The following is a 57,671-nucleotide window of genomic DNA, read 5'->3' as shown; positions in this document are numbered from 1 at the left end:
ACAAACTGGAAGTAAGAACCAGTAACTATCCGAATTGCCAGGAGTTCTCTGCTTCTGTGAATGTGGTAACAAACCTGACCGCGAATGCAGGGCCGGACCAGTTGGTCTGCTATCAGAACCCGGTGCAGCTGGCAGGTACCGTTACGGCGGCAACCGGCGGAATCTGGAGTGGCGGTAGCGGAACATTTTCTGACAGAACTGCTCTGAATGCCACTTATACTCCTTCCGCTGCTGACGTAAGCGCAGGCTCCGTAAGACTTACGCTGACCTCAACCGGAAACGGTTCCTGTTCAGCCGTGAGCGACGAAGTACTGATTAATTTCTACCCAATGGCTGTTAGCCTCTCGGGACCCAATGTAGTCTGTGGCGGCTCCACAGCCAGTATCACCGCCACCGTAACAGGCGGACAAGGCACCCTGCAGTACCGCTGGAGCACGGGAGAAACAACGGCATCTATTCACAATAAGCCAGCCGGAACTTACTCCGTTACTGTAACCGACGGACAAAGCTGTGCCATCACAAAAGACATCACCATAACTGAGGCGGCAGGCCCGTCCTCAATGGTGGCTGCGGTCAAGTCTTCCACCTGTGGCAACAGCAACGGCGAAATTAACATCACCGGCGTAACAGGTGGCACCGCACCATACACGTACAGCAGAAACGGCACTGATTTCCAGAGCGCCACTACCTTCACGGGTCTGGCAGCAGGAACGTATACCATTACCGTGAAAGATGCCAACGGCTGTACATTTGCCAGTTCTTTTACCTTAACCAACATAGCTGGACCTACGGCTGTGGCCGCTACCATGCAACCTGCCAGCTGCCTGAACAACGACGGCTCTATTGTAGCAGGTGCTGTAACAGGCGGAAAAGCTCCTTATACCTACTCTATCAACGGCACCAATTTCCAGGAGGAGACGACCTTTTCAGGGCTTGCCGCAGGAACCTATACCTTGACAGCGAAAGACGCTAACCAGTGTACGATCACGACCTCTGTCACCATTACCCCCAACGTACCGACCAACTTTACCACCACCGCCACTTCCGCCACCTGCGGCAGCAACAACGGGGAGGTAACCGTTACCGGCGTAACAGGAGGCACCGCTTCTTATACATACAGCAAGGACGGCACCAACTTCCAGAGCTCAGCTACACTCCGGAACCTGTTGCCTGGCACGCACACCATCACTGTTAAAGATGCAAAGGGTTGTACATTTAGCAAGCAGGTGCAGGTAAACAATATAGCAGGACCAACGAACCTGACGGCGTCCGTAACAGCCACCACCTGTGGTTCCAGTAACGGCCAGATTACGGTAACAGGTGTTAGCGGCGGCACCGGCACGTATTCTTATAGCAAAAACGGTGTTGATTTTCAGGCTTCCGCTACCTTCACAGGCCTGGCAGCTGGCACTCATACCATCACTGTAAAAGATGGAAACGGATGTACCTATGCCGAGGCAGTAGCAGTAGGCAACGTAGCAGGGCCAGAGTTCACAGCTACAGCAACATCTTCCACCTGCGGTAGCAGCAACGGCAGTATCTCGGTCGGCACTGTTACAGGTGGCGTAGGCCCCTATACCTACAGCAAGGATGGTGTTGTATACCAGGACAGCAAAACGTTCAGCGGCCTGGCAGCAGGCACCTACATTATTACAGCAAAGGATGCCAATGGCTGCCTGGGCACTACAACAGTAGAAGTAGGAGACATAGCAGGGCCAACAGATGTAGAACTGCAGGTTTTCGCTCCTACCTGCGACCAGCGCAACGGCTATTTCCGGGTTACCGGTGTAACAGGCGGCACCGGTGAATATATGTACGCCAGGACCGGCACTCCTTACCAGTCTTTCAACACCTTTGGCGGTTTAGCCCCGGGAGAATATACTGTATTTGTAAAAGACAAGAACGGCTGTATCTATAGTGAAACCCTAAATATACCTGACCCTAACGCTCCTACTGATTTCGCCGCAACTGTGAAGGCCGCTACCTGCGGTGGCAGCAACGGCGAAATAACAGTTACTGAAACAACAGGTGGCGCTGCTCCTTTCAGGTTCAGCAAAGACGGTGGCGCTACGTACCAGGACAGTAAAATATTCAGCGGCCTGGCAGCAGGCACCTACACCATCACCCTGAAGGACCGCCTCGAGTGTACAGTGGTGCGGGAGTTTGTAGTAAACAACATTGCGGGCCCTACAGCAGTAACAGCCAGTTCCCAACCTGCCACTTGCGCCAACAACGACGGCACCATTACGGCAGGCGCTGTAACTGGCGGAACAGCTCCCTACACCTACTCCATCAACGGCACCAGCTTCCAGTCTGAAACTGTTTTTGCAGGAGTAGCCTCCGGCACCTACACGCTGACAGCCAAAGACGCCAAAGGCTGTACTGTCAGCACACAGGTGACGGTAACGAAAGTGACGCCAACCAACTTTACCGCCAGCGTTACTGCCTCTACCTGCGGCGACAGCAACGGACAATTCACAATTACGGGTGTCACAGGAGGCACCGCTCCTTATACCTACAGCAAGGACGGCACCAACTTCCAGACTTCTTCTACCTTCCCGGCCCTGGCAGCAGGTTCGTACCGGGTAACGGTAAAAGACGCTAACCTGTGCACTTACACTAAAACAGTACAGGTAGGCAACGTGGCAGGACCAACCTTCACAGCAACGGCGGAGTCCAGCACCTGTGGCGGCAACAACGGCAGCATCAGCATCAGTAATGTGTCCGGTGGCGTTGCCCCATACACTTACAGCAAGGATGGCACTAACTTCCAGGAACCTACTACTTTCAGTAACCTGGTAGCAGGCACCTATACTATCGTTATCAAGGACCACAACGGCTGCCGTAGCTCTGCTTCAGTAGAGGTACAGGACATTGCCGGACCAAGTGCTTTTGAACTTACTTTTGCTGCGGCAACCTGCGGCAACTCCAACGGCAGGATAGAAGTAGGGGCAATAAGCGGCGGAACAGCCCCTTACACCTACTCCCTCAACAACGCTGCTTTCCATGGTAACAGTACTTTTACAGGCTTGGCAGTTGGCGAATACACCATCACGGTAAAGGATGCCAAAGACTGTACAGTAGCCAGAAAGGTAACGATAGAGAACAGACCTGGCCCGGCTGACCTCACTGTCACCAACACTTCCTCCACCTGCGGCAGCGCCAACGGAAAACTGGAAGTAACGGGTGTCACCAGCGGAACAGCGCCTTACAGCTACAGTATTGATGGTACGAACTTCCAGGAGACTACAACTTTTGCAAACCTGGCAGCCAGAGACTATACCATTACAGTAAAAGACGCTAACGGCTGTACCTATGCAGAGGGCTTCACGATAAGCAACATTGCCGGCCCAACGGCAGCAACAGCTACTTCTCAGCCTGCCACCTGCGCCAACAACGACGGCACCATTACGGCAGGCGCTGTAACTGGCGGAACAGCACCTTACACTTACTCCATCAACGGCACCAACTTCCAGTCTGAAACTGTTTTTGCAGGAGTAGCCTCCGGCACCTACACGCTGACAGCCAAAGACGCCAAAGGCTGTACTGTCAGCACACAGGTGACGGTAACGAAAGTGACGCCAACTAACTTCGCCAGTACAACGGTTTCCGCTACCTGCGGCAGCAACGATGGGCAGATAACCATTACGGGAGTAACAGGAGGCACAGCCCCGTACACCTACAGCAAGGACGGTGTTAACTTCCAGGAGGCTGCCACGTTCACAGCGCTGTCTGCCGGTTCTCATTCCATCACGGTAAAAGATGCCAGAGGCTGTACGTTCAGCAAGCAGGTGCAGGTAAACAATATTTCCGGCCCATCTGACTTAGTGGCTGCTGCGACAGCATCTACCTGTGGCAACAGCAACGGACAGATAACAGTAACGGGTGTCACAGGTGGTACGGCTTCTTATACTTATGCCCTCAACGGCGGGGCCTACCAGTCTTCCGCTACCTTCACAGCACTTGCTGCCGGTACCTATACCGTTTCCGTGAAAGACAGGAATGGCTGCGTGCACACAGAGGAAGTAGTGTTTACCGATCAGGCTGCCCCAACCTTTGTTGCCACAGCACAGTCCTCTACCTGCGGTAACAGCAACGGACGCATCACCATCAGCGACATAGAAGGCGGAAAAGCTCCGTTCCAGTTCAGCAAGGACGGTGTTAACTTCCAGGATGCAACTACTTTCAGCGGCCTGGCTGCGGGTGCTTACACTATTACAGTGAAAGATGCCAACAGCTGCGAGCGCACTGTTTCTGTAGAACTGGAAAACATACCAGGCCCGACAGACTTTACCGTGGCGTCCTCCTCTTCTTCCTGCGGCCGCAGCAATGGCGCCATTACAGCGAGTAACGTAACAGGCGGAACAGCTCCATACGCCTACTCCATCGACGGCAGCAACTTCCAGGATGATGCGGTTTTTGAAGCAGTTCGCGCGGGCAGCTACACCGTAACGGTGAAAGACAGGAACGGCTGTACCATCAGCAGGGAGATAACTGTAACGGATGTGGCTGGTCCAACTGACCTCGCTGCCAGCCTGACCTCAAGCACGTGCGGCGGCAGCAACGGAGCACTTACCATAACGGGTGTAACCGGTGGAACAGCAACTTATTCCTACAGCATCGACGGCGGAAGCTTCCAGGCTAGTGCTACCTTCAGCAACCTGGCAGCTGGCCAGCATACCGTCACGGTAAAAGATGCCAACGGCTGTACGTTCGTGAAGAACTTCACTATAGCCAACATAGCCGGCCCTACAGCAGTAACAGCCAGTTCCCGACCTGCCACTTGTGCCGACAACGACGGCACCATTACGGCAGGCACCGTAACAGGCGGAACGGCTCCTTACACTTACTCCATCAATGGCACCAGCTTACAGTCTGAAACTGTTTTTGCAGGAGTGGCCTCCGGCACCTACACGCTGACGGCTAAAGACGCTAACGGCTGTACAACCAGCACAGAGGTAACGGTAGGCAAAAACGTTCCAACCAGCTTCACCAGCACCAGCACTGCCTCTACCTGCGGCGACAGCAACGGGCAGTTTACCATTACGGGTGTTGCAGGTGGCACTGCCCCTTATACCTACAGCATCGATGGCGAAAACTTCCGGCCTACCGCTACTTTCACAGCACTGGCTGCGGGAGTGTATGCGGTAAGCGTGAAGGATGCCAATGGCTGTGTGTATACAGACCGGGTGCAGTTAAGCGATGCAGCAGGCCCTGCCTTTACAGCGACCGCGCAGGCTGCTACCTGTGGCAACAGCAACGGTCGGGTAACAGCAAGTGGCGTAACCGGAGGAGTAGCCCCTTATACCTATAGCATTGATGGCGAAAACTTCCAGGCTACCGGCACCTTCAGCAACCTGGCAGCCGGAACATATCATATCACTACAAAAGACGCTAACGGCTGCAGCACCACAAAAACAGTAGAGGTAGAAGACGTGGCAGGACCAAGCGACGCAGAACTCCTGGCCTCCTCCTCTACCTGCGGCAACAGCACCGGGCAAATCAGCATTAGTGCCGTAACAGGTGGCACAGCACCATACAGCTACTCCATCAACGGCACCAATTTCCAGAACGCTGCAACTTTTACAGCGCTGGCAGCAGGCGAATACACCATCACGGTGAAAGATGCAAATGGCTGTATTTTCGAAAAGCAAACGGTAGTAGAGAACCAGGACGGCCCGACAAATTTCACGGCCAGTACCACTCCGGCCTACTGCGGACCGAACGGAGAGCTAACAGTAGGTGAAGTAGCAGGCGGTGTGGCACCTTATACTTACAGCAAAGACGGCAACAGCTTCCAGGCTGCAACTACCTTTGCCGGGCTGGCAGCAGGCGAGTATACCATCACGGTAAAAGACGCCAACGGCTGTACGTTCAACAAGGGCTTCACTATTACGGGCGTTGCAGGACCTTCAGCACTGGCAGCAACCTCAGAGGCTGCTACCTGTGCCGGCAACGACGGCAGCATTACAGTAGGTGAGGTAACGGGCGGTACTGCTCCTTACACTTACTCGCTGGATGGCACGAACTACCAGCCTGGAACTACTTTCACAGGGCTGGCTGCACAGGAGTACCAGGTGTACGTGAAAGACGCCAACAACTGTACCACCACCACAACCGTTGCTGTTCGCTCTTACGGCTTGCAGGAGGCGGCACTTGCCGCCACACCGTCTGGCTGCACCACAAGCAACGGCACGATTACGGTGACATCGGTAACAGGTGGAACAGAACCGTTCGCTTACAGCATTAACGGCGGCGCCTTCCAGGCAGCGGCACTATTCGAGAACCTGGCGGTTGGCAGCTACACGGTTACAGTGAAAGATGCCGCAGGCTGCACGCTTACCCGCACACAGGAAGTTACAAGCACTTCAGGAGCCAGTTCCTTTACAGCTACTACCACAGGCACAAGCTGTGGCAATGCAGACGGAAGCATTTCTATCAGCAACATCAGCGGTGGCAGAAGCCCTTACACTTTCAGCATCGACGGCACTACCTACCAGGAGCAGGCCATGTTTACGAACCTTGCCGCCGGTAGCTACCAGGTGTTTGTGAAAGATGCAGAAGGCTGTGTTTATATGCAGGAAACAACCATCAACAGCGGTGCGCCACTGGCAGACCTGCAGGTAAAAGTTATGCCGGCAGGTTGCGAACAGGGCAACGGGCAGGTACTTGTGGAAAACGTGACCGGCGGAACCGCGCCTTACACCTATTCCCTGGATGGCGTGAACTTCTCCACCTCCTCCACCTTCACAGATGTAGTCCCAGGCTTGTATGAGCTTATGGTAAAAGATGCAGGCAACTGCAGCATCACAACTTCAGTGGAGGTGGAAATGGTAAGCAGCACACTGGCGCATGTAAAAGACGAAACGTGCTTTGCAGCAGCTGACGGTGAGATTGCTATTACGGCAACAGGCACATCAGAGGAGACAGCGTACAGCATCAACAACGGGACCAGCTGGCAAAAAGAAGCCGTATTCACAAACCTGCCGAAAGGCGTTTACCAGGTCATCACCAGGTTCTCTGCCACCTGCTCTATCAGCCTCGGAACGGTAGAGGTGAAAGGACCTGAGGAAATCAGAGCTACGGTAACTGTGCTCACAAAAACCTATGGCCAGGAGAATGTAGGCAGTGCTTCTGTCACCTCAGTATCAGGCGGCGTGGCACCTTATACCTATAAACTGGATAACGGCAACTTTACCACCAGCACAGCACTCAACAACCTCAGCGGCGGCACCCACACGCTGCTGGTGAAAGACGCGAGCGGCTGTACCACCGAAGTCACCTTTACCATTGAGGCCATTGACGACATTGAAGTTCCGAACGGGTTTACGCCAAACGGAGACGGAATAAACGACAGATGGGAAATCAAGAACCTGTCCAGGCTCTACCCTCGCTGCAGAGTAACCGTGTACAACCGCTGGGGCAGCCTGGTGTTTGAATCATTCGGCTACAACACGGAGTGGGACGGTACCTACAACGGCAAAAACCTTCCGGACGGTACTTATTACTGCATTGTGGAGTTGGGCGATGGCCGTGCTCCTCTGAAGAAGTCTTTGACCATCATGCGCTAAGCTCATTTACTTTTATTGAATCGTTATGAAAAAATTTAATATACTTTTCCTCTTTCTGCTGCTTGCCTCGAGTGCTGTGGCGCAGCAGAAAGCCTTGTACAGCCAGTACATGACCAATTATTTCCTGGTCAACCCAGCCGTGGCAGGCTACGACAGAAACATGAACTTTAAGGCGGGATACCGCAACCAATGGGTAGGGTTTGAGGGGGCACCCTCTACCTTCTACCTGAGCGGTGAAGCGGAGCTGTTTAAAGACAGGCGCAGGGGCAGAATAAAACCCAAGCCCTACCACGGCGCCGGCGGTTATATATACAAGGATGTGACCGGCCCTACCAGCAGAACAGGTGTCATGCTGTCCTATGCTTACCACGTACCGCTGACCAGAACCATGTTTTTGTCTTCGGGCCTGTTTGCGGGGGTGCAGCAGTACAGCTTCTACGCAAACAAAATTCAGCTGGCCAACGGCTCCAACGAGCGCGACCCCGTAACAAGCGGGGGCAATGGAACGGCTTTCATGCCTGACCTGAGCGTAGGCACCTATTTACATGCCGATGATTTCTTTGTTGGGGTGTCGCTGTTCCAGGTGCTGGGAAACAAGATTTTTGAGTTTGAAAACTCACAGACGCCCAGCCGCCTGACCCGGCACCTGTTTGTTTCCGGTGGGTACAACTTTGAAATAAACAGGAACATCTCGCTCGAGCCCTCTGTATTGCTGAAGTACGCCCACCCGGCTCCCCTGCAGGCCGATATCAATGTAAAGGGTATCTACGATTTCAGAAACAGGCGCAAGGGCCAGAACGACAAAGTATGGGCCGGCATTTCGTACCGTACCGAGGATGCCCTGGTAGGCATCCTGGGGGTGCAGTTCATGGACCAGTATGAGCTGAGCTACTCTTACGACATCACCGTGTCCCGCATGCGGCACTACAGCGCCGGCTCACATGAAATTACCTTAGGCTTCCGCCTGCAATAGCCTGACAGGCTCAGGCCAAAACAAACTTCAATAAAGAGACCTCCGGTGCTTTTAGCGCCGGAGGTTTACTTTTTTCTGACTTACCAGGAAGCATGCCCCCACTTCGCAGCCTTGCGTAACCCTTCGCGTTCTTAGCGGATAAAAGAATGCTACTCCTCCGCCTGCTGCAGCGGCTCGCCGGGCAGGTACACGGCTAGCAAGGTTCCCACTTTTGAGTTTAGCCCCATAACCGGCGACACAACGGTTACTGTGGGTGGCTGAGGAAAGAAGCCGGCAAAGGGGTACAGGCAGGCTGTTGCCGTGCGCCTGAGGACGTGCCTGCGCAGCAGCAGGCATCAGACTCGCTACGCTGAAGGTTTGTGCCAGTGGGAGAGCTTTAGAAACTGGTGCAGGTGCATCGCCAGTTTCAAATAAGGCTATATTTGTATAAGTGCTTTTTTTAGATCCGGGTAACCTGTAACAGCAGTCCTGGTATTTTTCCTTCGATGTAAAAAATACACCTGCCAGGAACCTCGCTGCACGCCTGTACCAACAGTACCTAATAACAGAACAGCCGTTGCTGAAGAGCAACGGCTGTTCTGTTTGATTTCCCAGAGATCATATTTCCTAAAACTCATCTCTACGCCGGTCTGTATCAAGCCAGCCGTCTCCTACTCTGCTGCCACGGCCACGGCCGTACTCGCCACGTCTCGTTCCGAAGTCGCCAGAATAGTTTGTGCCGCCGTAGCCTCTTTCACCATAGCGGTCGGTTCTGTCGTAGTCTCCTTCGCCGAAATAATCATTTCGTCCGGTTCCTCTACTTCTGTAGTCATTTTCTCTGTCGTAATCGTTGTAGCGGTCTGATGGACCGTATCTCTGTCGCCTGTTGAGGTACTCTTCGCTTTTGTCACGGTCTGGCCTGTAACTGTCCCGTTCAACCCGGAAATCATCCAGGTTGTTCCTGTAGCTGTAGTTGTCCCAGTCGCGGTTGTAGTTATCTGAGTAAGTTCTGTTTCTGTCCCAGTCATTTCGCTGGTTATCGGAGTAGTCGCGGTAGCCGCGCCCCATTTCTCTCTCGCGCCGCTCGTAAAAGTCTCCCATATCCCCTTCGTGATAGGAGTGCTCCATGCGGTACCGGTCATCTCTCTGGCCGCCCCTGTGGCGCCGGTATTCCTGCTCGAACTGGTCGGTCAGGTTTCTTGCGCTGTGATAGTGTTCGTCGTTTCTGTAGTCATCATAATTTCCATAGTCGCGTCCGTAGTCGTCGCGATCGTAACGGTCTCTGTTTCGTCTGTCCATAGTTTTTCTTTAGGTTTAATTAATAAATGCTTCTCTATATAAACGGGAGCCAGGTTTTCCCGGTTTAATTTCTTCCCTCCCGCTGATGATATGGACCGAAACAGGGAGGCCACCGGTTACTGCCTAATTGTGCAGCAACGGCCAATGCTTCACAAGCTTTTTTCCCTGTTCTGCCTCCTGATAGGTTTGCGTTATCCTTCTTAGAACCTGCACCCCCTCTTGGTCATATCCCCAAAAGCCTTACGACTGGCTAATGGTTTTCTTGACTATTAGGCAAAGGAAAACACTCCTTCGTGTAAAGGAGTAGAAACAGCAGGAGCTGTAAGGCACATACATCTTGCGATTAAGTTAAATAATGACAGTAAGCACAATAGATTATCAAAAAATACTAACCCAGATTCAGCGTGAGCTCTCTGATGTAAAAGTTTCCGGGAAAGTAGCCTCTTACATTCCTGAACTGGCCAAGGTGTCACCTGGTAAATTCGGGATGCACCTTTACAACCTGGAGGGGGAAAGTTTTTGCTTTGGCGACAGCGACGAGTGCTTTTCCATTCAGAGTATTTCCAAAGTTTTCTCTCTGGCCCTTGCCATGAAAATAATAGACGATGACCTCTGGAAGCGGGTGGGTGTAGAGCCATCCGGAGCCAAGTTCAATTCACTTTCCCTGCTGGAAGACAACGGTGGCATACCCCGTAACCCTTTTATCAATGCCGGGGCGCTTGTGGTAGCGGATGTTTTGGTTTCCTCTTTCAGTAATCCGAAAGCGGCCTTTCTTACTTTTCTGCACGAGCTAACCGGAATCGACACCATTGCTTATAACGAGGTTGTTGCTGAGTCAGAAAGGTCGGAAGGTTATCGGAACATTGCCATGGTCAATTATTTAAAGTCCTTCGGGAACATCCGGAATGACGTGGAAGAGGTGCTGGATTTTTACTTTCACCAGTGCTCCATCGACATGTCCTGTAAAGAACTGTCCAGGGCTTTCATTGTTTTTGCCAACCAGGGCAATCTACTGAACTCAGAGCGCCAGTTTCTCACCGGAAAGCAGGTAAAGCGCATCAACGCCCTCATGCAGACCTGCGGGTTTTACGATGAAGCAGGCGAATTTACTTTCGAAGTGGGCTTACCAGGCAAAAGTGGTGTGGGCGGAGGGATTGTGGCCGTACACCCTAACCATTATGCCGTAGCCGTGTGGAGTCCGCCGCTCAACCCTAAAGGAAACTCCGAACTGGGAATGGCAGCCCTGGAAAGACTAACAACGCTCACAGGGTATTCTATTTTCTAATGCTTCTTTACCCGCTAAATCCTCGCCTGGTAGGTATATAGCTCATAGTACCGCCCTTTCTTTTCCAGGAGCTCCTCATGCTTTCCTTGCTCGGCTATGTTCCCTTGTTCAATTACCAGAATCTGGTCGGCCTGCCGGATGGTGCTGAGGCGATGAGCGATGACGAAAGTGGTGCGGCCCTGCATCAGGGTTTTCAGGCTGGCCTGTATAAGGGCCTCGCTTTCCGTATCCAGGTTGGAGGTGGCCTCATCCAGTATCAGGATGCGCGGGTCGGCCAGCACGGCCCTGGCAATAGCAATGCGTTGCCTCTGTCCGCCGGATAGCTTCACGCCACGCTCGCCAATCAGGGTATTCAAGCCATCCTCAAAACGGTCGGTAAATTCCTGCACGTGTGCCGCCTGCACAGCTTGCATCAGCTGTGCCTCCGTGGCATCAGGGCGGGGAAAAAGGATGTTTTCCCGTATCGTGCCCTCAAATAAAAAGTCGTCCTGCAACACAACCCCCAGCTTGCTTCTATAGCTCCGGAGACTTATTTTCTGCAGGTCATAGCCGTCCACGGTAATGGTGCCACTAATAGGGTTCAGGAAAGAAGCAGCCAGTCCGGCAATGGTGGTTTTACCAGATCCGGAGGTGCCGACCAAAGCCGTGACAGAGCCTGCAGGTGCTTTAAAGCGGATAGATTTTACCACTTCTTTTCCCGGTTCATAAGCAAAAGACACCTTGTCGAAAACGATATCCCCCTTTATATGCTCCAGCGCCAGGGTTCTGTGTCCGCCATCCTCCTCCATGGGCATGTTCAGAATCTCTTCTGTACGGTCAAGTCCTGCAAATGCTTCCGTTAACTGGCTCCCGATGTTGCTCATCTGGAGGATAGGCGCAATCATGAAACCCAGGTACAGCGTAAAGGCCAGAAAGTCCCCGAAAGTCAGTTCACCGTTCATAATCAGGGAACCACCAATGCCCATGATGCCTGCAGAAGCCAAGCCTAACAGCAGGGTTGCCGAACTGGTCACCAGGCTGGTGGTGATCAAACTCTCTTTCACGTTCAGGAAAAGTCGGTTTACGCCATCCTCAAATGTTTTAATTTCCTGCGCCTCCGCATTAAATCCTTTTATCACCCGCACGCCGCCCAGCGTCTCTGTCAGCCTGCCAGTTACTTCGGCATTAATCACACCGCGTTCCCTGAATATGGGCCTTATTTTACCAAAGGCTTTAAGGGAGATAACTCCGAAAATAGCAACGGGTACCAACACATAAAGGGTCATCAGCGGGCTGATAACGATAAGCAGTACCAGGCAGATAAGCGACGTGATTATACCTCCTATCATCTGGGCGAAACCGGTTCCTACCAGGTTTCTTACTCCTTCCACATCCGTCATAATCCGGGACACCAGTTCGCCGGTTTTGGTATTGTCGAAGAAGCGGATAGGCAGCCGGATAATGTGCCGCTGCACCTTCGCCCTTAACTGCGAAATGAGGTGCTGCGCCTCCACACTCAGTATTTGTGTCAGGGCAAAAGAAGTAACGGACTGAATGACAATAGCAGCGACCACAGCCAGTATCAGCCACTTGAGCATGCTCCTGTCCCCGTTCGGTATCACATCGTCTATCAGGTATTTGCTGGCTCCAGGCAAAACAAGACCTGCCAGCCGGCTGATGATAATAAGCACCAGCCCAATCGCAAGGTACTTCTTTCTGGGCCAGACAATGGTCTTGAAAACATGACCAAGGGTTACGTTCTGAAGCTTTTTTGATTTTGGCATTTATGGAATCAGGCAGTGATGGTAACGTTAATCCGAATGTAGATTCGTCTCCGGAAGGCGTAAACTGAACCGAAGCAAGTTAAGTGTTTTTGTTAGCACGGCAATAAGAGCGGCTCAGGCTATCAATAATTAGAAACGGCTCACAAGCATATAAAACCTGCATTTCAGAAAACACGGGTCGTACAGGCAAAGCAACCTGTTTAAATAATTAGCCCTGACCAGCACAGCTAGCCAGGGCTAATTATTTAAACTCATGGATTCTTTAGGTTATCAACCTGCAGCAAAAGCACCAGGCCTTAGGCCATACCGGTTTCTGTCCTGCTTTGCCTGCGCAGGTCCAGCAGGTTACCGTTCTCCGGCAACGCCAGCATCGGCAGTTTCTGAGTTTGAAGCAGGCGGGAAGTAACGCTGCTGTGCAGTAAATTGTCCAGGAAGTTTCTGTTCAGGATGGTAAAGGCCAGCAGGCTGGGCTGGTTTTCCCGCACATAGTTGGCAATGCCTTCGGCTACATTATCGTTCCGGATCTCTTCAAAAGTAAGCTGCGCCTCCGGAAACTGTTTCACCAGACTCTCTTTGATGTACTCATCATCTACATAGTCTGGTTGGCTGTCACTTTTAATATGCAGGAAGGTCAGCGAAGCATTCATTAACTCCTTCAGCTGCAGCAGCTGCATGGCCGTTACCTGGTCTCCATTCTCGAAATCAGCGGCATACACAATCTTTTCTATGTTACCAATGGCGGCACCTTCCGGTATAGCCAGCACCGGACACAAGCCTCGCTTGGCAACAGCCTCTGTGGTGGTGCCAAACATTTTATCTGTAAAGTTTTTTGCGCCCCCGGTTCCCATAACCACGAGTGTCACATCAAACTCTTCTATTGCTTTACTAATCTCCCCTACGGCACCTCCCTCTCTTACGATGGGGTGAAGCGTCACCTGGTTGCTGTTCATGCTGCTCAGAATGGCTTCTAATTTCTGCTGCGCCACTGCTTTGCTCTCCACCAGCTTGCCGCCGCCAACACCGGGCAATACCGACTTCTTTTCAAAGCTGTGCAGCACGACAACTTCGGCATCTGATTGCGCTGCCAAGTCAATGGCATAGGCCAGGGCACGGAGTGAATTTTCAGAAAAATCAACTGGAACAAGTAGCTTTTTCATGATTATAATGGTTTAGTTTGAAAACAAAGGAATAACTTCTTTAATGTTTAGCGCATGGTTCACCCACTCTTTCAACAAGCCTGTGTTGCACATGCGCTAAATTATAAAGACAAAACTAACTGGCTTACTGCCTGTTGCCTATAACGAATATCATCCCACTTACTGATCTCCGTCATACATTACAGCCTGCCGGCGCTTGCTCAAAACGCCAGGCATATATTGGAATATACCTCTTGTATTTGCCCCCTTCCCGGCACTTCCTGTTCCGGATAAAATGCCAGTACGGGCAGCACGGTTTTCACAGCTGCCTCCAAAAGCACAAATAAGCAATAAGACTATTTTTATATTAAATATACGATTATTAGTTCAATAAAGTGTACTTTCCGGGAGAACGTTTGTACTGTAAGCCTTTCCTATGGCATCAGGCACCATTTTAGCCATAGCTTCCCTTGTAATCCGCTTATGCCGCACCGGCACATAAAAGCCGCTTTACAGGGGTAGTAAAGCGGCTTTTATTCTATCAACAAAAGAAACAGAAGTTCAGCCTAAAGCATGCAGCCAGCAGCAACTTTAAGTAAACATGCTGTTCTTTATTTCTGCGTGGTGACCCTGGCTAGTTTGCTGTTACCTAATTTCTGGAACACATCGTCGAACTGCATAACCTGTTTTCCGCTTTTATCTCTGCCGGTTCCAGTCCAGTACATTTTATCGCCTTTTACCTTTTGGGTTATTTCATACTTCACGTTATCGTCTACCGGGAATGAGGCAAAGTCAAAGTTAGGGTATACTTTGTCTCCTTGCACAGTATACGTGCCACCCATTGCGTTCTCAAACTTGTTATCCCGATGGCTTATGCGTATTCAGTGTGTGGGCGTAACAATCTGGTACCGTGTAGCGGTAGCGTTGGTGTGTGATTCCTTTGTACCATCAGCCATAGTATAGGAGGAAGAGAGCTGATCCCAGGCACCCAGCCCTTTATTACCTGCAAAGGCGTAGTTCACTTTAACTTTTTGCCAGACTTCGTCAATTGGATAGACAGTGCCATCAGAGAAGGTTATAGCGCCTTTCTGGTAGAGCTTATCCCCATCCACTCTAACTGTAAAGTCGGTCTTATCCTGTGCATAGCTTTCCCAGGAAGCAACATCGAAGCTTTCCACGTACTTGTCACCCTTCATTGTGTAGGTTCCGCCTTGCGATCTAAGAAACACTTTTTGATCTCCTGCTGCAGAATCTGTGAAAACAGCCCAGTGTGTAGGGGTAATAATTTTAAAGGATCTGGTGCCATTATGGTGCATTTCCCAGGTGCCAACCAATGGGTTCTGAGCAGAAACGCTGAAAGCGCAACAGAACAAAAGGAAGAAAAGAAGGAATTTCGTCTTCATAAGAATTGAGTTTAGAGATGAAATATGTTAAAGTTTTGGGCAGAACCTGTACAGGTAGAGAAGCAGAGATGTATTGTACCACACCCACCTGTTTACTGGCTGCAAAAATGAATGGAGCGCATAGGAGCTTTGGAGCTGCTCTATTTGCCGCGGGAAAAGCGTTACGAATTGTGTACTGCTGGTTCAGAAAAGGTAATTGTGCAGCGAAGGTGCCCCCAGGTTAGCATTGTTGTGCTGTGCTAGAAACCTGGTGCCTGATGGTCTTATCTTCCTTAAAGGAGTCTTATGTCCTGGTTGCTGGCGAAGCTTTAAAAAGTAGTTGTACCTGGTACACCAGCCTAAGAAGGCATAGTCTTTAATTAATTTTAATACTTATGCGTTAAGTATTATTTTACAACACCCCGATAAAGTAGTGTTAAGGCTATTATACTGGTGAAGAAGCATTTATAATTGGCCAAAGAGTATAGCTTTTGAACAAAGCATTTTATGGCCCGTCATGTGCCTGCACACTTTAGTCGATGTTGATGCTTTCCGGCTTCTGCAGAGCCGCTGGCTGAGGCACAGATGGCTGGAGCTGTGCAATTGGCTCTACCTCCACACTGATTACTGGCACCGGGTCCGGCAAAGAAGGCTTGCAGGTTTCAGAAGGAAGAATAACTTCCTGTCCACCCTCTTTATGGGGCTTTTCTTCGAAGAGCAACAGCAAGGAAAGCGCACCACATAGAACTGCCATAAGCAGTACTGTGCCGATTAAGATAATAACTATCGCCATAACTGAGACGTGTGATTACAGAGCATTAATAATTCTTTAAATATATATAAATAAATATATTTAAAGAATTAATTTTTCCCAGAATTATACACTGTCTCTATTGCCGGAAAACAAGCCCTATAGAAATTGGCTATGTCTCCCGTACCCTGGATGCCAGCAGCCTGAAAATCATGTAAAGCACAGCAAAAATGACCATGGCTATCAGCGTCCAGAACTTCTTCCTGTTCTTTTCGCGCCAGAAATCCCGCTCTGCCTCGGTTCTATGAAGCCGCTGCTTTGTTTCCGTGTGCAAGGTGTTTTCCTCGTTCAGTTCGGCAAGCAAGGCATCCAGCTTTGTGGTGTCTTCCCGGTAAATGGTGTCTATGGTATGAATGGTTTCGCACTCCGGGCAGCTTAACCTGAGCGGGCGCTGCGGCGTATGCGGCCTGCTCTCCGGCATCGGCCATGGCGCTAGCCTGCCGGGCACGATGAACATCTCGGGTTCTCTGGCAGGCGGGGGAAGTAGGGGTGCGGACTGGTTTGAAGGGAAATGTTTGGCTGCGTAGGCTTCTCCATACTTTTCGGTGTACTCCTTGTTTTCATCCACGTACTCTGCCAGCTTTTCCGGGTTTTGGTCAAAATATTTCTCAGCCCCGCGTTGTGTGGCGCAGGAGCATAGCAGTACTAGCAGAAATATCAGTCTTGCAAATGGCATGATGCTTATTTTTACTAAAGCAAAGCAGGGACACCGCAGTAACTACGCTTGCTGCGTGGTTTTGGTCATGCTTCTAACAGGCTAACGGATACCGTGTATCCGGTTACCTGTTTTAATTTGTCCCCTGAGCTGCAGTGGTGCACCTTTAGAGCCTGACGGCAGCTGTTATTTCACTTAAAAGAAGCTTTGCCAGCACCTGAATCATGCATTTTTAGTTCTAAGAATCAACCGCAAACATGCTCAAAAGGATTTCAGGACATAAAATACGAATTCTTATTGTATTTCATTCAATTCCTGTACGGTGAAAGCTCTTTGCCGGTCACTTAAACGCTGCCTTACTTTTGCCACGTCTTCAGTACTTACTTTGTCTGCATCGTTTTGCCACGATTTACGGATAAAACTCAGTAACTGCGCCACCTCTTCGTTGGGCAGGCTCTTGTCGTACCCAATGCCCGGCATGTCGCCATTAATTTCTGGGGCTTTATACAGGTGGCCGTTTACCTGCACCGGGCCTGTCAGGCCGTACAGCACAATCGATATGAGCTTATCTTTGCTGCCCGTTACCCACTCAGATTTGTTTAAAGGAGGCGCCAGGGCTGTTACGCCATTGCCGTCTGCTCCGTGGCAGGTCTGGCAGGACCTGGCATACATTGCCGCCCCGTTCGGAAAGGCCTTCGCCAGCGCTTCCGGGTTACGGCTTTCCCGGGCATTTCTGATGTTGGTAACCACCTGGTGCAACTGTTTATGGATGGCCTTGGCAGTATCAGGAACCAGGGCCAGCACCTCTTTCTGGAAAGCCTCCTCGCGGTCCTGCAGGTTGCTGATCACGGCATCTGCCACATATTTGTTTGCTGGATATTTTTTAACAACCTGCTGCAACAGGTTGTTTGCGGCCACCTTATCAAGTGGCTGTATATAGCTGGCCAGAAAAGCCACATAAGGTGCCGCCAGAGTATCGTTGCTGGCTACCATTTGCTCCAGCACCGGCACATACTGCTTGTAATTTGTTTTGTTCAGCACAGACGGCAACACGCTTAAAGCCTGCATCCGGACAGGCCAGGCTGGCTGCTTCAGCGAGGCGAGTACTTCATCTGTTTTCAGGGCACCCAGTCCTTCCAGCGTCCAGAGGGCGTGCATCACCAGCAAAGGCTTCCCTGATTCTTTTGTAGCCTGTCGTAATGCCGGAATGGCCTGGGCCAGGTTACGGTCTATGATTTTCTGCTGCGCATTGTCCCGCACCCAGCCGTTGGCATGGCCCAGCAGTTTCACCAGTTGGTCCGGGGCATCTGGCAGGGTAACCATTTCTGCCTTTGTATTTTTTGGAACTACTTTATAGATGCGGCCATAGCCTAAAGGCTGGGTTAAATCCCGAAGCCCGATTTCTTTTTTCAGGTAGGTAGTAAGGTAGGTTTTATGCTGAATAATACCGCGGTACATGTCTACAATGTACAAGGCACCATCCGGGGCATTGTACAGGTTCACCGGCCGGAAGCGCTCATCGACGCTCGCGATGAATTCTTTCCCCTGGTACGCCTGCTTTCCGCCGGACACATAGCCATTATCGTTCAGGATGTTGCGCTTAATAAGATTTCCGGCAGGTTCTGCCACAAAAACGTTTGATGCAAATGCTTCCCCAAACAAATCGCCCCGGTATACCACAGGCCCACAGGCAGCAGTAAAGCTCACCAGGCGCAGGCTATCATCCAACACGCCTTCCATGTAGCCCCTGTTTACACCAGGAGTCGGCCGGATGGGATACACCTTGTTATCAGGTACAATTCTTTCGTTAAACCCGGCTACGCTACGCTGGTTGCTGTTAGAGGCACCGAAGCCAGGCGCAAAGTAGTCACCCAACAGGTTCATTGGATTGGTATTATAGTAAAGCCGGCCGTAATTGTCCTGCGTAATCCCCCACTGGCCCCGGAAGTGTGTTTTCTCTATCAGCCACTCTTCCCCCACCTTCCGGTAGCGCTTGGTTGACTTGGCATTGTATATCCAGTTGTCCATTGCCCGGAACAAGCCATTGGGCTGGTGCTCCACGTTGCCGCCTTCTGCGTAAGCGCCATCCACCAGTGTTTTTTTGCCAGGCTGGCCGTTGTTGATCTCGTAATACCACAGGCTCGGCGGTTCAGCCACCAGTATGCCCTTATCCACCAGGCAAATGGCTCTTGGCAGCACCAGCCCATCCAGGAAAACCTTGCGCTCATCTGCCACGCCGTCTTTGTTCGTGTCTTCCAGAATAACGATTTTACCATTCGGAACATCTTCCCCGGTTCCTGCTGTATCCGGCATATAGCCTTCCATTTCCACTACCCACATGCGCCCCTTATCATCAAACGTCATGGCAACGGGGGTACTCACCAGGGGCTCTGCGGCTACAAGCTTTACTTCAAAGCCGTCGGCCACCTGCATCAGGCCGAGAGAGGCCTCTGGAGACATAACAGGAGAAGAGTCCAGCGTAAACCGGGCTGCCTGTGGCTTGCTTCCTGTTTCTGAGTCAGTTTTAGCTTGTTCTGTGTTACTGGATTTACTGCCCTGGCAGTAGACCAGGAAACAGGTCATGGCCAGCAGAAGAAACGAAGACAGGTATTTTTTCATTTTTGTATAGTTTAATCAGATTAGCAGGTAAAGCAACTTGGGTACTTTTTCCCTTTGGCTCAGTATCGATTCAATCAACGGGGCTAGTTACCATCTGCTTTTACCTACAACTCCACCGGCTTCATACGTTTGGTGAGCAGGTGTATAATCAGCCAGGCCAGCAAATAAGCAAAACCGCAGATGATAAACAGGATGTTATACCCGGCTCCAATATTGCCGAGCATATCATAGTAATTCAGCAGCCATCCTACAAATAAAGGAAAGAAGGTAGAAGCGATGGAACCGGACATGCCGCCAATGCCTACAACTGAGCTTACCGCCCTTTTAGGCACAATATCTGAAACAATGGTAAAAATGTTGGTGCTCCAGGCCTGGTGTGCAGCCGCTGCCAAACTGATGATGCCCACTGCCACCCAGATGTCTGTCGCGTACCGTGCCACCATAATAGGCAGCACCACAAAGGCAACTATCAGCAAAGTAGTTTTTCTTGCCTTCAGTACCGGCCAGCCCCGACGGATGAGGTAAGACGACAAATAGCCGCCGCCAATGCTGCCAAAGGTAGTGGCTGTGTAAACAACAGCCAGGGGTAAGCTGGGCTTGGTAAGGTCCAGGTTAAAGGTGGTGGCAAAGTAAGACGGCAGCCAGAACAGGAAGAACCACCAGATCGGATCCGTTAATACTTTACCAACGATAAACACCCAGGTTTGCCTGATTTGAAGCAGGCGGCTCCACTTTAATGAACCTGCAGTTTCCACAACAGCAGGCTCGTTGTCGATGTGAATAAAGTCATACTCTTCAGGCGAAAGCCTCTTTTGGCGCGAAGGTATCTCATATAAAAGCCACCAGAACACCAGCCACACAAAACCCAAAGCTCCGGTAATAATGAATGCTTCCTGCCAGCCATAAGCACCCAGAATCCAGGGCACCAGAAGAGGAGCAGCTACCGCCCCAATGCTGGTACCGGAGTTAAAGATACCGGTAGCCAGGGCCCGCTCTCTTTTTGGAAACCATTCTGCCACCGCTTTCACAGCTGCTGGGAAGTTACCGGCCTCCGCCAAACCCAAAAGCCCCCGCACAAGGCCAAAACCCAACGTAGTCCGGACGGCGGCATGCAGCATGGCGGCAATGCTCCAGACGGTAACAGAAACAGCATATCCCATCTTTGTGCCTATCCTGTCGATGATACTGCCGAAAATAATATAGCCTACCGCATAGGAGGCAGAGAAAAACATGATAATGTACCCATAGTCCAGTTCGGTCCAGTTGAACTGAGTTTCCAGGGTAGGCTTCAGCAAGCCAATCACCTGTCTGTCAATATAATTGATGGTGGTGGCGAAGAAAAGCAAGGCGCAAATGACCCAGCGGTAATTGCCGACTTTCGCTTTCTCTGTGTAACCGGTACCGGTTTCGCTTAATTTAGTTTTTCCCATGGTATTCAACTGGTTTCTGTTATGATGGTACTGTATCTGCGCCTGAAGCTTTTCTTCCTGACTGCCCTTGCCGTAACTGGTGTAAGTATGTTGTTCCCCCTAAAGGGAGGACATCTCACTGTCTTATATCTCGTGCGTAACGGTTTTAAAGAACGGTGACAGGCACCTCTGCCCCCTTTCGCTCTGAAGAGACGTATCCGGAATAAATAGTTGAAATCACGTCGGCAGCCAGGCTACTGTTGCTTTCTACCGGCTCACCAAAGGCAGCAGACCTGTAAAAAGCGTCCATCTCGTGCTGGTAGCCGGCAAACCAGGCCTCGTCCGGCGACATAGACGACCAACCCTGCTTCGTTTCTGTTTTCTCCACCACATACACATCTTTAAAGTAGTGCTCTGCCGGTGTATAAGCCTGCATGGCATTGTTTGGATGAATGTTGCAAATCGTGCGATGGTTGTTGGTGTTTACTTCAATCCAGTTATGCACCCCACCCAACACCAGCTCGCTGGCGAAAACATCAGCAATGGTGCCGTCTTCAAACACCACATGCAACATGGCAAAATCCTCGATGTCTTTATAAGTTGTCCGCAGGTGACCCTCATCTTTAAAGCCCGGCATGCGCGTAATGGCATGCGTCCGGGCCGATATGGACTTTGGCCGGATGGGTTTGCCATCGCGTGCCCTGCCTTCCACATGTTTCAGGTAAATTGCCGCTGACAGAGGGTGGCAACCTTTCCCAATCATAGAACCGCCTCCAGAAAGTTTCCATTGCCCATAGGCCAGGGAATGCGAACCAGAATGCGACTCTTCCCCATGCATCCAGATAATCTGGGCCCCTGTTTTCTCCAGCACTTCCCGCTCTTTTTGTATGGCGGGGGCATACACCCAGTTCTCCGCATACATGATCAGCCCTTCACTTTCTTTCTCCGCCTCCAGCATCCTGCTGATGCTCTTCAGCGTTTCTTTCAGCCCCTCTTCTCTTGGAAAAGTATCTCCGCTGAAATCTTCGCTACCATCGCCGAAATAACCGGTAAATGGCTTCTCCACAATAACGTGCTTGTTCAGTTTCAGAGCAGCTACCACAATAGGTTCATGGGTTACTGGCGGGGTACACACATGAATGACATCTGAACTTTCGAGCAGCTCTTCCAGACTCCCGAAAGCCTTCAGGTTTCTATCCTTTGTAAAGGCCTGTAAATTTTCCGGTGAGGGTGAGAATGCCCCAGCAATTTCCACTTTGGCACTGAAAACGCGTCGCAGTGCCTCGTAATGAAACTTGGCGGCAAAACCGGACCCAACTATTCCAGCCCGTACAACTTTTTTTTCCATAGTGTATAATAGTTTGTGTCTGCTTTTAAGTACAAGCTTCCTGCTTCGTTAAAAAGGGAAATAGTTTTTGGCGTTGTAATAGCAGATATCCTGCACCATCTTTCCAATCCACGGAATATCCGCCGGTAACAGGCCCTGCTCTACATCATCCCCGAACATGTTGCACAGCAGCCTTCTGAAATACTCGTGCCTCGGGAAAGACAGGAACGAACGGGAGTCTGTCAGCATACCAATAAAGCAGCTGATGAGGCCCATGTTAGACAGCGTGTTCATCTGTTCTTTCATGCCCTCCAGCTGATCAAGAAACCACCAGCCTGAGCCGAACTGTATTTTGCCTTTTATACCTGCTCCCTGGAAATTGCCTGTCATGGCGGCAAAGGCTGCATTGTCTGCCGGGTTAAGGTTGTAGATAACCGTTTTGGTGAGTTTGTCTTCTTTTTCCAGAGCATTCAAGAAAGCTGACATATTCGTTGCCTGCGGGAAGTCTCCGATAGAGTCATATCCTGTGTCTGGGCCGTTTACCTGCAGCATGCGGGTGTTGTTGTTGCGCAGTGCTCCCAGGTGGAACTGCTGCACCCATCCTTTCTCATGGTACATCCTGCAAAGTGCCATCAATACCAGCCCGGCAAACTCCTGCTCGTGCGCAGCGGCTTCCTGGTCGTTTCCTACTATAACGGCAGCAAACACCTCATCCAGTTTCCCGCTTTTGGCGCTGAGAGCAGGCAGAAAGGACAAGCCATGGTCTGAAACGCGGCAACCGTTGTCATGGAAATAGTTTACCCGCTGCTGCAATGCTTCCAGTAAGGTGTCTATGCTGTTAATCGCTACTCCGCTGGCTTCAGTGAGTTTTTGGAGGTAGCCTCTGAAAGCCTCCCCCCCTGTCAGGTTCAGGGCCTTGTCTGGCCGGAAAGAAGGCAGCACCTTAACTTTGAACCCAGAGGCAGCTATCTGCTGGTGGTATTGCAGGTTATCGGTGGGGTCATCCGTGGTGCCAACCATTTCGACTTGGAAGTGCTCCAGTAATCCTCTTGGTGTAAACTCCGGCTTCTGTAGCAATTCGTTACACTGCGCATATACCTCTGATGCATTCTCCTCTGTCAGCAGCTCTGTCACACCAAAAGGGTTTTTCAGTTCCATGTGCGTCCAGTGGTACAGCGGGTTGCGCATGGTATAGGGCACGGCCGACGCCCATGTCATGAATTTCTCTTCATCCGAAGCATCGCCTGTGATATATTTCTCATCTACCCCCAACGTCCGCAGTGCCCGCCACTTATAATGATCGCCTGCCAGCCAGATATCGGTCATGTTGGCAAAGGGCTTATTTTCCGCTATGGCCTGCGGCGACAGGTGGCAATGGTAATCAATGATAGGCATGTCCTTGGCATACTCATGGTATAGCTGCCTGGCTGTTTCTGTTTGCAACAGGAAATTTTCGTTCAGGAAATTGCTTTTCTGCTGCGCGTGTGCGCGCTTTTTAGCAGCGGGTACTGTAACCGTATCTTCATTCATGAGAGTATTCTTTTAATTGTTTGACATCGTTCTTTCTATACCCATTTCCAGCCCCCGCAGCTCTGCCAGCCCCCGCAGCCTGCCAATGGCAGAATACCCCGGGTTGGTGACTTTGTGCAGGTCGTCGAGCATTTGGTGGCCGTGGTCCGGCCGGAACGGGATAGGCTGCTCGCGCCCCTTATTTATAGTTATTAATTCTTTCATTACCGCATACATATCCACGTCGCCCTCCAGATGGTTGGCTTCGTAAAAATTTCCCTCTTCATCCCGCTGCGTGCTTCGCAGGTGCACAAAATTGATACGGTCGGCAAACTGCCGCACTATCCCCGGCAGGTCATTGTCTGCCCGCACCCCAAAGGAGCCCGTACAAAAGCACAGTCCGTTACTAAGGGATGGCACAGCCTGCACCAGCGCCTCCACATCGGCAGCCGTGCTCACCACCCTCGGCAGCCCCAGAATGCTATATGGGGGATCATCCGGATGTATAACCATTTTCACGCCGGCCTCCTCGGCAACCGGCACCACCTCCTGCAGGAAGTATATCAGGTGTTGCCGCAGCTTGTTTGCATCAATGCCGGCATAGGTATCCAGCGCCTGCTGAAACTGCTCCAGTGTAAAGCTCTCTTCGCTGCCCGGAAGCCCTGCGATGATGTTCCGTTGCAACTGCAGCTTCTCTTCTCCGCTCATAGTTTCAAACCGCCGTCTTGCCCGTTCCAGGTCCTGCTCTGCGTAATCCTGCTCCGCGTTCTTCCGCTGAAGCATAAACACATCGAAGGCAATAAAGGCTGCCATCTCAAAGCGCAAAGCCTTGGAGCCATTGGCCACTGTAAAGCTCAGGTCTGTCCGTGTCCAGTCCAGCACCGGCATAAAGTTGTAGGTCACGATATGTATGCCACAGGATGCCAGGTTGCGGATAGACTGCTTATAATTTTCTATATATGTCCTGAAGCCTTCGGTTTGGGTCTTGATAGCCTCATGCACCGGCACGCTTTCCACCACGCTCCATACCAAACCGGCACGTTCCACTTCCTCTTTTCGCTTTTGGATTTCTTCCACAGGCCACACCTCCCCGTTAGGGATGTGATGCAGCGCTGTAACGATATCGGTAGCGCCCGCCTGGCAGATATCCTGTAAAGAGACCGGGTCTTTCGGTCCGTACCATCTCCAGCTTTGTAACAGTGGCATATTGTCTTCTGCTTGTCTTTTTTATCGATTAAATTAAACCCCGCTAAAGGCATTAAAGCCACCGTCCACCAGCAGCGTTTCCCCGCTCACGAACCTGGAGGCATCACTCAGCAGGTAGATAAGTGTGCCTGTCAGTTCTTCCGGGTTGCCCAGCCGGCGGAAAGGCGTGTTGCTGATAAATTTCTGGGCCCTGTCGGTGTAGCCTCCGTCTGGGTTTAACAGCAAGGTCCTGTTCTGCTCTGTCAGGAACACTCCCGGGGCAATGGCATTCACTCTTACACCATCGCCGTAGCGCAGCGCCAGTTCCACTGCCATCCATTGGGTATAAGCCTCTACCGCCTTTTTAGCCATGGTATAGCCGAGCACCCTGGTCAGAGGCCGTTGTGCCGTCAGCGAGGAGATATTCACGATGGCTCCTTTTCCTTTTTCGGCGATTACCCTGCCGAAAATTTGTGTCGGGATGATGGTACCGAAAAGGTTTAAGTCAACTGCCTTTTTTGTGTCTGCTATTTTAGTATCGAATAGGTTCTGGTCTGGCATCACAGTGGCCCCCGGAATGTTACCTCCTGCAGCATTCACCAGCCCGTCAATCGTTCCCCATGCCTCCAGGATTTCCTCTTTTGCTGCGTTCATCTGCTCTTCATCCAGCACGTCGCCCAGCACCGCCATGGCCTCTCCGCCTGCGGCTTTTATGGCTGTTACCCGTTCGTCGGCACGCTCCCGGTTGCGCCCCAGGATGGCCACTTTAGCACCAGCCTGTCCTAAAGCAAGCGACATGGCCTCGCCCAGAATGCCGGTGGCTCCGGTCATCACAATTACTTTACCTGCTAATGAAAACTGTTCTATTCCGCTCATGTATTGCTTGTGTTTATCTTTTTATGCCTCTTTTAATAAGAGGCAGCCTATCTGTTTGGACAGGCTGCTGTTCCTTGCCGCAGCCAGCATTACTTTCTGGCTTTTTAAATTTACTAACCTTTCTCGCAATCGATTGCAGTATGCGCAAAAAAAACACTCCCTGCTACTTTTTTCAATAATCCATTACTGATACCAATTCTTTACTGGATTCCCGTTTGATTAATTCTATCGGGGTGGTGAGGGAGATAAAGCTTCTGCCTGGTTTTACTTTTTGCCGGATTAAGTCCATGATAAGCTTTGCAGCCTGCTCCCCTACCTCATAGGGGAATTGCTCTACGGAGGTAATCCGGGGCTGCATGATCTGTACACGCGGATCATTGGAGTACCCTGCCAGTTTCAAATCCTCCGGTACGCTCAGTTTCATTCTGCTGGCATACTCCATCACGGCAATGGCAGTAGTATCATTGCTGCTAAAAATCCCGTCCGGGTATGGCTTTTCTGCAAACAGCACCTCGCATGTTTTCAGCGCATTTTCATGTGTCAGTTCATGAAAGAACACCAGGCTTTCGTCCAGGGGCACCTTGTACTTCTTCAGTGCATCCTGGTAGCCGGCGTAGCGCTCACTGTACAGGCTACAGCTGAGGGGGCCACTGATGTGTGCCACCCGCCGGCAGCCCTGCTCCAGCAAGTGGAGAGTTGACTTATAGCCTCCCTGGTAGTCATCACCCTGTATTTTATGGGCAGAGTATCCTTTTGGCACCCTGTCATAAAAAACCAGGGGAACGTTGGCTTTTGAAAAAACATCGAAGGCCGAAAAGTCTTCCGTGTACAGCGTAGACGAAACTATCAGTCCTTCCACACGCAAGGCATGCAGCACGCTCACCAACTGCTTTTCCAGTACCGGTGACTCGTTTGACTGGAATATCATCAGGTTATAATCGCACTTCTGCAGCTCGTTCTGGATAGCCGTAATTACTGCTGACTGAAAGTACATGGATATGCGGGGTACAATCAGCCCAATAATATTGGACTTGCTTTTGCGAAGACTGGAAGCCATGGCGTTGAGCTGGTAGCCCGCTTTGCTCACCGCCTCCTTCACCCGCTCTTTTGTGTCCTGGCTAACGTGCGGATGGTCGCTCAAAGCCCTTGAAACGGTAGAGGTAGACACACCGAGTTCACGGGCAATGTCCTTCAATCTGTGTTGCGATTGTCTACTCATGTTGATGCTGCCACTATCCGCCGAAATCATGTTTATGGTTAAATATATGAAACTTAATACTCCCCCATGGCACAAACTAACAGGCTATCTACCTGTAAATGGCTTAACTTGTAGTGAAGCCGGGCAGGCGCCATGCTATCTGCCTGCCCGGTTCCGTATCTTATGAAAGTAACTTAACCAGCTACCTCAGCTTGCCACTACGTCCTGCTTCGCATCATCGAAGGTAACGCGCTTGCCTGTTTGCATGGCTATGCGCGTCATGATGTTGGCAACAGAATGGTTATAGCCAGCCTTTACAGAAGCATTTGGCGTCTGGCGGTTGCGCACGCACTCCATCCAGTTGCGCATGTGCAGCGAAGTCATCGGGTCGCCGCCAGTGTTGGCGTCTGTAGAAACTTTTGCCTGGTCAGGCAAAGTGTAATCTGCCAGCAGGTTGGGCTGCATGCCCATATCGGCTGCCATTCTTTTATCTAAGCCACCCTCGGATGTAATTTTGTTTGTGTCCAGGTTCAGCATCCCGCCATTGGAGTAGTACAGTTCCTTTACGCCACCGGCTGAGTTACTGAAGCGGGAAGAATACACTACCTGGAAACCTTTGGAAGGGTCGTTTGCCGGGCCATAGTCGAACACAGCGGTTAAGGTATCCGGGTTTTCACGGCCGTCATTCCACATGTAAATACCACCGTTGGCTGCCACGCTGCGCGGATGCTCCAGCCCCGTAAACCAATGCACGGTATCTATCTGGTGCGACATCCACTGCCCCGGTATACCAGATGAGTATGGCCAGAACAAGCGGTACTCCAGGTATTTCCTCGGGTCCCAGGCCACTCTTGGCCGGTTCATCAGGTAACGCTCCCAGTCCGTGTCTTCCTTTCGGATCTGGCTTACCAGGTCTGGTCTTCTCCAACGCCCCGGCTGGTTTACGTTCCAGGTCATTTCCACCATTTTGATGTCTCCAAACTTACCGGAATTGATGTATTCGTTTGCAGCAATATAGTTGGGAGCACTACGCCGCTGAGAACCTATCTGCACGATCTTACCTGTCTCTTCAACTGCCTTCAGCATTGCACGGGCGTCTTCCATTGTTTCAGCCATCGGCTTCTCCAGGTACACATCCTTCCCGTTTCGTACCGCTTCAACCCCCATCAGGGCATGCTGGAAATCAGCCGTACTGATGATGACTGCATCAATGTCCTTCTTGGAGTACAACTCGTCGTTGTTGCGGTATTTTTTTATTTTCGTGCCGTGCTTCTCCTTCACATAGGCCTCTGCCTCATCGCGGCGGCGGTTCCAGATATCAGACACACCAACAAACTCGAAGTTCATTTCCTTTGCATGGTTCATAAAAGACGGATACAAGGAATGTCTGAACCGGTCTGAGAAACCGATGATACCAACCCTTACCCTGTCGTTGGCACCCAGAATTTTCCCGTAACTTTTAGCGCTAAAGCCCATGCCCATTACAGACAAGCCGACTGTTCCCAGAACAGCTTTTTTGATAAAGTCTCTCCGGTTGTTGTTATCCTTCTGATTCATTCCTTTGTTCGTTATAGTTGAACTTTATTTAACATGCATTGCAAACTGATTCGGTTATAGCAGCGTGCAGGACTGTAGCCCCGCCTTATCTTTTCACTTCTGATGATGCCCGGCTTTCCCGTTCTTCAGGAGTGCTGGCACTTCGTTTTTACAATTCCTTGATTTTGATGCTTCTGAAGGAAACATTATTACCATGGTCCTGCAGAAGGATACGCCCTTTTTCAGCCTCCCCAAAGTTTTCCCAGTTCTTGTATTTGCTTTGAGCCACCAGGTTCCGGAATTCCTCAGAACCTCTTTCATACTCCAGCACTTTAATGCCGTTCAGCCAATGCTCCACGGTGTTGTCCGGCTTCACCACGAGGCGTGCCAGGTTCCACTCTCCCACCGGCCTGATAAAGCGGTTGTTTTTCTCAGAAGTCTTCAGGTCATATAAAGAAGCAAGGGTGCGGTTACCGTCCCGGCCCATCTTGGCATCCGGGTGCCTTTCATCATCGAGCAACTGGTACTCCAGGCCAATGGCTGAAGCATTCTTTACATTCTCTTTTTCTGTTACAAAGTACTTGATACCGCTGTTGGCACCTTCTGTCAGCTTAAACTGTACCTGCAGCTCAAAAGCGTCATACTCTTTCTCCGTCACAATGTCGCCGCCGTTCACAGACTCGCCACCGCCGGACTCCAGCACTTGCAGTTCTCCGTTCTGCACCCTCCAGCCACCTTCCGGGAACTTGTCTTTGTAAGCGCCTCTCCAGCCGTTGGTCGTGTTGCCGTCCCAAAGCAGGCTCCAGCCTTGTGCTTTCTCCTGCTCTGTCAGGGTATTCGGCACCAGGTTCACCACGAAGGCGTTGTGTCCTTCACGATGTTTCAGGTCCTCTGTTTTGATGCGGATGTTCCGCCATTTGATTTCTTTTCCGGCGTCTTCGGGCTTACCAATAGAGTGCACCTGCAGCGCAATGATACCTTTAAGGGTCACATCATCTACTACCGCCGCCACCGGCACATCATTTATCCAGGTTTTGATGCTGTTGCCAATGGCCTCGATTCTGGCCTTGTTCCACTCTCCTTTCTTGAAGGCTGACTGGGCATCCGGGTTCAACGAAAGCGGGTACAGCCATCCGCGCCTTGACTCGTCATATATTCCTCCGGTCCATTTTCTATCAGAAGGGTCTAATTCGAACTGATAGCCATGCACGCGGCCACCCATTACAGCCGGGTCTGAGATACTGCGGAACTGCACGCCACTGTTAATGTCGTTGTCCAGCATGACCTCAAACTCCAGAATATAATCGCCATATTCCTTATCAGTAGCCAGGAAACTATTAGGAGACCCTGTGACAGTGGTGCCTACGATGGTACCATCTTCTACCCTGTAGGGGGCTGTCCCGTTTACCTGTGTCCACCCTGTTAAATCCTTGCCGTTAAACAACTGTGTCCAGCCAGCTTCCTGCGCAACTTCTGTACCCTGTACAGTTTCGGCAGTCTGCACAGTTTCGGTATTACTCGAGGCGCAGCCGTACTGTGCGCAGGTGACAGGAAACAGTAAAAGCAAAAGTGGCAAATGACTTCTTTTCATTGTTTTTGATTTTTAGAATTAAATTCTGCTTTACAGGAAAGCGGAGCTTTTATTTTTTATGAAGCATGTATAAGCCCGGCCAGCTCCTTTTGGCTAATGGGTTCATGCAGATAACAACCTATTGAGCCTGCTGCTCATGATGCAAGGTGCAGAAGGTTGCTTTACCGGAATCGATTGCAGGTATTTTAAGCTTACCCCCTATTTCTGTACCCCGGACTCATTTTATCGCCTTTGCCAGCACACTGTGCAACTATGCCAGCTATTTTTTAGAGGCAGGCGCAGTTGCTATTTAGACACTGGTTAATTAGTTCTTTCTCTCAATCCTTTTAAATCTGCTAAATTAGCTTTCAGCGTTCCTGTTTTTTAGTCTTCAGCAGCCATCCAGGCTGAGTTGAACAAATCTTAAAGTCTTACTGGTTAAACACCTTTATGTATGCTTATGGCAGAAAGTTTGATATTGGAATCGATTGCAGGAAGAAGAATAATCTTCAGTTATCAGAACGCTTTGATACCATAATCAGCAGTAAAATTAACAGTGAGCAATCAATCATTTTGTATGACACTGAAATTTAACTAATTATTTTAATTTGCCAAATTATTTTTGGGATCCTCTATCACTTTTTAAATAGGATGTTCATATCATAGTGGTAGCTCACGCAAAATCAGAAGCTTTGATATGCCTGCTTCCAACTTCCTTATTCTGTATGCCATGTTCAGGAAAAAGAATGCCATGGAATAATAATTTCGTTCATTAAAGCGACCAACAAAACAGGTCATACTGCACTAAAATACCCCGGATGATGCGACACGTGAATATACTTAAGTGAGCCTTCACTCTGCCTTGCCTATATAATTCATAAGAAACTGAGTGTTAATCCCCCAGTTGATTGCTTTATTTCATCACTTTCTTTAATTATGTATTTAATCAAAGCTTTTATGAAACATCATTCATTTTCCATTCTCTTTTTCCTGATGCTCACCAGCTTCGCAGGCATGGCACAGAAAAGAGAATTACCCAATACTCCTGTTTCTCTTCAGAACCTGAATGACTTCCGACCTGCAGCAGGCAATTGGCAACTAGCGGAGGACGTATACTATGACCTCAGAAAGGCAGGCAAGGGAAAAGTACAGCCAGGTACCGGCGTGCTGGTAAACGTTCCGTCTGGTAGCAACCAGGACAACCTGTTCACTCAAATGGAGCACGGCGACATTGAGCTGGAGCTTGATTTTATGATGGACAAAGGGTCGAACTCCGGCATTTACCTGCAGGGGCGTTACGAAGTGCAGTTGTTCGATAGCTGGGGCGTACAGAACCCGACAGCAGCCGACTGCGGTGGCATCTACGAGCGCTGGGACGAAGGTCGCCCTGGCGATAGGAAAGGCTATGAAGGCCATGCGCCAGCCGTAAACGTAAGCAAAGCTCCCGGCCTGTGGCAGCATTACAAAATTGTTTTCCGGGCACCCCGCTTCAACGCGCAGGGGCAGAAAACAGCCAACGCCGTATTTGTGCAGGTGATACACAATGGGGTAACCATTCATGAAAACGTGGAAGTAACAGGGCCAACGCGTGCCGCCGCTTTCCAGGATGAGCAGCCACTGGGTCCACTCATGATACAGGGCGACCATGGCCGCGTGGCCATTCGTAACATCAGCTACAAGAAATTCGGAACAGAGCCGGTTACCCTGACGGGCCTGACGCTGAAAGCCTACGAAGGCGAAGCGAAAAATTTAGATGAGCTCGACAAGATGACGCCGGTAAAGGAAATGGACATCCAGGCACTGGCTCACCAGGGCTCCGGCACCAGAGACCAGTTCGGCGGTAAAATAAACGGCACCATCCATGTACCACGCTCCGGAGAGTACCTGTTTAGCCTGGAACTCGACTGGATACCAGCTGATAATAACTACCCGGAGAGACCGAACGGTGCCGGTGAGTTGATCATTGGTGGCAAAAAAGTAATCTCCATTGATGGGGAGCGTGGCGATGCCACCACCATGGTGCAACTGGAGGCAGGTGAGCACCCGATTGAGCTCTCATACCTGAAAAAATTCGGCTACTGGTATGCCCAGAGCAACGATTTCACCCTCGCGGTAGAGGGTTCAGGCGTACCTTATACTGCTCTGAACACGCCGCTGCGTGCAGCAGAGCCGGTGGGTGCTATTATGGTGCTGGCTGAAAAAGAGCCGGTCATGCTCAGAAGCTTTATCGAGCACAATGGAGATAAAAGAACACACACTATTTCTGTAGGAGAGCCCGGAAACGCAAATTACACCCTGGACCTGGGCACCGGCGATTTCCTGCAGTTCTGGCGCGGCAATTTTATGGAGACCACCCCAATGTGGCACGGCAGAGGCGAAAGCCAGCTGGGCGTACCGATGGGAAGCGTGATAGAACTGGCAGGCAACCCAACGCTGGCCTTCCTGAAAGACCAAAACGCGGCCTGGCCAGACTCCAACACTGCCTACAATTACCTTGGGTATGAAGTAGACAAGAGCGGCCGCCCTACCTTTAAGTATACCTTAGGCGGTGCCAGTGTAAAAGATGTGTTTGAAGTGAGCGAGGAAGGAAGAAAGCTGGTTCATTCCCTCACAGTGGTTCCAGGACAGGAGCAGGAAGAACTATGGTGCAGAGTGGCAGAAGGAAGTGAAATTAAAAAATTGCCAAATGGCCTTTATGCTGTCAACGACAAACAATACCTGATAGAGCTGCCACGCAGAGTAAAACCTGTTATCCGGAACACGGCACAAAACGGAAAAGAACTGCTGCTGCCTGTGAAAGCTAAAAAGGGCACCGCGGAGGTAAAGTATAACATTGTATGGTAGGTCTCAGGCAACAGGAAGAAAACATCATCATGAAAATTAAATCACCCATTACACGTTTTACAAAGGCTGGCCTGTTTGCCATGTGTTTGCTTACCCTTGGTGGGCAACCGGTTTTGGCGCAGAAAAAAGCCAAAGTAAACCCCGAAACAGGAAGCAAGCAACCGGCACCCGCGCCTAAGGGCCTGGAGCAGGACAATGCCATTCCGGAAGTAGAAGACGACTTCTATAAATTAATTTCATTACCCATACCGGAGGGAGTGCTGCTGGAAGTTGGTGGACTGACAACATTACCGGATGGCAGCCTTGCCGCCTGTACCCGCAGAGGAGAAGTCTGGATTATCTCCAACCCGAATGTGTCAGGTAATGCCAAGCCTACTTACAAGCGCTTCGCCTACGGACTGCATGAGCCGCTGGGGCTGGCTTATAAAGACGGCGACATTTACGTAACACAGCGCAGCGAAATCACGCGCCTCCGAGATAATGACGGTGACGGCGTAGCGGATGCTTACGATAAAGTGTATTCCTGGCCACTGTCGGGCAACTACCACGAGTATTCGTACGGTCCGCTGTTTATGCCAAACGGCAACATGCTGGTAACCCTGAACCTGGGCTGGAGCAATAGCCTGGGGCATGGCGTAAGCTTGGCACCATGGCGCGGCTGGATGCTGGAAATCACCCCGGACGGAAAAATGACACCTATTGCAGCTGGCCTGCGCTCTCCTTCTGGCTTTAACGTGAACGAGGCCGGTGACGTGTTCTATACCGAAAACCAGGGAGACTGGGTAGGTTCGGGCCGCATCACGCACCTGGAGAAAGGCGACTTTGCGGGCAACGCAGAAAGCCTTCGCTGGTCAGATCTGCCGGGTTCACCTTTCAAACTAAAGCCGGAGGATATACCAAACACCGGTGAGCCACTCTACGATGTGGCGAAGCGGGTGGACGCGCTGAAGCCGCCAGCTGTCTGGTTGCCGCACGGTATCCTGGGCATCTCTACCTCCGGTATCCTGAATGACAATACAAATGGCAAGTTCGGCCCTTTCACCAACCAGCTTTTTGTGGGAGACCAGGGGCAGAGTAAGATCATGCGGGTAGCCCTGGAGAAAGTAAAAGGGCAGTACCAGGGCGTGGTGTTTCCTTTCAGGGAAGGCTTCTCTTCAGGTATTCTTCGCCTGGTATGGGGCAGCGACGGTGCCATGTTCAGCGGCATGACCAGCCGTGGCTGGTCCTCTACTGGCAAAGAACTCTTCGGCCTGCAGCGCCTTGTGTGGACAGGTAAAACACCTTTCGAGATGAAGACCGTGCGCGCGATGCCGGATGGTTTTGAGATAGAGTACACGCTTCCTGTTGACAGGAACAAGGCAGCAGACCCAGCCGCTTATAAAATTACGGGCTTCAACTATAAATACCAGGCCGCATACGGGAGCCCTGTAATCAACAATGAGAAGTGCACTGTGCGGGGCGTAGTGGTATCAGAGGATGGCCTGAAGGCCCGCCTGGTGGTAGACGGCCTGCGGGAAGGTTACATTCATGAGATAACGGCAGAGGGTGTGCGTGCCGCAAATGGCAAGCCCCTGTTACACCAGGTAGGCTACTACACGCTTAACCAGTTCCCGGACGGTGAAAAACTAACCATTGCAGCGCCTGCGCACGACCATACGGCCATGGCCTCTACTGCTAAAACAGGGGCAAAACCTGCGGCAACAAAAACCGCTGCCGCTGCAAAAACAGCTACAGCCGCCAAGCCAGCCGCTGCCAGAGGAGCCAAGCGTGTCACCAAAAAGCCTGCTTCCTGGACAAAAGAAGCTGACATCACCATCAACGTAGGCACCAAGCCCGGGCTGAAGTTCGACCCATCGCAGATACGCGTAAAGGCGGGCAGTAAAGTAAAAGTGGTGTTCCATAACAACGACGACATGCTGCACAACTTTGTAGTGGTTATGCCGGGCACTGCCATAGAAGTAGGTGAAATGGCAATGAAGCTGGGCCTGGAAGGTCAGGAGAAGGACTATATACCGCAGACAGATAAGCTGCTGTATCATACAAAGCTGCTTCAGCCTGGCCAGACAGAAGCCATCTATTTTGAAGCGCCTGAAAAGCCCGGCGAATACACCTTTGTATGCACCGTACCGGGGCACTTCTACGTAATGCAGGGCACGCTGAAAGTGGTGGAGTAAGCGATGCTCGCAGTTCCTGCATAGGAAAAGAAGCCTTCAATTTACCTTTCGCACGTTAAGAAAGAAGTAGTTGGTATAAACAAAGAAGTCCTTCGAGTCTTGCCACTCGAAGGACTTCTTTGTTTACAAGCATTACACAAATTTTACCGCTGCCTGTGGTGTGGAGTATTAGTGGTTTTTCCGTGCCTGGAGTTCCTTCAGCACTCGGTTTAACCTCTGTGGATCACCCATATACTTTTCCAGGTTGAAAAGTTCTACCTTCCTGAATTCTATTGGATGGCTTTCGCTTTGCAGGGAGATGTACCCCTCTTTTAAAAGCTTTCCGTCCTGTTTCACTGCCGGGTCATGACCGCTGACACTGCCGCCGCCAATCTGCGGCTTCTGATACGTCAGCACAGTGTCTCCCTCCACAATATGCTTGACAATAGAATCACCCAACACCAGCGCTTCCACGCGTACCCATTGGTCGCCGTGGTAGGTTTTGGAACTGGAACTAACGCAGTGGGGCGTGAAGAGCGAATCGCCCATCATTACGTGGGTGCCGGGTGTACACAGGTTGGCAGTGCTTCGCTCATCCTGTCCATTGCCACCCAACAACTGCGCCTCCAGAGAAATCGGAAAATCCTGATCCAGGCCCATGGTATTGGCTGGTTGCGAATGCAGCATCGCGCCGCTGTTCCGGAGAGCCCATCCCTCGCCGTCTGGGGCCTGGTCCCCTACAAAGCGGTACTCCATCACCAGCAGGTAAGAAGAGAATGGCTCTTTGTAGAAGATATGCCCGTACTGTTTGTCGAAGGACTCATACTTATCATAACGTACTACCAGGTTTCCGTCTTCTACCCGGAAGGTGTTTCCGTAGTTCTCGTTCAAGGCGTGCCCTCTTATTTTGATGTCCCAGTCGTTCAGGTCTTTTCCATTAAACAGCTGCACCCACTCCTCCTGGTTAGTGCTCTCATCCTGTGCGACATTCCCATCCTGGGTGTTGTTATTCTGCGTCGTGCAGGACAGGCACGCCCCTAGCAGGCAGGTACCGAGAAAAGCTTTCATTTTCATCTTTTTGATTTTTCTGTTCTTAGTTTTATTGAAAATCGGGTGAAGCTTGGCTGACCGGCTAAATAAAAATCATGTCGTCGCACTTGCCAAAGGCTTTCACACTTGCGCAAGTTTTCAAACCTGTGCTTTTAAACGACGTCGGGTTATAAACCCGACCTTACTCCTAAAGTCACGAATCTGGAGATTGGCGCCAGCAATAAGGTTCGTATCAGCAAGTGGATAGTAACACACGTTCACCAGTAATTCGCGTCAGCAAATGACGCTGAAAGTCCCTCCCGAAATGCTTCGGGAGGGACAACATAAGGCTGCTTTACCTTAAGCAACTGACTATCCGCACACACCTACCGCTTACTTTTTCTGCTCTGAAAGGAAAGTAATAAGCGATGCAAACTCTTCGTAGGACAAGGAGTTGGCAAGTCCTGCCGGCATCATAGATGTCTCCAGCTCTTTGCGGCTAAGGATATCGCTTGTCTTGATGGTAGACACCTGGCCTGCAATGTTCCGCATCACAATTTTGTCAGCTGACTCGCTTGTGATGAAGCCCATGTAGCTCTTGTCTCCTTTAGCCGTGATAAGGACAGAGGCAAAGCCCTGCGAGATAGAGGCATTTGGCTTCAGGATAGACTCCGCTATCTGCTCCCGGTTCATGATAGAGCCAATCTGCCCCATATAGGGCCCCTTCATTGCTTCACCTTTCTCTATGCTGTGGCAGGCAATACACCCTTGCTGTGTAAAGAGGGCTTTGCCCTTCACCGCATCCCCTTTGATTTTTGCCATGGCCAGCATCACGTCTTCGATAGAGGCTTTACCTACCTGGCCTTTTTCGTTCCGGATCTTTTCAAGGTCAACGTCTACTTCTTCTGCTGCAGCTACGGCTTCATCGCCACCAAACTCGGCAATCTCCATACGGTGCCTGGCGTTGAGGTCAGCGAAGAACTGCTTTCCGTTGTCGTTTGCTTTCCCTTGTTCCTCCCTCAGGAACTTCTCAATGGCTGGCGAGGCTTCCCAAACAATTCCTTTGTAGTATGGCCCGTGCGTATCAGGCCGGGTGCTCCACCACCACGAGCCATCATAAGGCGCTTCTTTTTTGTAGAGGCGCGACAGCGTAGTCAGAATTTCACTTTTCAGTTTTTCGTCGTTTGTCTTTTGGTAAGCAGTAATCAAACCATCTACTGCTTCCGGGTCGTGCATGTAGCGCAGGGCCCAAAGCACCATCCTGGAGTTTTCCGTTCCGACAGCATTCAGAGAGGCATCCACAGCGTTTAGTGCCACCAGCGCCTGCACCGCAAGGTGTGCAGGCACAACGGCTGCGTTTGGAGTGGCATGTGGCCCTTCCGTGCCTTTTGCCGGTGCGGCCAGGGAAGCAGGAACATCAACCTGTAACAAAGCGGGTGCTACTTCCGGACGGCCCAGGCGACCCAAGCCTACTATTGCTGCTGCTTTGATCCGCTCCGAAGAACTGTTGAGTCCCTCAATAAAAGGTGCAACTGGCACATCCTTTAGATACGGCTTTCTGTCGCTGAGCGCACGTAAGGCATACTCTTTCATCTCGTTCTCCCGTGACAGCTTTACCAGGTTGGCAACACCTGTTTCCCCAGCTATCTGCGCATAGGCATACATGCCGGCAATACGGGCATAGACGGGAAGTTTTTTATCAGAAGCCACTTTCCAGGCTGCCTTTTTGGCTTTTTTAGCCGGGCGGCCAATAAGCTCCTGCTGGGCATGTAAGCGCGCCACGGCGCTTTTGGACTTAAGCAGGTTTGCCAGTTCGTTTACAGAGGCTTCCTTCAGGTTCGGGAACGGTTTATACTCCCAGTTTTCCGGTACCGCGCGCACCACGTATCCCTTGCTTGGGTTGCCGGAGTAACCTGCACCGTCCCAGGCAGCCATATACATTCTGCCTGAGGCATCAACATCCAAATCGGTGATTTGTGGCAGCTTGATGAACTCTTCTTCTTTTTGCTTGAAGCTTGCTCCGTCTGCCGTTACCCGGTGAATGTAAAGCTGGCTTCTTCCCCAGTCTGCCATCATCGGCACCTGGTTGTATTTCGCAGGCCAGGTAGGATCGTCCATAAACAAGGCACCTGTACCAGATCCTCCTCCTACGTCTACCAGGGCAGGCAGAATCTCATCTGTAAAATGCTTGAACAGCACAGGGTAACCGTACTCCCCTGACTGTATCTGGTGGCTGAAGCGAATGTTCCAGCCGCCGCCGTCGTTGGTGTTGCCCCGTGTAAAGATGTTCATGTAAGGGTCGATGGCCACGTCGTAGATATTGCGCATGCCGTGGGTGTAGACTTCCATCTCTGTGCCATCCGGACGAACACGAACAATACCGCCTCCGAGCATTGTGAGTTTTTTGCCTGTTCTGTCTACAGCATCATGGAAACCGAAGTCGCCAACAGCAATGTAAATCCAGCCGTCAATTCCCATCCGGATACCATTGGTGGCGTGGTCGGTACCGCGGCTTTGCAGGAATTTAGGGGAGCTGATGTTCTGGATGAGCGGTTTAGAAGGACCATCTGCCACACCGTCCTGGTCCGCATCCTCAAAAACCACCAGGTCCATACCCGATGCTTTTCCGGTTTCTTTAGAGAAAGTGGTGTGCAGCACAAAAACCTGGTCGCCGAGCGCGATGATGCCACGCGGGTTATCGACTTTGGCAAACACGGTGTGCTGGTCTACCTGGCCGTCGTTGTTGCTATCCACCAGCTTGACGATACTTCCTTTCTCCGGGTCCTTCCCCAGGGAGCCCATCATATCTACCCCCACGTACACTTCGCCGGTGGGTGCCACAGCAAGGGTGGCGGGGCTTGGTGTAAGTTCTGGTCCCGCAAAGGTTGTCACCTTCAGGTCGCTTGGCCAATCCTGGGCAATTGCCTTTGCCCTGTTCAGCATTTTATTGCTGTTTTGCTTCTCCGGGTTGTAGGGCATTCTGATCAAGCCACTCAACATCAGGAAAGCAAAAATCAAACTAAATTGAAGTTTTAACATTGTTTTAAATTTAGAATACTCCTTTCATGCCCCGGCAAACCTTCAGGGCCATTGGTAAAAGGAAGTTTTGTTTGAGAGATTGGAAAATCAAATTAATCATTTCAGATAACAGATGCATCATCAAACTTGTAATTGTTACCGGCTAAGCGCCTAATGCAGGTCCAGTGCGTGATCTGCCGGAAAATCCTGTCCTGTCCAAGCCTTCACGGCTGTCCAGGGTGCTGCCGGAGCAGACCAGAAAGGGTCTGACTGCGGCAAACCAAGCGGCAGGAAAATAGTGGCGCAGAGGTAGAGGCTTCCGGTAGTAATATAGAAGTCTGCGGCATCGGGCTGGTAACCGTACAAGCCGATATTCAACCAGCCATCCTTTGTAAAGGAAGAAGGCGCATCCAGTGTTTTCTTATTAACGGCTGTTAAAGCACTTCGCACCTGCCCGGGGGTAAGCGACTCCGGCAACTGCTTCCGCATCGACATGTCTGCCAGGTGATGGAAGGCCCCGCCACGGTAGGCTATAGATCGGCCAATAACAGGGAAAGAGCCGTCTGTGTTGATGTACCGTTCCTGTATCTCGGCATAGCGCTTGCTGATCTTATCAAACGTAGGAGCGTAGCGGGCATACCTGTTGTTCTGCTTGCCAGCAACTGCGAGTATGGTGGCCAGGTAAGGCTGTATAACGTAGCTGTTATAGTAATCCAGCGCAAAGTTATTTCCATCCGAGTACATGCCGTCTCCTGTGTACCAGTGCTCAGAAAACTCCCTGATTCCAAATTCAACCCGTACAACATCATACTCGATTCCGTAGTTTGCGAAGAAGGCCTCTATCATTCCTGAAAACAGGATCCAGTTGCTGTACACCGGCACAGTGTTTCGTGTCGTTTTGAAAGCTGTTACCACCTGCTCCTGCACTTTGCTGTCCAGGTTTTGCCATAACCATGGGCATTTTATCAGCCCCAGGGCCAGGAAAGAAGCGTCCACCAGGGGCTGCCCTCCGTTCCACTCCATGTAATCTTTCGCAGCGGGGTTCACCGCATTTGCCACGGCTTTTAGTGCCCATTGCCGGTACTGGTTCCGCAGCGCCACTTCTTCTTCTGAACCGCCTTCCAGGTTGAGCCATGGTCCGATGCCGCTCATCACCCTGCCGAAGGCCTCCAGGTACGCCACTTTCTCTCGTGATGCCTTGTTGTCAATTTTTTCAGACAGGGCAACGGGCATCTTTTCTTTTAACTGATCCGCTGCCAGGTTAGACATCACCGGTCGGGCTACTTTGTCCATATACTGCAGCCAAACTGCTCTGTCGTTGGCAGCGGCTGCTTTTCTTTTCTGTGCCAGAGCCTTGTTTGCCACGCTGCCCAGCAGGCAGCACAGCAGTATGGCTAGAAGTACAGGAAGTGATTTTGCTTTTCTTGTAGAGAACATTGTCATGAGGTGAAGGACCAAAAGCATGTAAGAGATGAAACATAAAAGCAAGGCCTCCTATATTTCTCAGAGGCCTTGCTTAAGACAATGTCAGACTAGAGTTTTCATCTGTACTGAACTATCCGGTGATTAGTAACCTGGGTTCTGTCTAAGTTCAGCATCTTTGTTCAGGTCAATCTCATTCTGCGGAATAGGCATCAGCAGGTGCGTTTCTGTCAGACCAGTGATTTGCCTGTTCTCTGGCAAGCCAGGGATGTTGGTGTTCAGCCTGGTCGCTCTGTCCACTAAGGTACCTGTGCGCATCAGCGTAAAGCGGCGGTTTTCCTCCCCTATCAGCTCTCTTGCTCTTTCATCCAGTATGAAATCCAGGTTAATGTCTGCAGCAGAAACAAGCGGCGCGTTGGCTCTTCTCCTTAACTCATTGATAGACTCGGCTGCTTCACCCAGCTTACCTTGTTTAAACTCTGCCTCGGCACGGAGCAGGTAAGTTTCCCCAAGGCGCATCAGGATAAAGTCTTTCCACATGCCCCAGCCAAATACATCCTGCGGATCAAAATGCCCCCACTTGGTAGTATAAGGATTGATGATGAAGAGGGTGTCCGGACCTTCGTAAGGCACTTTTGTTTTGTAAATAGAGCTGTACTTGGGAGCAGGGTCATTGTACCAGTATTCCCTGCGGATATTATGCTGCGAGTTGCGCATATCGCCTTCATCGTACAGGTCGTATAGCACCCAGTTGTTCAACCTTAACCTGGCAATTCCCCTGCCTCCAAGAGAGTCAGCAGGAACCATACCCGGCCTGCTGTGGTAAGAGGCCTGCCATACGCGGCGCTGCTGCGGGGCTCCTGTCATACCGCCTGGTACGTCTCTTGGGTTTTCAGCCTCCATCACCCAGATGGCCTCTGTGTTTCCCTGCCTTCTGCGCTGGTTCCCGTACTTGAACATGTCCGAGAAAGGATCGCCCGGCTGATTTGCCATTACGCCATAACGCTCGGTTACTAAACTGAACGCACCGCTGTTGATGACGATGTCTGCCTGCTCTTCTGCTTTGGCAGGCTCCCCGATACGAAGGTAAACCTCCGCCAGCAGCTGGTTTGCCATGTACTTGTTGGCTCTGGCCTGTCTGGCTGCCGGGATATCATTGATATCAGGCAAATGCTCCGCCGCATACAACAGGTCTGTTGTAATCTGGTTATTCACCTCCTCCAGCGGCGCCCGCACAAAGTCTGTTTTAGGAGCAGTAAGCGCGTCGGTAACCAACGGCACGCCTCCGAAAGCAGTAGCTAAGGTATTGTAAGCAAGCCCTCTGAAGAAACGGGCCTCTGCATTTATTCTATTTTTCTCCTCTTCTGTTACCCCGCTCAACTCAGCTGTCTCCACGTTCTTGATGATAACGTTCGCGTTATTGATCATGGAGTAGGACCAGTTCCAGGTTATGTCTGCGGCCCCATCCAGCGATGTCAGGGTATTGTAGTTGTAGTAAGGTACTTCAACCCCCTGTGGCTGTATAGGCCACGCTACATCTGTACCTACCTGCCACACAGCCGGCCACCCCTGCTGCCCGCTCACACTGTAGAACGTACTGTTGTGGTTGTAAAGGCCTATCAGCGATGCTTCTAAGCCCTGACGGTCTGTCAACGTAGAGGGAGAATAATTGCTCAGAACTTCCTCATCCAGAAACTCTTTCTCACAGGCAGTAAGTGCCGGCAAACTGATACAGGCGCAAACAGCTATTTTTATATACTTCTTCATTCGTGTCGATAATTTAATTTCAAATTAAAGTGTCAGGTTAAGTCCAAAAGAAACAGATCTGACAAGCGGGTAATTGTTCGTCCAGTTTCCGGAGCCCCTTGACGACTGGTCGCTTTCCGGATCCCATCCTACCCAGTCAGTGAAAGTATAAAGGTTTCTGCCGGCTGTGTAGATGGTCAGGCCCTGGATGCCATACTTATCCAGGAAGGACTGCGGTACATTGTAGCTTAAGCGGGCATCTTTTATTCTGACAAAGCTGTTGTCTCTGGCGAAGTTATAGCCATACGGGTTTCTGTAGGCAAGGGAAGGATACTCTGTGCTTCTGTTCTCAGGGGTCCAGTAGCCAACTTCTGCCGGAATGTTTCTTCGGCCGGCCTCATCGCCGTAGAAGATATCCGGGTTGCCTTTCATAGAACCTTGTGAAGTCTGCAGGAATACGCTCAGGTGAAAGTTGCCATAGTGGAACGTGTTGGTAAGACCGCCATACCATTTTGGCAATGTAGTTCCAAGGTACATTCTGTCGTCACCGGTGATTCTGCCGTCACCGTTCAAATCCTCAAACTTCAGGTCACCCGGTTGTGCATTTAGGCTTTCAGGAATATCATCTCCTTCCTGCCACACCCCAAGCCAGTTATAGGAAAACACTGCTCCCAGCGACTTGCCTATAAACCACCTGTTGTTGATGTCATCCTGTCCGTCGCCATAAAGCTCTACAATTTCGTTCTTGTTTCTGGTGAAGTTCACGTTCGTTTCCCAGCTGAACTTGCCAGCAGTGATGTTGACAGTGTTCAGCGTAAACTCCACTCCTCTGTTTCTCACCTCACCCAGGTTGTACCATACACTGGAGTAGCCCGTCACGTTCGGGATGTTTCTCTGAAGCAGTAAGTCTTCTGTTCTTGCATTATAAACCTCTACTGTACCGTTTATTCTGTTTCCTAAGAAGCCGAAATCCAGGCCGACGTTTGCAGAGGTTGTTGTCTCCCAGTTCAGGTCAGCGTTACCCAGGCGTCCGGCCAGCACACCAATTGTGCTTGCCCCGCCAAACGGGAAGCGCACTGTGTTGTACAAGGTCGCTGTCTGGTTCACACCAACCGCCTGGTTACCCGACTGGCCGTATGAGGCTCTTAACTTGAGCTGGTTCACAAAATCAGCAGACTGCATGAATTGCTCATTCGCAATATTCCAGCCTAAGGCCATTGAAGGGAAAAGCCCATACTTGTCAGTGTTTGCTCCAAAGGCAGAGTATCCGTCTCTTCTGGCAGTTAAGGTCAGTAAATAACGGCTGTCATAAGAGTAGTTGATGCGGCCCATCTGAGACAGCAGGCTTGTTCTGTCGCTGTATGAAGAAGATGTTCTGTTTTCGCCGGCTCCAAGGTTATAGAATGACAACTGGTCGTTGATGAAGGTATTTGCCTCCGCCCCGGATCTGAAATAGTCTGTTGCCTGCGCGCTATAAAGCCCGGTAAAGTTCAGATGGTGCTTGCCAAAGTCTCTATCATAAGTCAGGATGTTTTCAAGCACCCAGTTGTTTGTTTCGTTGTTGTTGGCATATCCGGAACCCACCAGGTTGTTAGCCGCCCGGCCTGAGTAGCCAGCTTGTCTGCCTATTTCATAAGTATAAGACGCATTCAAGCGGTACTTAAGGCCCTTCACGAAACCAGGGGCGAGTTCCGCATATCCTGTACCTGTTATGTATTTCCTTCTGTCCAACCGGTCTGTAGTTAAGCCCAGTAAAGGGTTTTCAAACAGCAACTCCGGGTACATCGGGTGGATTTCATAGCCACCTGTCTCGTTGTACACCCGTCCGTAAGGGCTCATAGCGGTAGCATACAACAGGTTCACACGGCCTCCGTCAGAATTATGATCTGCAAAATAAAGAGAGGTACCAACCTCCAGGTAGTCGGTTAAAGTCGCATCCAGGTTAGAGCGGATACTGGCCCGCTGAAACTCATAGCCCTGCACAACACCTGACTGCTTCAGGTAGCCACCTGTTACGTAATACTGCAGGTTGTCTGTACCACCCGATACGCTCAGGTTGTGCTCAGTGATCTTACCTGTGCGCGTAGCCTCATCCAGCCAGTCAGTTGTCAGGCCGGCATTATAGTTGTCAACCTCGTATGTGTTCGGCAATACCTGTGTCTGGGTTAAGCCCTGGGCAATCATGTAGTCCTTGTACTTCTGCACATAGCGCTCCGGTGAGCTCGGCTCAAACTTGTTCGCCAAACCTTCCAGACCATAGTAGCCACTGTAAGCAATCCTTGGCTTGCCCGCTACACCTCTTTTGGTTGTGATCAGGATAACACCGTTAGAACCCCTGGTACCATAAATAGCTACAGCAGAAGCATCTTTCAGAATTTCGATGGACTCAATGTCGTTTGGGTTGATGTCGTTGATCTGACCAAAGAAAGGGCTGCCGTCCACTACAATAAAAGGAGAAGTGTTCGCACTGATAGAGTTCACGCCTCGTATGCGCATTCCGCCCGAGCTACCTGGCACAGAAGACCCCTGGGAAACACTGAGTCCTGCCGTTGTACCTTGTATGGCCTGCGTGATGTCCGTAACAGGAAGGTTTGACAACCTGTCTTTTGGAACGGATGCCACGGAGCCGGTTATATCAGATCGCTTCTGCGTTCCGTAACCTACCACTACCACTTCCTCCAGTGCTTTGGCATCTTCACCCATCTGCACGTTGATGGTTGTTCTGTTGTTGATAGGCACCTCCTGCGGCTCAAACCCGATGTAGGTAAAAACCAATGTACCAGTCGAAGTAGGCACATTGATGGCGTACTGACCATCAGCACCTGTAGGAGCAGCTGTGGTTGTACCCTTCAGCAGGACCGTTACACCCGGCAACGGAGCGCCACTTTGATCTGTTACCCTGCCTTGCACCGTAATACCCTGGGCCAATGCCCCGACTATAGACAGCAAGAAGAGGGGGAGAACCAATATGTATCTCATCTCTTTAAGTAAGTAATGTTGCATAAATCATTTATTAGTTGTGGGTAAAATGGATTATTAGGATTAGTCAGTGACAATCAGGTATCTGAACTGGTGAGGTCATCTTTAAGATCTTGTCTTGTTCCTTTCTGCCTCAGGTGCATGCTGTGGTTCTGCAGGTTGGTCCTTCATCACATGGCTAAAGACTTACAGTCGGATTTGACCACTCACTCATACCTACAAAGAGGCAGCTTCAGAATAAATTGGACATGATGTTCAAACTTTTTTTCAAAAAAAGAAACAGCCTGTAAACACTAGGATGTCAGCCAGTTATTTAAAAGTTACAAGACCATAACTAAGCTCCTTCTTTGGTTTGCTAGTGTACCTTAACAGGCCCTAAGGTGAACTTTCTTATTTGTATGAAGACAGCTAAAAAGAAAAGCCTGACTTTTGTCAGGCTCCTCATTTTCTACATGTATGAAAAATTTTATTTCTTTATTTTAAATCCCCGTTTTCATGCTCCGTTCCGGAACAAAGCAGTGATGCTGCATAAAAGGCAGCTGGAGAATTTACATAACCGATGTTAGTTCTTATCCAGGTAGCGGTACATTTCAGAGGCTGCCAGCAGGAACGCCCCCACTCCAAAGCCTGAGGTAGAGTTCACGTCCACCACCTGCCCCGGTATAGCCCTCTCGCCGATGGGCTGCACATAGCCAACCTTGCCGCTTGGCTGCAGCGCCACGGTGGTGAGGTAGTTGTATCCTTTGGCAGCAGCCGGCAGGTATTCGTCCTTATCAAGGTAGCCGTTGTTGATACCCCAAAGCAGGCCATATGTAAAGAAAGCGGTACCGCTGGTCTCAGGGCCTGGGGCATGCTCCGGGTCCAGGATGCTGCGGGTCCAGTAGCCTTCCGGTTGCTCCGACTTCACAATAGCCTCCGCCATACTCTTATACCTATTCACATAGAACTCATGATGCGGTGCATTCTTCGGCAGGTCCTGCAGCACTTTAGCCAGGCCGGCAAACACCCAGCCGTCGCCACGTGCCCAGAAATCCTTTTTACCGTTTGCGCTTTTGTGCTTCGGGTAAACATACTTGGCATCGCGGTAATACAGCTGCTCCTCCGGGTCGTACATCACAGAGTCAGCAAAGCTGTAGTACTCGTAAAGTTTCTCCAGGTACTGCTCGTTTCCGGTTACCTTATGCAGCTTCGTCATCACCGGCATCACCATATACAGGCCATCGGCCCACCACCAGTAGTCGTTGTTCGGGGTGCTCATCTGGTACTCCATCACCTCCCGGGCGCGGGCAATCTTTTGAGGGTCCTTCTGCTTGTCCAGGTTGTATAAGTCGATGTAGGTCTGGAAGGCAATCTGCCAGTCGCCAAAGAGCACGTGGTTATCGTTCTCCCCGTAGTTGTACTTCCAGTTTGCCTTGTCAGTAGACTTAGCACCCATCCACTGGTTTTTCTCAGCCCATGCTTCCGAGTACTGTTTGTACTTCTCGTTCTGTGTCACCTTATAGGCTTCCATATTTCCGGTATGGTAGGCGGCAACGTCCCAGAAGGCCCACCCGTGGTTCGGGTTTGTCTCCTGCCAATAGTTGTTTACCTTGTTGATGACCTGGGCAACCGCCTCTTTCGACTCAGGTAACAGCGGATGCCTGGATGCGGTCTTGGTAGACGTTGCACATGAAAGGAGTAACATCGCAAGGAGGGTGTAATAGACAGACGTTTTAGTCTTCATGTTTCTATATATTGTGCTGAGTTAATCTTTTCTTTTAGTGTTGCGGTTATCAGAAGGCAGGTTTCCACTCCACTACTTTTATCGGCTGCGGTGGAATATTGGCCTGGCCTTCGCCATCTACCTGCTCCACTTTCTGCACAAATAGGTTCAGTATCCCTTTTTCCTTCCAGAGTTCTGTATCGTATGTCGGTTCCCAGGAACCCAGCGACTCCTGTGTCAGGTCCACAATGTTCCACTTCGGGTCTGATAGTTTATTTATAACCACTGCAGAAGCTTTGTTGCCTCTTTCCTCATCCCGGAAAAGCATCAGCACGGAGATATTGTCGCCGGCATTCTTTACCAGCACCTGTGGCCTGGCAATGGGGATGCGCTTGGTGCCCACCCCGCTCAAACTAAAAGGTGTTTTGCGGAAGTCGAGCTGCAGCTTTTCCCAGGCATTGCCGTTGTGGTACACCAGGTGGTACTGCGGAATATCAGAACCTGCTTCCCGCCAGTAGGTAGCGATAAAGGGATTGCCATCGGCATCAGCTCCCATCGAGGTCTGGTTAATGAGCTCGCTGTTCTGCGGGATTTCCCATGCTATTTCCCCGGTTGCTTCACTTATAGGCAACGTATACTTTTCTCCGGTCGATTTTTCCCAGGTCCTGCCCCCATCGGTAGAGCGGGCGTAGCTCAGGTCGTGGTTGCTCGCCACATTAGGGCTCTCGCGCCACACCCACGACACATGAATGGTACCCTCCCGGTCCATGTTGGCCTGCCAGTAAGCATTGCGCTTGCCTTCACCGTCAATCAGGTTGCTGTGCAGTTGAGTCCACTGCCTGGTTTTGGTGTCGTAGCTGTTGATGACCATGTTACCCTGTCCGGAGCCACCGTCGCGGTAAAAGAACATGAGGTTGCCATTCTGCAGCCGATAGAACTCCGGGTAAGACACAACCCGCTCATTCTGGCCTGTCATGGGCATCTTTTCTGTTATTTGCAGAGAGCCGGGGCTCACACTGCGGGCATAGTTCAGCCGGTTATTATGGTGGTCCCAGGAAAGATGCAGGTAGCCCTCCCCATCCACCATAATGCTGATGGTGTTGTGGGCATCGGCTGCATTCCCTTTGAAATCTGTTTTCTGTATTTGCCAGTTATCTGTTCCGATTTTCCTTTTGGCCAACACCACGTTCTGGTCGGCATCGTACCAGGCGGTGTACTGCGTGTCATCAAACGTGACCAACGAGTTCTTGCGGAATACCACCGCATTCACAGAATTATTTGCCCATCCGTCCGCCACTGTCGTGGTAGTGGGTTCAGACAGGCGGGAGGTAGTGCAGGAGGTGGCCATTAAAGTGGCTGAGAGAATGGCCACCGACAACCAACCCTGAAAAGTATTTTTGTAAGTCATGAAAGAGCTTCTGTACAGTATAGTTGCGCAGGTAAAAAAGCCATCAAAATCAGCGTTTTGCTTTCTCTTTAAACACTTAGGTTAAACTTTATGCGTGTCTGGCCAAGGCCTATGCCCGCGCTTTCCTGTATAGAGGCAGGTATTCTTTATTTTGGACCTCTTCCCGGGTATTTTTTATGCCATCAATCCATTGTAGCCTTTTTCAAGCTGACAGGCTTCACCCCCTCATGTGTGGGCTTCACCTGTTTGATGCTACCGTCCGGGTTAAACTCCATTTTGTCTATGCTTACCTCCCGGTTGTATCCGGCAGCTCTTCCCATATTGATTCCGTTAGGATAGTTGAAGCGGTGGTACACTATATACCATTCGTCTTTGCCCGGAACCTGGATAACAGAATGGTGGCCTGTCGCATAAACGCCTGCTGCTGGGTCTTTGGCAATCACCAAGTTATTATCCGGTACCTTGATCTTTCCTAAAGGGGAGTCAGAAGTGCCATAACGCACCCGGTAATTTACACTGCGCGTATCGTCTTCAGACCACATAAAATAGTACGTGCCGTTCCTGTATAACACATGTGCCCCTTCCCTGAACGTAGCGTCCGGCGTCATCACTTTCGTAGCGCCAGGCTTCAAAGAAACCATATCTGGGTTTAACTCGGCACCGGCCATATAACCGTTGCCCCAGTACAAATAGCTCTTGCTTGTTTTTGGGTCCGTAAACACATCCGGGTCAATCTGCTGCCCACCTGTCACGCCCTCCGGAAAAGCATCAATCAAAGGCTTACCAGAGTCCACAAAAGGACCGGTCGGATTATCGGCCACGGCAACACCTATTTTTTGTGCGGCTGTGAAGTAATAGAAGTACTTGTATTCGCCGTTTATCTTTTTCTCAATGATGGTGGGTGCCCAGGCATTTCTATCAGCCCAACTTACGTCTTTGTTCAGGTCCAGTATTACGCCTTCGTCTTTCCAGTTCACCAGGTCTTCAGAAGAGAAGGTCTTGAAATAGGTACCGGACCAACTGGTAAAGCCGTCGCTTGTGGGGTAGATATAAAATTTACCTGTTTTTTCAGAATAGATAATGTCTGGATCAGCATAGAAGCCTTCCAGTGCCGGGTTGTGGTTTTCTTTTGCTACTACTTCATACGTCTGGGGCTCCTGCCCCTGTATCTGCACTGTATAGGTTACCGGTCCCGCTGAAAAATTCTGAGCCGATGCTGGTGTAATGGTAACTCCGGGAAAAGTGGTGAAGGCAGGGTCAAAGGCCGTTAAGCTGGTACTAGGCTTAACAGGCAGGATAAGCCTTTTAGCCGCTGTATCTAAGGAGATGTTTGTCTTCTTCAGTGCAGGAGCATTGGCAGACATGATAATGTCATCGGTGGTTCCCCACTTTCGCATCAGTCTTGTTGCCTCTTCGGCCGTAATAGGCAGCACCGTGCCATGGCGGGGATGAAAATTCATCCGCACGTCCTCATCTATCACCGTAAAGTTCTGCAGGTCTTTGCTTTTGGTGAACTGGTATTTCCCTTTCGTGTACACATCATACATCAGGATATACTCGTCGCTGTTGTTCAGTTTAAAAACGCCTGAACCCTCCACCGGATCCTTTGTCTGCTGCACATACTTGTCCTGCAGCACATATCCTTCCGTCAGCTTATCGGAAGTGGCAATCTTTATACCAGCTCCCTCTCCTTCTGTTTTAAAGAACAGGTGGTATTTGCCGTCTTTGTAAATGATATCGCCATCAATGGCAGCACTGTTAGTAGGGCTGTAGAACAGCTGCTTCGGCGTGCTTTCCAGGGCGGTAAAATCCTCGTTGGCGTAGGCATAGTAGATCTTATCCGGTTCCTCGCCATGCTTCATCGAGAAGTAAATCATATACTTTCCGGCTTCGGGGTCATAAATGGTTTGCGGAGCCCACACCCGCAGCAGGTCTTCCTGGTCAGGGAACTGCTCCTGGATGTTTACCACACTGGAGGTCCAGTTAACCAGGTCAGTAGACTTTAGCAGCACCATGGCCCTGTTGGAACTCCAGCCGTTGGCCGACACCATATCGGTTACCACCATGTAAAACGTTTTGCCATCAGCCCCGCGCAGAATGTGCGGGTCCCGCACGCCGCCAGTAGAGCTGATGTCTGCTGAATTGATAACCGGCTTGTTACTGTTCAGTGCCCTGTAGGTATACCCATCGTTGCTCAGCGCAAACCGGATCGCTTCCTCGTCTTTGCTGTTGCCGGTGAAGTAGGTGAAGAGGTAAGCGGTGTAGTTTTGGTCCTGGGCCTTTACCTCAGTTCCACTCCTTGCACTTGTGGCTGGCTGCTGTCCGCAGGCTGATAAGAGTAAGCTGCAGGCAATGCAGAAAGGCAGGCTTCCCTTTATGTGGTTTTTAGTAAGCGTGTTGAATATCATGTTCTTCTATTCTGGTATCTTTTAAATTGTATGGCTGGTTCTTCAGCTCATTGTTCTAGTTCTGTAGCTAAGCAATTAAATTAGTTTTCTATTTGTCTAAACTGCCGTAGCTACAGCTTATCCAGTGACTCATTAGCAGCCTTTTCCATTTTGTCTTCCTGTGCTCTCTAGGCCGAGAGGCCTCGTCTTTGGGCATCGCGCTGTGCATTTGAAGCTGCCATCGCTCCGCTGTAGGCTGCCTCACTGCGTTCGGCACCGCATCAAATACAAGGCGCTCAACCCAAAGACTGGAAACAGATTCACTTCGTGCTGACGTTTATAGTTATAAGGTGAATTCCCTGCTCGGTGTAGAGCTATATTGTTCTATATCTAAGCTGGCGCAAGTTTTCAAACTTGTGTCTAAAAATAATGTCGAGACTGTAACTCGACTGGGCCAGAGGCACAATTATAGCTCACACTCGCGAGACGCGGGCGAGGGCAATTAGAAAATGAACCTCTTGTTTGTGAGCACCCCATGTAAAGGACTATGACTGCTTTTTAGTTTGGTATCGTTCCCTGCTTTGAACTACTTCCTATCAGCCTTCTTCCTATCATTCAATGTCCATTCATCCTGCCATTTCAGGACGGGTTTGTCGTCCTCAAATTCAATGGGAAGCCAGATGTAGCGGCCGTCGATAGGGTTCTTGGGGCGCCACCTGTCGGCCATGAAGATGAAGGTGTCTTTTTTACCAGCTACGGGTAGTATATAGGTACTTTGAGACTCGAAGGTTGTGTTTTTTTGCTCCTCGGTCCCCCGCACAGGATTTCCCAGTGCTTGCCATCCCTCCATCATGTTGTCACTTACCGCCGAACGTGCCGGGTTGGGTGCCCAGCCTGTTAAGCCGGAGGTTATCATGTAATATTTGCCGTCTTTCTTGAAGATGGCGGGGGCTTCATTTCTCCCCCCGGGGAATACCCGGACATACTCATCTGTAAAGTCTAAATAATCATCCGTCAGCTTGCCGATGTGGAGGGTCCTGTTTTCTTCTGAGGAAGCGATGTGGTAGGCGGTGCCATCGTCATCTACAAACAAGGTCATATCCCTGGACATTTGCCCGCCCTCAAAATCTCTTTGCAGGAAAGCGCCAGCTGCCACTTTCTGCTCCCACTCCGGGTCTTTGTCGGCTACTTCAATCCGCTCTGTTTTATGTGCTGTTGTTGCGTTTTCAGGCCATACTCCGGGGTGTGGGCGCATGCTCTTCAGAAAAGTGTAGGGACCTGTTACCTTATCGGCCACAGCAACACCCGTGCGTGCGGCATTGTATCCCTGCCCTTTCAGCTCCAGGTGAAACCACATCACAAACTTTTTGGTCTTCTCGTTGTAGATAACCTTCGGGCGTTCTATTACGGAGCCTTTCTCTATATCAGATCCACTGCCTTCTGCAGCCACAGGAAGCGCAATGCCTTCATTTTTCCAGTTATAAAGATCTTTGGAGGAATAGCAGCTAACACCCACCATGGCCTTGTTCCCGTCTTTGCCTGCCACTTTGTGTTCCCCAAACCAATAGTATTTGCCCCCGTGGTACAAAATGCCGCCGCCATGCGCGTTGATGTGCTGCCCATCTGTATCCAGCCAGAGTTCGCCGGGTTTGAAAGAAGTGTTGCCCTTGCTTTTCTGCGCATACCCCTGCCCTACCACAGACAAAAGCATTAAGAGAACAGGAATTAATGGCTTCATAGGGATGATGTTTAACTTGCTGACTTATTTTATCGCCTGGCCGGTTTTGTATGAACGGAAAACGGTAGCAGCAAAGGGTCTTTCTTGTGCTCCTTGGTGCTACCGTTCTCCAGCATACAGGCAGGTGTTCAACCTGCCCCAGGTGCTATATTATCCCTTATAGGCTCTCGTTTTTACCAATAAAAATCAGCTAACAGGTATAGCTGTGCCTCTTGTTTAGTATGTAGTATTGGCAGGTTCCTTACAAATGTTCTGCTTACCAGAAGAAAGGAAGTTGTTTAGCAATTCGCTTTTATACATTCCGTAAACGGGGCATTGCTGGCTGCTGCATCCAAGGAATCCTTTGAGTGTTTAATCCTTTCCCAAAGCGCGTCCACTTTCTTTTCTTCCAGCTTAAGTTCTCTGTTGTTTACCTGCAGTACCATTTGCCTGGCACGCTCAACTTCTTTGGCTTTGCCTGGATGCTCTCTAAGAAAGTTGTTCCAGAAAACGTCCTGCGCTGCATCTTCCTCAAGAACCCAAAGCCAGAACTCTTTATCATCTGCAAACTCCTCTGCAGTATAGTGCGTGTATTTTAGATTCATCATGTTTTTTCCGGCTTACCTCGTTCTTGTTTCCTGTACTAAAGAGACTCCTTTTGTACAATTTGGACATACCTGCCCTCAAATTAAAGAAACGATGGCAAGAGGTAAGCGGTTCAGACGAAAATACTACACCACAGCAAACAGCTTAATACGAAACATTTAAATTTTTCACATTCTTTTTAAGTACCGCGATGCCCCTGCTCACTAACTTGTAGATATTGTCGGTGCTCAGGTTCATGACTGCGGAAATTTCCTGAAAAGAAAGGTTTTTATAGAACTTCAGCAGTATTGCCTTCCGCTGGTTTTCGGAAAGGAGCAGCAAGCCCTGTTTCAGGCTGGCTTTCTGCTGCGCTTTGCCCTGGCTATTGATGATCTTCTCCTCGGCAGTGGCACCGGTTTCTTTCAGAGCCGCCTCCAGGTGGGTGTAGTCATCAAACAGCACGTCCTTTCTTTTCAAAACCTCCTTGTAAATTCTTCTTTTAACAGAGGCGTACAGATAATAACGAATAGAGGTAGGCACCGAGAGGTTTTCCCTGTTCTTCCACATGTCTAAAAAGAGGCCGTGTATGCAGTCTTCGATGAGCACTTCATCATCGGAGAACTTTCTGCAGTAGTTGTAGATTACCTGCACGTAGCTTTGGTAAATAGCAGCAAAAGCATCATGGTCGCCTGCCTGGAACAGCTTCCATAAATTCCTTTCTGCTTCATTCTTAGCTGCGTTGGATACCTGTTTTACTTCTTTTTCTGTTTGGAAAGCCACTCTCATATTACTACCTCTTGTAAGAAAGATTTTAAAATTGATGTGTGTCCTTTTTTATGATGATGACACCGAATCAGATGATTATAGTCATTTAAGCCCTGTAAGCCAGCCTGGCTGCTTTTTGGCAGTCTAGCCTTCTCCGTGTGGTTTGCCGATGGTGGCCAGTATGCCACCGTCTACATACAGTATCTGCCCGTTCACAAAATCACTCGCCCTCGATGCCAGGAACACAATAGCGCCACCCAACTCATCAGGGTCGCCCCACTTGCCCGCAGGCGTTCTGTTGATGATAAATTCATTGAAGGCATTTCCTTCCACTCGTAATGGAGCTGTCTGGCTGGTGGCAAAATAGCCTGGCCCGATGCCGTTTACCTGTATATTGAACTTTGCCCACTCCGTGGCCATGTTCTTTGTCAACATCTTAAGGCCTCCTTTGGCCGCAGCATAAGCGCCTACGTTCTGGCGCCCCAGCTCACTCATCATGGAGCAGACATTGATGATTTTCCCCTGCCTGCGCTCCATCATTCCCTTCACTACTGCCTGCGACACAATAAAGGGCGAAGTAAGGTCCACATCTATCACCTCCTGCCAGTCCTCCAGTTCCATCTCCACCAGCGGAGTTCGCTTAATGATGCCGGCGTTGTTTACCAGGATGTCAATTGGCCCAATTTCCCGTTCTATCGTGCTTACCTCTTTCCTTACTTGCTGCTTGTCTGTTACATTGCACATAAAGCCATGGGCTTTGATACCGTGCTCCGCATAGGTTTTCACCGCCTGGTCCACTTTCTCCTGTGAGGAATTGCCGTTTACCACAATGGTTGCCCCAGCCTGCCCAAGCGCTTTCGCCATGGCCATACCCAGGCCATGCGTGCCACCTGTTATCCATGCTGTTTTGCCTGTAAGGTCAAATTGCTGTAATATCATTTAAATATCTTTTGATTATCTTAAATCGGTTACCTGGCACTTGTCCATGTCGTTGTAGTCGAGGTTTTCGCCGGCCATACCCCAGATAAAGGTGTAGTTAGTAGTGCCTGCACCGGCATGTATGGACCAGGGAGGGGAAATCACCGCCTGCTCGTTCTGCATCCAGATATGCCTGGTTTCGTTTGGCTGCCCCATGAAATGGCAAACCGACTGCCCCTCTGCCACATCGAAGTAGAGGTACACCTCCATTCTGCGGTCGTGGGTGTGGGGGGGCATGGTGTTCCATACACTGCCGCTCTGCAGTTCCGTCATGCCCATCTGCACCTGGCAGGTTTCAATGACGCCCGAGATGAGAAGCTTTGTGATGGTCCTGTGGTTAGAAGTCTCCGCGCTTCCCAGTTCTACTACTTCTGCCTGCTCCCTTGTCACTTTTTTAGCAGGGTAAGCATGGTGGGCAGGCGCTGAATTGAGGTAGAACTTGGCAGGGTTTTGCGGGTCTTCACTTGTAAAAATCACCTCCTTTGTACCTCTGCCCAGGTACAAGGCCTCCTTGTTTTGTAGCGTATAAGTCGTTCCGTCTGCTCGCACGGCACCGGCGCCTCCCACGTTAATAATACCCATCTCACGCCTTTCCAGAAAGTAATCAGCCTTTAGTATATCAGTCGGCTCCAGTGCAACAGGCCCCTCAACCGGCATCGCCCCACCGGCCATGTAGCGGTCATACATGGTATAGGTCAGGTTAACGCTGTCAGGAGTGAAAACTTCCTCAATCAAAAAGTTTTCCCGCAGGGCCTCTGTATCCATTTGCTTTGTTTCAGATGGGCTAACTGCGTAGCGTACGTTTTTGTCTTTGTTCATTCGAGATGTTGTTGTTTCGTTTTACAAGAGCCTGCAAACGTTTGCAGACATAGTAGCTAAAGAAGCTGCAAACGTTTGCATAAAAGAGAAGGCAGAAAGGCTGCAAACGTTTGCATATACCTGTAAAAATTTTTCATTCCCTTTTCCACTTCAATCAAGATGCTGTCTGTTTTGTTTGCCATGGCCTCTTTTCTGCAGTTAACTCCTATAGATGAGTACTTACTTTTGCTGAGAAGTAGCCAGTACTCGAGCGACTTGCTCTTTAAAAGTAGCAAATGTTTTTTTGACACCAAAAAGATCAAATGTTTTTTCAGAAAAAAAATGAGCACACACTCATCCATGTAGCTACACTTTTTTGCTTCAGAAAAAGAAGTGACTGAAAGGAGTACAATTAAGATAGAGGATAAAGCATGCTGATCAGGACCTTATATTACTTGTCCCGTTCCATCAGGCTTCATGATAGTACCATTGCAGCTTAAGAGGAGGATGAAGGCCTGATAAGGAGCTTTGCCAGATGTTCTTTTCCTAAAGCTCCTCCTTAAGAGGTACGCGTTGTGGAGCTTTGCCTGGGCTGCCGTTGCTCAGCTTATCCAGCGACTCATGCAACTTCCTAACTCACGTTGGTATCCGGAACAGCTTTGTTATGCCTTTGTCAACAGAACCAAAAGCACGGAAGAGCAGACAAGGGAGCGGTAGCTTAAAAAAATTTAAGAATATAAGAAGGGAAACAAAGAAGATACCCGACCGGCTTTAGCTAACAGCTTTCACTGTGCTTCCTGCTTTTTTGCTTGTGTGCCTTGTTGCCTCCACTGCCCCACTTGAAGTTCTCTTTACCAGTTGAACCGGAGTAGTCAGGGACACGCTGCTGCTGTCCTGGGAAATCTTATTCTGAATCAGGTTCATCATAAGCGTAGCCGCCTGCCCTCCTACCTCATAGGGGAATTGCTCTACAGAAGTGATGGCAGGCTGTGTAATTTCTGTGCGGGGGTCATTTGAATAACCTGTCAGTTTTACGTCCTCTGGCACCCGGATACCATGCTTCCTGGTGTATTCCAGTACCGCTATCGCCGATGTGTCGTTACAGGCAAAAACTGCATCAGGCAGGGTAGCGCCAGAGAAAATCGACTCGCACGTCTTCAGAGCATTTTCTTTTGTCAGTTCATGGAAGAAAACAAGGTCTTCATCTAGCGGCACGTCAAAATCTTTTAGTGCATCCAGGAAACCGTTGTAGCGGTTCTGGTAAATACTACAGGTCAGGGGGCCACTGATATGCGCTATTCTACGGCAGCCCTGCTCCAGTAAATGCTGCGCCGTTTGGTAACCTCCGGTGTAATCATCCCCCTGCACATGGTGGGCAATATAGTTTGTAGGAACTCTGTCATAAAAAACCAGCGGAATATTGCTCTTCGCAAAAATGTCGAAGTGAGCATAGTCTGCGGTGTACAGGGTAGTGGACACCAGAAGCCCCTCTACCCTGGAAGCATAAAGCACATTGACCAGTTCTTTCTCCAGTGCCGGCGAGTCGTTCGACTGGCATATCATCAGGTTATAGCCGTACTCATGCAGTTTGTTCTGGATAGCGGTTGCCACGGTGGAATGGAAGTACTGCGACAGCCTGGGAAGGATCAGCCCGATAGTATTAGACTTGCTGTTGCGAAGGCTGGCAGCCAAAGCATTGTGCCGGTAATCGTAGCGTTCCACCAACTCCCGTACACGCACCTTGGTCTCCTCGCTGATGTGCGGGTGATCATTTAATGCTCTGGAAACAGTAGATACAGACACCCCCAACTCTGCCGCTATATCCTTTATTGTGTACTGTGGCTGTTTGTTCATTGATGTAACGTTTGTTTCTTATATGCCCCTGCTACGACACAGGTACTTTGCCGTTTACTTGCCTTCGCGTTTTTTTAGTATGCTGCCATCCAACACTTACCTGCTCCACAAAATGCTTTCTTTGCCTCTTAAAAATCTGGCAAAGCTACAGCCTTTGTTCGTTTAACCTGCTCCCGGACACCCGGAAAGGCAGAATTATTTAC

35 protein-coding genes (1 of these 35 only partly in view) are annotated in these 57,671 nt (G+C 50.4%); 5 read left to right on the top strand and 30 right to left on the bottom strand.

The window, feature by feature from the left end; translation table 11 throughout:
• Both ACYVB1_RS04680 and ACYVB1_RS04675 read left to right on the top strand, forming a co-directional pair.
• Window positions 1-7,571: the 3' portion of a T9SS type B sorting domain-containing protein gene (locus ACYVB1_RS04680; RefSeq protein ID WP_460921089.1), read on the top strand. Its footprint begins 883 nt before the window's first position; 7,571 of the gene's 8,454 nt are visible here — the last part of the coding sequence; its start codon lies beyond the left edge, outside the window; the stop codon is at window positions 7,569-7,571.
• A 25-nt stretch (window positions 7,572-7,596) separates the two neighbouring features.
• Complete coding sequence (locus ACYVB1_RS04675) at window positions 7,597-8,544, top strand: PorP/SprF family type IX secretion system membrane protein (protein WP_460921087.1); 948 nt, start codon at window positions 7,597-7,599, stop codon at window positions 8,542-8,544.
• Between the two features lie 606 nt (window positions 8,545-9,150).
• On the opposite strand, the gene ACYVB1_RS04670 is transcribed toward ACYVB1_RS04675, so the two are convergent.
• Entirely contained in the window at window positions 9,151-9,822 is a 672-nt protein-coding gene (locus ACYVB1_RS04670) for a hypothetical protein (protein WP_460921085.1), read from the bottom strand.
• Window positions 9,823-10,177: 355 nt separating this feature from the next.
• Between ACYVB1_RS04670 and ACYVB1_RS04665 the strand changes: the two genes are divergently transcribed.
• Window positions 10,178-11,107, top strand: a complete 930-nt coding sequence (locus ACYVB1_RS04665; RefSeq protein WP_460921083.1) for a glutaminase — start codon at window positions 10,178-10,180, stop codon at window positions 11,105-11,107.
• 14 nt (window positions 11,108-11,121) lie between these two features.
• Here the strand turns inward: ACYVB1_RS04665 and ACYVB1_RS04660 are convergent, their stop codons facing one another.
• The 15 genes from ACYVB1_RS04660 to ACYVB1_RS04590 form a co-directional block, all read right to left on the bottom strand.
• On the bottom strand, window positions 11,122-12,870 hold the full coding sequence (locus ACYVB1_RS04660; RefSeq protein ID WP_460921081.1) for an ABC transporter ATP-binding protein: 1,749 nt from the start codon (window positions 12,868-12,870) through the stop codon (window positions 11,122-11,124).
• Window positions 12,871-13,166: 296 nt separating this feature from the next.
• Window positions 13,167-14,027, bottom strand: a complete 861-nt coding sequence (locus tag ACYVB1_RS04655; protein ID WP_460921079.1) for a universal stress protein — start codon at window positions 14,025-14,027, stop codon at window positions 13,167-13,169.
• A 590-nt stretch (window positions 14,028-14,617) separates the two neighbouring features.
• A complete protein-coding gene (locus ACYVB1_RS04650) occupies window positions 14,618-14,848 on the bottom strand; it encodes a hypothetical protein (protein ID WP_460921077.1) in 231 nt (76 codons plus the stop codon).
• A 39-nt stretch (window positions 14,849-14,887) separates the two neighbouring features.
• A complete protein-coding gene (locus ACYVB1_RS04645) occupies window positions 14,888-15,409 on the bottom strand; it encodes a hypothetical protein (protein ID WP_460921075.1) in 522 nt (173 codons plus the stop codon).
• A 511-nt stretch (window positions 15,410-15,920) separates the two neighbouring features.
• A complete protein-coding gene (locus ACYVB1_RS04640; protein ID WP_460921073.1) occupies window positions 15,921-16,181 on the bottom strand; it encodes a hypothetical protein in 261 nt (86 codons plus the stop codon).
• Between the two features lie 130 nt (window positions 16,182-16,311).
• Complete coding sequence (locus ACYVB1_RS04635) at window positions 16,312-16,875, bottom strand: hypothetical protein (RefSeq protein WP_460921071.1); 564 nt, start codon at window positions 16,873-16,875, stop codon at window positions 16,312-16,314.
• A gap of 273 nt (window positions 16,876-17,148) precedes the next feature.
• A complete protein-coding gene (locus ACYVB1_RS04630) occupies window positions 17,149-19,473 on the bottom strand; it encodes a DUF7133 domain-containing protein (RefSeq protein WP_460921069.1) in 2,325 nt (774 codons plus the stop codon).
• Window positions 19,474-19,577: 104 nt separating this feature from the next.
• Window positions 19,578-20,903, bottom strand: coding sequence for an MFS transporter (locus ACYVB1_RS04625; protein WP_460921067.1), 1,326 nt, complete (start codon window positions 20,901-20,903; stop codon window positions 19,578-19,580).
• A 145-nt stretch (window positions 20,904-21,048) separates the two neighbouring features.
• Window positions 21,049-22,230, bottom strand: a complete 1,182-nt coding sequence (locus tag ACYVB1_RS04620) for a Gfo/Idh/MocA family protein (RefSeq protein ID WP_460921065.1) — start codon at window positions 22,228-22,230, stop codon at window positions 21,049-21,051.
• A gap of 48 nt (window positions 22,231-22,278) precedes the next feature.
• Window positions 22,279-23,739 (bottom strand): glucuronate isomerase, encoded by a 1,461-nt coding sequence (uxaC, locus tag ACYVB1_RS04615; protein ID WP_460921063.1) that lies wholly within the window; start codon window positions 23,737-23,739, stop codon window positions 22,279-22,281.
• A 12-nt stretch (window positions 23,740-23,751) separates the two neighbouring features.
• Window positions 23,752-24,924, bottom strand: a complete 1,173-nt coding sequence (uxuA, locus tag ACYVB1_RS04610) for a mannonate dehydratase (protein ID WP_460921061.1) — start codon at window positions 24,922-24,924, stop codon at window positions 23,752-23,754.
• Between the two features lie 33 nt (window positions 24,925-24,957).
• Window positions 24,958-25,779, bottom strand: a complete 822-nt coding sequence (locus ACYVB1_RS04605; RefSeq protein WP_460921059.1) for an SDR family oxidoreductase — start codon at window positions 25,777-25,779, stop codon at window positions 24,958-24,960.
• A 172-nt stretch (window positions 25,780-25,951) separates the two neighbouring features.
• Entirely contained in the window at window positions 25,952-26,998 is a 1,047-nt protein-coding gene (locus ACYVB1_RS04600) for a LacI family DNA-binding transcriptional regulator (RefSeq protein WP_460921057.1), read from the bottom strand.
• Between the two features lie 186 nt (window positions 26,999-27,184).
• The gene (locus ACYVB1_RS04595; RefSeq protein WP_460921055.1) at window positions 27,185-28,534 is read right to left on the bottom strand and encodes a Gfo/Idh/MocA family protein; all 1,350 of its coding nucleotides are present in this window, start codon (window positions 28,532-28,534) and stop codon (window positions 27,185-27,187) included.
• Between the two features lie 148 nt (window positions 28,535-28,682).
• The gene (locus tag ACYVB1_RS04590; protein ID WP_460921053.1) at window positions 28,683-30,104 is read right to left on the bottom strand and encodes a 3-keto-disaccharide hydrolase; all 1,422 of its coding nucleotides are present in this window, start codon (window positions 30,102-30,104) and stop codon (window positions 28,683-28,685) included.
• Between the two features lie 936 nt (window positions 30,105-31,040).
• On the opposite strand from ACYVB1_RS04590, the gene ACYVB1_RS04585 reads away from it, so the two are divergent.
• Both ACYVB1_RS04585 and ACYVB1_RS04580 read left to right on the top strand, forming a co-directional pair.
• Window positions 31,041-32,927, top strand: coding sequence for a family 16 glycoside hydrolase (locus ACYVB1_RS04585; RefSeq protein ID WP_460921051.1), 1,887 nt, complete (start codon window positions 31,041-31,043; stop codon window positions 32,925-32,927).
• Between the two features lie 29 nt (window positions 32,928-32,956).
• Window positions 32,957-35,101 (top strand): plastocyanin/azurin family copper-binding protein, encoded by a 2,145-nt coding sequence (locus tag ACYVB1_RS04580; RefSeq protein ID WP_460921049.1) that lies wholly within the window; start codon window positions 32,957-32,959, stop codon window positions 35,099-35,101.
• Between the two features lie 168 nt (window positions 35,102-35,269).
• Here the strand turns inward: ACYVB1_RS04580 and ACYVB1_RS04575 are convergent, their stop codons facing one another.
• The 14 genes from ACYVB1_RS04575 to ACYVB1_RS04510 form a co-directional block, all read right to left on the bottom strand.
• Complete coding sequence (locus tag ACYVB1_RS04575; RefSeq protein ID WP_460921047.1) at window positions 35,270-36,148, bottom strand: 3-keto-disaccharide hydrolase; 879 nt, start codon at window positions 36,146-36,148, stop codon at window positions 35,270-35,272.
• Window positions 36,149-36,502: 354 nt separating this feature from the next.
• Window positions 36,503-39,148 carry a DUF7133 domain-containing protein gene (locus ACYVB1_RS04570; RefSeq protein ID WP_460921045.1) on the bottom strand — a complete coding sequence of 882 codons (2,646 nt, stop codon included), beginning with the start codon at window positions 39,146-39,148 and terminating at the stop codon, window positions 36,503-36,505.
• A gap of 150 nt (window positions 39,149-39,298) precedes the next feature.
• Window positions 39,299-40,564, bottom strand: a complete 1,266-nt coding sequence (locus tag ACYVB1_RS04565) for a DUF2264 domain-containing protein (protein WP_460921043.1) — start codon at window positions 40,562-40,564, stop codon at window positions 39,299-39,301.
• A gap of 129 nt (window positions 40,565-40,693) precedes the next feature.
• Complete coding sequence (locus tag ACYVB1_RS04560; RefSeq protein WP_460921041.1) at window positions 40,694-42,316, bottom strand: RagB/SusD family nutrient uptake outer membrane protein; 1,623 nt, start codon at window positions 42,314-42,316, stop codon at window positions 40,694-40,696.
• 24 nt (window positions 42,317-42,340) lie between these two features.
• The gene (locus tag ACYVB1_RS04555) at window positions 42,341-45,274 is read right to left on the bottom strand and encodes a SusC/RagA family TonB-linked outer membrane protein (protein ID WP_460921039.1); all 2,934 of its coding nucleotides are present in this window, start codon (window positions 45,272-45,274) and stop codon (window positions 42,341-42,343) included.
• A 562-nt stretch (window positions 45,275-45,836) separates the two neighbouring features.
• Complete coding sequence (locus ACYVB1_RS04550; protein ID WP_460921037.1) at window positions 45,837-46,997, bottom strand: glycoside hydrolase family 88/105 protein; 1,161 nt, start codon at window positions 46,995-46,997, stop codon at window positions 45,837-45,839.
• Between the two features lie 49 nt (window positions 46,998-47,046).
• Entirely contained in the window at window positions 47,047-48,384 is a 1,338-nt protein-coding gene (locus ACYVB1_RS04545) for a BNR repeat-containing protein (protein WP_460921035.1), read from the bottom strand.
• Window positions 48,385-48,566: 182 nt separating this feature from the next.
• The gene (locus ACYVB1_RS04540) at window positions 48,567-50,792 is read right to left on the bottom strand and encodes a family 43 glycosylhydrolase (protein WP_460921033.1); all 2,226 of its coding nucleotides are present in this window, start codon (window positions 50,790-50,792) and stop codon (window positions 48,567-48,569) included.
• Window positions 50,793-51,357: 565 nt separating this feature from the next.
• On the bottom strand, window positions 51,358-52,509 hold the full coding sequence (locus tag ACYVB1_RS04535) for a glycoside hydrolase family 43 protein (RefSeq protein WP_460921031.1): 1,152 nt from the start codon (window positions 52,507-52,509) through the stop codon (window positions 51,358-51,360).
• 278 nt (window positions 52,510-52,787) lie between these two features.
• Window positions 52,788-53,096, bottom strand: coding sequence for a hypothetical protein (locus ACYVB1_RS04530; protein ID WP_460921029.1), 309 nt, complete (start codon window positions 53,094-53,096; stop codon window positions 52,788-52,790).
• A 142-nt stretch (window positions 53,097-53,238) separates the two neighbouring features.
• Window positions 53,239-53,859, bottom strand: coding sequence for an RNA polymerase sigma factor (locus ACYVB1_RS04525; protein WP_460921027.1), 621 nt, complete (start codon window positions 53,857-53,859; stop codon window positions 53,239-53,241).
• A 123-nt stretch (window positions 53,860-53,982) separates the two neighbouring features.
• On the bottom strand, window positions 53,983-54,777 hold the full coding sequence (locus tag ACYVB1_RS04520) for a gluconate 5-dehydrogenase (protein ID WP_460921025.1): 795 nt from the start codon (window positions 54,775-54,777) through the stop codon (window positions 53,983-53,985).
• Between the two features lie 15 nt (window positions 54,778-54,792).
• On the bottom strand, window positions 54,793-55,635 hold the full coding sequence (gene kduI, locus ACYVB1_RS04515) for a 5-dehydro-4-deoxy-D-glucuronate isomerase (protein ID WP_460921023.1): 843 nt from the start codon (window positions 55,633-55,635) through the stop codon (window positions 54,793-54,795).
• Between the two features lie 750 nt (window positions 55,636-56,385).
• Window positions 56,386-57,468, bottom strand: a complete 1,083-nt coding sequence (locus tag ACYVB1_RS04510) for a LacI family DNA-binding transcriptional regulator (RefSeq protein WP_460921021.1) — start codon at window positions 57,466-57,468, stop codon at window positions 56,386-56,388.
• Window positions 57,469-57,671 lie beyond the last annotated feature (203 nt).

The sequence above is a fragment of the Pontibacter brevis genome (genome assembly GCF_054779655.1).
This window is presented reverse-complemented; position numbering and strand designations above follow the sequence as displayed.

What these genes read in the sequence shown, in the direction of transcription:
- ACYVB1_RS04675 (WP_460921087.1), top strand. Translation starts at nt 7,597, where the DNA reads ATGAAAAAATTTAATATACTTTTCCTCTTTCTGCTGCTTGCCTCGAGT.
- ACYVB1_RS04670 (WP_460921085.1), bottom strand. Translation starts at nt 9,822, where the DNA reads ATGGACAGACGAAACAGAGACCGTTACGATCGCGACGACTACGGACGC.
- ACYVB1_RS04665 (WP_460921083.1), top strand. Translation starts at nt 10,178, where the DNA reads ATGACAGTAAGCACAATAGATTATCAAAAAATACTAACCCAGATTCAG.
- ACYVB1_RS04660 (WP_460921081.1), bottom strand. Translation starts at nt 12,870, where the DNA reads ATGCCAAAATCAAAAAAGCTTCAGAACGTAACCCTTGGTCATGTTTTC.
- ACYVB1_RS04655 (WP_460921079.1), bottom strand. Translation starts at nt 14,027, where the DNA reads ATGAAAAAGCTACTTGTTCCAGTTGATTTTTCTGAAAATTCACTCCGT.
- ACYVB1_RS04650 (WP_460921077.1), bottom strand. Translation starts at nt 14,848, where the DNA reads ATGGGTGGCACGTATACTGTGCAAGGAGACAAAGTATACCCTAACTTT.
- ACYVB1_RS04645 (WP_460921075.1), bottom strand. Translation starts at nt 15,409, where the DNA reads ATGAAGACGAAATTCCTTCTTTTCTTCCTTTTGTTCTGTTGCGCTTTC.
- ACYVB1_RS04640 (WP_460921073.1), bottom strand. Translation starts at nt 16,181, where the DNA reads ATGGCGATAGTTATTATCTTAATCGGCACAGTACTGCTTATGGCAGTT.
- ACYVB1_RS04635 (WP_460921071.1), bottom strand. Translation starts at nt 16,875, where the DNA reads ATGCCATTTGCAAGACTGATATTTCTGCTAGTACTGCTATGCTCCTGC.
- ACYVB1_RS04630 (WP_460921069.1), bottom strand. Translation starts at nt 19,473, where the DNA reads ATGAAAAAATACCTGTCTTCGTTTCTTCTGCTGGCCATGACCTGTTTC.
- ACYVB1_RS04625 (WP_460921067.1), bottom strand. Translation starts at nt 20,903, where the DNA reads ATGGGAAAAACTAAATTAAGCGAAACCGGTACCGGTTACACAGAGAAA.
- ACYVB1_RS04620 (WP_460921065.1), bottom strand. Translation starts at nt 22,230, where the DNA reads ATGGAAAAAAAAGTTGTACGGGCTGGAATAGTTGGGTCCGGTTTTGCC.
- uxaC (WP_460921063.1), bottom strand. Translation starts at nt 23,739, where the DNA reads ATGAATGAAGATACGGTTACAGTACCCGCTGCTAAAAAGCGCGCACAC.
- uxuA (WP_460921061.1), bottom strand. Translation starts at nt 24,924, where the DNA reads ATGCCACTGTTACAAAGCTGGAGATGGTACGGACCGAAAGACCCGGTC.
- ACYVB1_RS04605 (WP_460921059.1), bottom strand. Translation starts at nt 25,779, where the DNA reads ATGAGCGGAATAGAACAGTTTTCATTAGCAGGTAAAGTAATTGTGATG.
- ACYVB1_RS04600 (WP_460921057.1), bottom strand. Translation starts at nt 26,998, where the DNA reads ATGAGTAGACAATCGCAACACAGATTGAAGGACATTGCCCGTGAACTC.
- ACYVB1_RS04595 (WP_460921055.1), bottom strand. Translation starts at nt 28,534, where the DNA reads ATGAATCAGAAGGATAACAACAACCGGAGAGACTTTATCAAAAAAGCT.
- ACYVB1_RS04590 (WP_460921053.1), bottom strand. Translation starts at nt 30,104, where the DNA reads ATGAAAAGAAGTCATTTGCCACTTTTGCTTTTACTGTTTCCTGTCACC.
- ACYVB1_RS04585 (WP_460921051.1), top strand. Translation starts at nt 31,041, where the DNA reads ATGAAACATCATTCATTTTCCATTCTCTTTTTCCTGATGCTCACCAGC.
- ACYVB1_RS04580 (WP_460921049.1), top strand. Translation starts at nt 32,957, where the DNA reads ATGAAAATTAAATCACCCATTACACGTTTTACAAAGGCTGGCCTGTTT.
- ACYVB1_RS04575 (WP_460921047.1), bottom strand. Translation starts at nt 36,148, where the DNA reads ATGAAAGCTTTTCTCGGTACCTGCCTGCTAGGGGCGTGCCTGTCCTGC.
- ACYVB1_RS04570 (WP_460921045.1), bottom strand. Translation starts at nt 39,148, where the DNA reads ATGTTAAAACTTCAATTTAGTTTGATTTTTGCTTTCCTGATGTTGAGT.
- ACYVB1_RS04565 (WP_460921043.1), bottom strand. Translation starts at nt 40,564, where the DNA reads ATGTTCTCTACAAGAAAAGCAAAATCACTTCCTGTACTTCTAGCCATA.
- ACYVB1_RS04560 (WP_460921041.1), bottom strand. Translation starts at nt 42,316, where the DNA reads ATGAAGAAGTATATAAAAATAGCTGTTTGCGCCTGTATCAGTTTGCCG.
- ACYVB1_RS04555 (WP_460921039.1), bottom strand. Translation starts at nt 45,274, where the DNA reads ATGAGATACATATTGGTTCTCCCCCTCTTCTTGCTGTCTATAGTCGGG.
- ACYVB1_RS04550 (WP_460921037.1), bottom strand. Translation starts at nt 46,997, where the DNA reads ATGAAGACTAAAACGTCTGTCTATTACACCCTCCTTGCGATGTTACTC.
- ACYVB1_RS04545 (WP_460921035.1), bottom strand. Translation starts at nt 48,384, where the DNA reads ATGACTTACAAAAATACTTTTCAGGGTTGGTTGTCGGTGGCCATTCTC.
- ACYVB1_RS04540 (WP_460921033.1), bottom strand. Translation starts at nt 50,792, where the DNA reads ATGATATTCAACACGCTTACTAAAAACCACATAAAGGGAAGCCTGCCT.
- ACYVB1_RS04535 (WP_460921031.1), bottom strand. Translation starts at nt 52,509, where the DNA reads ATGAAGCCATTAATTCCTGTTCTCTTAATGCTTTTGTCTGTGGTAGGG.
- ACYVB1_RS04530 (WP_460921029.1), bottom strand. Translation starts at nt 53,096, where the DNA reads ATGATGAATCTAAAATACACGCACTATACTGCAGAGGAGTTTGCAGAT.
- ACYVB1_RS04525 (WP_460921027.1), bottom strand. Translation starts at nt 53,859, where the DNA reads ATGAGAGTGGCTTTCCAAACAGAAAAAGAAGTAAAACAGGTATCCAAC.
- ACYVB1_RS04520 (WP_460921025.1), bottom strand. Translation starts at nt 54,777, where the DNA reads ATGATATTACAGCAATTTGACCTTACAGGCAAAACAGCATGGATAACA.
- kduI (WP_460921023.1), bottom strand. Translation starts at nt 55,635, where the DNA reads ATGAACAAAGACAAAAACGTACGCTACGCAGTTAGCCCATCTGAAACA.
- ACYVB1_RS04510 (WP_460921021.1), bottom strand. Translation starts at nt 57,468, where the DNA reads ATGAACAAACAGCCACAGTACACAATAAAGGATATAGCGGCAGAGTTG.